Source organism: Paenibacillus sp. J22P277 (assembly GCF_059383675.1).
In genome coordinates this window covers 459,502-517,172 of the sequence record NZ_JBXENS010000004.1, presented here as the reverse complement: position 1 = coordinate 517,172, position 57,671 = coordinate 459,502, and the positions used below count along the sequence as shown (strand labels likewise).

The 57,671-nt window shown below is 56.7% G+C and carries 51 protein-coding genes (2 of these 51 only partly in view); 48 read left to right on the top strand and 3 right to left on the bottom strand.

Features of this window, described 5'->3' with window-relative positions; translation table 11 throughout:
• The 17 genes from phnE (AC50YL_RS15675) to AC50YL_RS15595 form a co-directional block, all read left to right on the top strand.
• Positions 1-41, top strand: partial view of a phosphonate ABC transporter, permease protein PhnE gene (gene phnE, locus AC50YL_RS15675; RefSeq protein WP_494833133.1) — the end only. The gene continues 775 nt to the left of window position 1, outside the view; 41 of the gene's 816 nt are visible here — the last part of the coding sequence; its start codon lies beyond the left edge, outside the window; it ends in the stop codon at positions 39-41.
• A gap of 15 nt (positions 42-56) precedes the next feature.
• Positions 57-863: a phosphonate ABC transporter, permease protein PhnE gene (gene phnE, locus AC50YL_RS15670; protein ID WP_494833132.1), complete on the top strand. Its 807-nt coding sequence runs from the start codon at positions 57-59 to the stop codon at positions 861-863.
• A gap of 39 nt (positions 864-902) precedes the next feature.
• Positions 903-2,498: a bifunctional metallophosphatase/5'-nucleotidase gene (locus tag AC50YL_RS15665; RefSeq protein WP_494833131.1), complete on the top strand. Its 1,596-nt coding sequence runs from the start codon at positions 903-905 to the stop codon at positions 2,496-2,498.
• 196 nt (positions 2,499-2,694) lie between these two features.
• The gene (locus AC50YL_RS15660) at positions 2,695-4,038 is read left to right on the top strand and encodes an esterase/lipase family protein (RefSeq protein ID WP_494833130.1); all 1,344 of its coding nucleotides are present in this window, start codon (positions 2,695-2,697) and stop codon (positions 4,036-4,038) included.
• Positions 4,039-4,187: 149 nt separating this feature from the next.
• On the top strand, positions 4,188-4,478 hold the full coding sequence (locus tag AC50YL_RS15655) for a DUF3817 domain-containing protein (RefSeq protein ID WP_494833129.1): 291 nt from the start codon (positions 4,188-4,190) through the stop codon (positions 4,476-4,478).
• Between the two features lie 220 nt (positions 4,479-4,698).
• Positions 4,699-5,049, top strand: a complete 351-nt coding sequence (locus tag AC50YL_RS15650; protein ID WP_494833128.1) for a nucleotide excision repair endonuclease — start codon at positions 4,699-4,701, stop codon at positions 5,047-5,049.
• 328 nt (positions 5,050-5,377) lie between these two features.
• Positions 5,378-6,259 (top strand): aminoglycoside phosphotransferase family protein, encoded by an 882-nt coding sequence (locus AC50YL_RS15645; RefSeq protein WP_494833127.1) that lies wholly within the window; start codon positions 5,378-5,380, stop codon positions 6,257-6,259.
• 269 nt (positions 6,260-6,528) lie between these two features.
• Entirely contained in the window at positions 6,529-6,750 is a 222-nt protein-coding gene (locus AC50YL_RS15640) for a DUF896 domain-containing protein (protein ID WP_494833126.1), read from the top strand.
• Between the two features lie 63 nt (positions 6,751-6,813).
• Positions 6,814-7,389, top strand: coding sequence for an NADPH-dependent FMN reductase (locus AC50YL_RS15635; protein ID WP_494833125.1), 576 nt, complete (start codon positions 6,814-6,816; stop codon positions 7,387-7,389).
• A gap of 293 nt (positions 7,390-7,682) precedes the next feature.
• Positions 7,683-7,931: a hypothetical protein gene (locus AC50YL_RS15630; protein WP_494833124.1), complete on the top strand. Its 249-nt coding sequence runs from the start codon at positions 7,683-7,685 to the stop codon at positions 7,929-7,931.
• A gap of 160 nt (positions 7,932-8,091) precedes the next feature.
• Entirely contained in the window at positions 8,092-9,132 is a 1,041-nt protein-coding gene (gene cyoA / locus AC50YL_RS15625) for a ubiquinol oxidase subunit II (RefSeq protein WP_494833123.1), read from the top strand.
• A 14-nt stretch (positions 9,133-9,146) separates the two neighbouring features.
• On the top strand, positions 9,147-11,117 hold the full coding sequence (locus AC50YL_RS15620; RefSeq protein WP_494833122.1) for a cbb3-type cytochrome c oxidase subunit I: 1,971 nt from the start codon (positions 9,147-9,149) through the stop codon (positions 11,115-11,117).
• Positions 11,117-11,731 carry a cytochrome o ubiquinol oxidase subunit III gene (cyoC, locus tag AC50YL_RS15615; RefSeq protein WP_494833121.1) on the top strand — a complete coding sequence of 205 codons (615 nt, stop codon included), beginning with the start codon at positions 11,117-11,119 and terminating at the stop codon, positions 11,729-11,731. The genes AC50YL_RS15620 and cyoC overlap by 1 nt, the downstream gene beginning before the upstream one ends.
• A 1-nt stretch (position 11,732) precedes the next feature.
• Positions 11,733-12,068, top strand: coding sequence for a cytochrome o ubiquinol oxidase subunit IV (gene cyoD / locus AC50YL_RS15610; protein WP_494833120.1), 336 nt, complete (start codon positions 11,733-11,735; stop codon positions 12,066-12,068).
• A 457-nt stretch (positions 12,069-12,525) separates the two neighbouring features.
• Positions 12,526-13,200 carry a response regulator transcription factor gene (locus AC50YL_RS15605; protein ID WP_494833119.1) on the top strand — a complete coding sequence of 225 codons (675 nt, stop codon included), beginning with the start codon at positions 12,526-12,528 and terminating at the stop codon, positions 13,198-13,200.
• A gap of 11 nt (positions 13,201-13,211) precedes the next feature.
• Positions 13,212-14,579, top strand: a complete 1,368-nt coding sequence (locus AC50YL_RS15600; RefSeq protein WP_494833118.1) for a sensor histidine kinase — start codon at positions 13,212-13,214, stop codon at positions 14,577-14,579.
• 311 nt (positions 14,580-14,890) lie between these two features.
• Complete coding sequence (locus AC50YL_RS15595) at positions 14,891-15,973, top strand: S-layer homology domain-containing protein (protein WP_494833117.1); 1,083 nt, start codon at positions 14,891-14,893, stop codon at positions 15,971-15,973.
• Between the two features lie 323 nt (positions 15,974-16,296).
• Here AC50YL_RS15595 and AC50YL_RS15590 read toward each other — a convergent pair whose 3' ends face one another.
• Positions 16,297-17,046, bottom strand: coding sequence for an SDR family NAD(P)-dependent oxidoreductase (locus tag AC50YL_RS15590; RefSeq protein WP_494833116.1), 750 nt, complete (start codon positions 17,044-17,046; stop codon positions 16,297-16,299).
• A gap of 176 nt (positions 17,047-17,222) precedes the next feature.
• Here AC50YL_RS15590 and AC50YL_RS15585 point away from each other — a divergent pair, with 176 nt between their 5' ends.
• The 15 genes from AC50YL_RS15585 (at position 17,223) to AC50YL_RS15515 (ending at position 33,827) form a co-directional block, all read left to right on the top strand.
• Positions 17,223-17,810: a TetR/AcrR family transcriptional regulator gene (locus AC50YL_RS15585; protein WP_494833115.1), complete on the top strand. Its 588-nt coding sequence runs from the start codon at positions 17,223-17,225 to the stop codon at positions 17,808-17,810.
• A 257-nt stretch (positions 17,811-18,067) separates the two neighbouring features.
• On the top strand, positions 18,068-18,724 hold the full coding sequence (locus AC50YL_RS15580; RefSeq protein WP_494833114.1) for a nitroreductase family protein: 657 nt from the start codon (positions 18,068-18,070) through the stop codon (positions 18,722-18,724).
• 46 nt (positions 18,725-18,770) lie between these two features.
• A complete protein-coding gene (locus AC50YL_RS15575; RefSeq protein ID WP_494833113.1) occupies positions 18,771-19,133 on the top strand; it encodes a nuclear transport factor 2 family protein in 363 nt (120 codons plus the stop codon).
• A 259-nt stretch (positions 19,134-19,392) separates the two neighbouring features.
• Positions 19,393-21,591 carry a helix-turn-helix domain-containing protein gene (locus AC50YL_RS15570; protein ID WP_494833112.1) on the top strand — a complete coding sequence of 733 codons (2,199 nt, stop codon included), beginning with the start codon at positions 19,393-19,395 and terminating at the stop codon, positions 21,589-21,591.
• Between the two features lie 331 nt (positions 21,592-21,922).
• On the top strand, positions 21,923-22,897 hold the full coding sequence (locus AC50YL_RS15565; protein WP_494833111.1) for an ABC transporter permease: 975 nt from the start codon (positions 21,923-21,925) through the stop codon (positions 22,895-22,897).
• 13 nt (positions 22,898-22,910) lie between these two features.
• Complete coding sequence (locus AC50YL_RS15560; RefSeq protein WP_494833110.1) at positions 22,911-23,810, top strand: carbohydrate ABC transporter permease; 900 nt, start codon at positions 22,911-22,913, stop codon at positions 23,808-23,810.
• A gap of 41 nt (positions 23,811-23,851) precedes the next feature.
• Complete coding sequence (locus tag AC50YL_RS15555; RefSeq protein WP_494833109.1) at positions 23,852-25,522, top strand: type 2 periplasmic-binding domain-containing protein; 1,671 nt, start codon at positions 23,852-23,854, stop codon at positions 25,520-25,522.
• Positions 25,523-25,647: 125 nt separating this feature from the next.
• Complete coding sequence (locus AC50YL_RS15550) at positions 25,648-26,562, top strand: AraC family transcriptional regulator (RefSeq protein ID WP_494833108.1); 915 nt, start codon at positions 25,648-25,650, stop codon at positions 26,560-26,562.
• 161 nt (positions 26,563-26,723) lie between these two features.
• The gene (locus AC50YL_RS15545) at positions 26,724-27,914 is read left to right on the top strand and encodes a sensor histidine kinase (RefSeq protein ID WP_494833107.1); all 1,191 of its coding nucleotides are present in this window, start codon (positions 26,724-26,726) and stop codon (positions 27,912-27,914) included.
• Positions 27,911-28,573, top strand: a complete 663-nt coding sequence (locus tag AC50YL_RS15540) for a response regulator transcription factor (RefSeq protein ID WP_494833106.1) — start codon at positions 27,911-27,913, stop codon at positions 28,571-28,573. The genes AC50YL_RS15545 and AC50YL_RS15540 overlap by 4 nt, the downstream gene beginning before the upstream one ends.
• Before the next feature lie 354 nt (positions 28,574-28,927).
• Positions 28,928-30,070: a peptide-methionine (S)-S-oxide reductase MsrA gene (gene msrA / locus AC50YL_RS15535; protein ID WP_494833105.1), complete on the top strand. Its 1,143-nt coding sequence runs from the start codon at positions 28,928-28,930 to the stop codon at positions 30,068-30,070.
• Entirely contained in the window at positions 30,067-30,528 is a 462-nt protein-coding gene (locus tag AC50YL_RS15530) for a DinB family protein (RefSeq protein ID WP_494833104.1), read from the top strand. Before msrA ends, AC50YL_RS15530 begins: the two co-directional genes overlap by 4 nt.
• Positions 30,529-30,766: 238 nt before the next feature.
• A complete protein-coding gene (locus tag AC50YL_RS15525; protein ID WP_494833103.1) occupies positions 30,767-32,371 on the top strand; it encodes a spore germination protein in 1,605 nt (534 codons plus the stop codon).
• A 38-nt stretch (positions 32,372-32,409) separates the two neighbouring features.
• Positions 32,410-33,600 (top strand): Ger(x)C family spore germination protein, encoded by a 1,191-nt coding sequence (locus tag AC50YL_RS15520; RefSeq protein ID WP_494833102.1) that lies wholly within the window; start codon positions 32,410-32,412, stop codon positions 33,598-33,600.
• Positions 33,597-33,827 carry a hypothetical protein gene (locus tag AC50YL_RS15515; RefSeq protein ID WP_494833101.1) on the top strand — a complete coding sequence of 77 codons (231 nt, stop codon included), beginning with the start codon at positions 33,597-33,599 and terminating at the stop codon, positions 33,825-33,827. Before AC50YL_RS15520 ends, AC50YL_RS15515 begins: the two co-directional genes overlap by 4 nt.
• On the opposite strand, the gene AC50YL_RS15510 is transcribed toward AC50YL_RS15515, so the two are convergent.
• Entirely contained in the window at positions 33,816-34,916 is a 1,101-nt protein-coding gene (locus tag AC50YL_RS15510; protein ID WP_494833100.1) for a GerAB/ArcD/ProY family transporter, read from the bottom strand. The genes AC50YL_RS15515 and AC50YL_RS15510 overlap by 12 nt on opposite strands.
• A gap of 342 nt (positions 34,917-35,258) precedes the next feature.
• Between AC50YL_RS15510 and AC50YL_RS15505 the strand changes: the two genes are divergently transcribed.
• The 10 genes from AC50YL_RS15505 to AC50YL_RS15460 all read left to right on the top strand — a co-directional run bounded on the left by AC50YL_RS15505 (position 35,259) and on the right by AC50YL_RS15460 (position 47,585).
• Positions 35,259-35,798 (top strand): NAD(P)H-dependent oxidoreductase, encoded by a 540-nt coding sequence (locus AC50YL_RS15505; RefSeq protein ID WP_494833099.1) that lies wholly within the window; start codon positions 35,259-35,261, stop codon positions 35,796-35,798.
• Complete coding sequence (locus AC50YL_RS15500; protein ID WP_494833098.1) at positions 35,795-36,427, top strand: DsbA family oxidoreductase; 633 nt, start codon at positions 35,795-35,797, stop codon at positions 36,425-36,427. The genes AC50YL_RS15505 and AC50YL_RS15500 overlap by 4 nt, the downstream gene beginning before the upstream one ends.
• A gap of 118 nt (positions 36,428-36,545) precedes the next feature.
• The gene (locus tag AC50YL_RS15495; protein ID WP_494833097.1) at positions 36,546-36,800 is read left to right on the top strand and encodes a tautomerase family protein; all 255 of its coding nucleotides are present in this window, start codon (positions 36,546-36,548) and stop codon (positions 36,798-36,800) included.
• Positions 36,797-37,867, top strand: coding sequence for an NAD(P)H-dependent flavin oxidoreductase (locus AC50YL_RS15490; protein ID WP_494833096.1), 1,071 nt, complete (start codon positions 36,797-36,799; stop codon positions 37,865-37,867). The genes AC50YL_RS15495 and AC50YL_RS15490 overlap by 4 nt, the downstream gene beginning before the upstream one ends.
• A 237-nt stretch (positions 37,868-38,104) precedes the next feature.
• Entirely contained in the window at positions 38,105-40,120 is a 2,016-nt protein-coding gene (locus AC50YL_RS15485; protein WP_494833095.1) for a beta-galactosidase, read from the top strand.
• Positions 40,121-40,346: 226 nt separating this feature from the next.
• Complete coding sequence (locus tag AC50YL_RS15480; protein ID WP_494833094.1) at positions 40,347-41,309, top strand: ABC transporter permease; 963 nt, start codon at positions 40,347-40,349, stop codon at positions 41,307-41,309.
• A 35-nt stretch (positions 41,310-41,344) separates the two neighbouring features.
• Positions 41,345-42,235 (top strand): carbohydrate ABC transporter permease, encoded by an 891-nt coding sequence (locus AC50YL_RS15475; RefSeq protein WP_494833093.1) that lies wholly within the window; start codon positions 41,345-41,347, stop codon positions 42,233-42,235.
• Between the two features lie 93 nt (positions 42,236-42,328).
• Entirely contained in the window at positions 42,329-44,068 is a 1,740-nt protein-coding gene (locus tag AC50YL_RS15470; protein WP_494833092.1) for a type 2 periplasmic-binding domain-containing protein, read from the top strand.
• A gap of 132 nt (positions 44,069-44,200) precedes the next feature.
• Entirely contained in the window at positions 44,201-46,003 is a 1,803-nt protein-coding gene (locus tag AC50YL_RS15465) for a cache domain-containing sensor histidine kinase (protein ID WP_494833091.1), read from the top strand.
• Complete coding sequence (locus AC50YL_RS15460; RefSeq protein ID WP_494833090.1) at positions 45,996-47,585, top strand: response regulator; 1,590 nt, start codon at positions 45,996-45,998, stop codon at positions 47,583-47,585. The genes AC50YL_RS15465 and AC50YL_RS15460 overlap by 8 nt, the downstream gene beginning before the upstream one ends.
• A gap of 193 nt (positions 47,586-47,778) precedes the next feature.
• Here AC50YL_RS15460 and AC50YL_RS15455 read toward each other — a convergent pair whose 3' ends face one another.
• The gene (locus tag AC50YL_RS15455; RefSeq protein WP_494833089.1) at positions 47,779-48,918 is read right to left on the bottom strand and encodes a GntR family transcriptional regulator; all 1,140 of its coding nucleotides are present in this window, start codon (positions 48,916-48,918) and stop codon (positions 47,779-47,781) included.
• A gap of 276 nt (positions 48,919-49,194) precedes the next feature.
• Here AC50YL_RS15455 and AC50YL_RS15450 point away from each other — a divergent pair, with 276 nt between their 5' ends.
• The 6 genes from AC50YL_RS15450 to AC50YL_RS15425 all read left to right on the top strand — a co-directional run.
• Positions 49,195-50,487, top strand: coding sequence for a glycoside hydrolase family 125 protein (locus tag AC50YL_RS15450; RefSeq protein ID WP_494833088.1), 1,293 nt, complete (start codon positions 49,195-49,197; stop codon positions 50,485-50,487).
• 50 nt (positions 50,488-50,537) lie between these two features.
• The gene (locus AC50YL_RS15445) at positions 50,538-51,440 is read left to right on the top strand and encodes a carbohydrate ABC transporter permease (protein WP_494833087.1); all 903 of its coding nucleotides are present in this window, start codon (positions 50,538-50,540) and stop codon (positions 51,438-51,440) included.
• 13 nt (positions 51,441-51,453) lie between these two features.
• Complete coding sequence (locus tag AC50YL_RS15440) at positions 51,454-52,332, top strand: carbohydrate ABC transporter permease (RefSeq protein WP_494833086.1); 879 nt, start codon at positions 51,454-51,456, stop codon at positions 52,330-52,332.
• A 19-nt stretch (positions 52,333-52,351) separates the two neighbouring features.
• Complete coding sequence (locus tag AC50YL_RS15435) at positions 52,352-53,698, top strand: ABC transporter substrate-binding protein (RefSeq protein ID WP_494833085.1); 1,347 nt, start codon at positions 52,352-52,354, stop codon at positions 53,696-53,698.
• 176 nt (positions 53,699-53,874) lie between these two features.
• Positions 53,875-57,135 (top strand): carbohydrate-binding protein, encoded by a 3,261-nt coding sequence (locus tag AC50YL_RS15430; RefSeq protein WP_494833084.1) that lies wholly within the window; start codon positions 53,875-53,877, stop codon positions 57,133-57,135.
• A 249-nt stretch (positions 57,136-57,384) separates the two neighbouring features.
• A protein-coding gene (locus tag AC50YL_RS15425; protein WP_494833083.1) for an SRPBCC domain-containing protein crosses the window boundary here: on the top strand, positions 57,385-57,671 show its 5' portion. Its footprint extends 211 nt past the window's final position; 287 of the gene's 498 nt are visible here — the first part of the coding sequence; it begins with the start codon at positions 57,385-57,387; the stop codon falls past the right edge of the window.

Here is a 57,671-nt window from a genome sequence, read left to right as displayed (position 1 = left end):
TCGAGACGATCAGCGAGCATTTCAGAAAAAAGTTAATTTAAGGAGAAAATTGGGCCATGACGACAGCAGCAGAGAAGCAGCTTCTTGCTTCGCCGCGAAATCATCGTTATCTTTTGACCGTTACGGCGATCGTTCTCGTTCTATTGGTTTGGTCGCTAACCACCGTAAGCTTCAAGGATATGAACCAAAGCGGATTGAAAATCGCGCTGAATATCTTGAAAGGGTTCATCCATCCGGATCTTAACCTGCTGCTCAATCTATCCAAGCAAAGCGTCGCCTACTTGCTCCTTCAAACCGTGGCGATTGCCTTCCTCGGTACGATCATCGGCGCGATTTTGTCCGTCCCCCTCGCTTTCTTGGCTGCATCCAATATCGTGCCCAAACCGGTTGCCTGGTTAACGAGACTGCTGCTGATCTTAATCCGCACGATCCCGGCGCTGGTCTACGGCCTGATGTTCATTCGCGTGGCGACGGGGCCGTTCGCGGGGGTGCTGACGATCGGCTTAACCTCGATCGGCATGCTCGCCAAGCTGTACGTGGACGCGATCGAGGAATTGGATACGCGGGTACTCGAGTCGATGACCTCGATCGGCTGCTCGACGATGGAGAAGATCCGCTTCGGTATTTTTCCGCAGCTGTTATCGATCTTTCTATCGGTGACGATCTATCGCTTCGACATGAATATGCGCGAGGCGTCGATCTTGGGCCTTGTCGGCGCGGGAGGCATCGGCGCTCCGCTTATTTTTGCCATGAACGCGTACAAATGGGATCAAGTCGGATCGCTGATGATCGGCTTGGTTATTTTGATTTTGCTTATCGAATGGGTATCGACGAAAATTCGCACGAAATTAGTAAAAGGTTAAAGCATATTTCAAGATCAATATAGAGTAGGAGCGTTGCCTATGACTGCATTGGACAATACGATCACCTGCGTTCTTCTCGCAACAAGCGATCTTCACGGACATATTCGCCCCACGGATTACGCGACGGGAGAGGAGCGGACGGACGGGCTGGCCAAGCTCGCGACAATCATCCGGGAGGAGAAAATGCGGGAGCCGGAGCTTCTGCTGGTCGACAACGGCGACCTGCTGCAAGGTTCTCCGCTCGCGGCCTATGCGGCGGGACAAACGGAACAATTGCAGGAAGGAGCCGATCATCCTTTCATAGCGGTATTGGAAGAATTGGACTATGACGCCGCCGTCCCGGGCAATCACGAATTCAATTACGGGCTCGGCATGCTGCGCGGCGTTGTGGGTCAATCCGCATTTCCGTGGTTGTCGGCCAATATCGTGGACGCCCGAACGGGAGAGCCGGCATTCGGGAAGCCATATATGGTGAAGCGGCTTCGCGGCGGAGTGAAAGCGGTCATTCTCGGCGTAACGACAGCTTATATCCCGAATTGGGAAAATCCGAAGCATATCGAGGGCTTGCAGTTTCTGGACGCGGTAGATGCGGTGCGAAGCTGGGCGGCCCGGATTCGGGAGGAAGAAGACCCGGACCTGTTCATCGTAAGCTATCACGGCGGCTTCGAACGGAATTTGGCGGACGGATCGGCGACCGAGCGGCTGAGCGGCGAGAATCAGGCTTACGCATTATGTACGGAGGTGGAAGGCATCGACGCGCTCATTACCGGCCATCAGCACCGTCTGATCGCCGGAGAAGCGGGCGGCGTGGCTGTCGTGCAGCCGGGTTGCAACGGACAAGCGATCGGTAAAATATCGTTCGACCTGGTACGGGAGAACAGCCGCTGGAAAGTGATCGGGAAGCGGGCGGAGCTGCTTAGACCGGACGCGGCGGCAGCGGATGAGCGGGTCATGGAGCTGACGCGGGAGGCGGAGCGGGAGACGCAGGCCTGGCTCGACCAGCCGATCGGGAAAGTGCAGGGGGATATGACGGTCGACGATCCGTTCGCCTGCAGAGTCGCTCCCCACCCGTTCATTGCCTTCATTCATGGGATACAAATGGATGCGGCAGAGGCGGATGTATCGGTCGCCTCCCTTCTCGCCGAGGATACGCGGGGATTCGGGCCGGTCATTACGATGCGGGATGTGCTGACCGCCTTCGTCTATCCGAATACGCTTGCCGTGCTGCGCCTGACAGGACGGGACATCCGGGCGGCGCTGGAGCGGACGGCGGGTTACTTTGCCGTGGACGAGCACGGCGAGCTGATCGTCAGTCCGTCCTTTCTGGAGCCGAAACCGCAGCATTACAATTACGATATGTGGGCCGGCATCGAATACGAGTTGGACGCGTCCCGGCCGATCGGGAGCAGGGTCGTATCGCTTGCCCGCAACGGACGGCCCATCGCCCCGGACGAGATGCTGGATGTCGTCATGAACAACTACCGGGCGGGCGGCGGCGGGGATTACGACATGTTCCGGGGAAGGCCGATCATCCGGGAAGTGGCCTCCGAGATGTCGGAGTTGGCTACCGCCTATATTAAATGGCGAGGTACCATTTTCCCGGAATACAGCAGTAACTGGCGGGTTTTCGTTTAGTTGCGTATAGAGAATGAAAGCGCATGCCTTTGCAGAAGTTGGTTGCTTTTGGAAGATACCGGCTGCGAGTCCCTTCCCTTTCGTTGGACAACACCGGTGCGCGATTGCTCAAAACAGGAATATCGAGCACGGATACGAATAACTAGAAAAAGAACGATCATTCGTGCGAAGTCATCCATCTCTTAAGGAGGTACATATGGCTAATCGTCCAATTGTTCTGATTCACGGATATTCCGATAAGGGTGAATCCTTTCACGCATGGGTCAATATGTTAACGGAGCGAGGACACGATAGACAGCATATCCATGTCTGCTCCTATGAAACGCTAACCAACGAGGTGACCGTTCCGGACATTGCCGAAGGGTTCGACCGAGCGCTCCGCGACAGAATCGGCCTGAACGAGGACGAGCAGTTCGACGCGATCGTTCACTCCACGGGGATGCTGGTCCTTCGCTCCTGGCTCACGGTCTATGCGAAGAGGAGGGACCGGTTGAAACATCTGATCGGACTGGCGCCGGCCACGTTCGGGTCGCCTCTCGCACACAAGGGCCGGAGCTGGTTAGGCGGCGTCTTCAAAGGGCGAAAAGAGCTGGGTCCTGATTTTCTCGAGGCGGGAGATCGCGTGTTGGATGCGCTTGAATTAGGAAGCCGTTTTACGTGGGACCTCGCCGAAAAGGATTTATTGGGCAAGACGCCCTGTTATGGTTCGAATGACGATACGCCTTACGTCTTTATCTTCTGCGGTACGGAGGGGTATGGCGGCATCAAGAAGCTGATCAGCGACCCCGGTACGGACGGGACGGTGAGGTTAGCGGGTTGCGCGCTAAACGTACGGAAAATCAACATCGATCTGACTACTAGTATGGTAGACAAGAGAATCTCGTTTTCAAATTGGAGCAATGTCGACATTCCGATGTTCCCGGTCCAAGGGGCGGATCACGGATCTATCCTCGGGAAACCTGCCGAAGGCTTGGTCGACATGGTTCATGCTGCTTTGGCGGTTGAAAACGCGCAAGCGCTCGAGGAATGGTTTAAGGACGCCGACAATCGTACGCGAGACGCATTCGCAGCACTTGCCAAATGGCAGCAGTTTTTGATTCGGGCCATTGACGAGCGAGGCGATCCGCTTCGGGATTTTTACATCCAGTTGGAAGGCAAGCGCAATCAGGGGCTTAACGAAGAGCTTCAGAGTTTCGATGTCGATGTTCACACTTATAGCGGAGATTCCAGTCTGCGAAGTTTTCACGTCAATCTGGATGAGTTGGATCCGGAGTCCCTGCAGAGTCTGTCGCTGAACGTGATTGCTTCCTCGGGGTCATCGCTCGTGACTTATCACGGATTCACGAGCAAGGCAACGGCAGAAGCGGATGCCTTTCAAAATGAAGGAACTTGGCATGCTAAGCTTGATTTGTCCAGTCTTCTTGGCGCAAGCGACGTGAAGTTTTTTTACCCGTTTACGACAACGCTAATCGAGCTGCGGCTTAATCGGGAACCGCTCCCGTTGACGGGAACGAACTATGTCTGCAGATTCATCGATTAGACACGATGGGCGAACGGCAGGGATCATCGGCGTCGCTTTAGCATGTTGTACCGTTTTCGCCCTATTTCCGACGAGCCCGAACGTTAAATCTCGCTGTCTTTCATGGTAAACTGATGAGTGAGCAAGCGAAGCGGCGAAGGGGAGATACGATGAAAACATCAGCCTTGAAGTACTTTCGATGGATCAGTTATTTGGAAGGCGCCTCGTTCTTGATTCTGTTATGCATTGCCATGCCGCTCAAATACTTCGGCGATCGTCCGGAGGCCGTATCCGTCACGGGCGGTATCCATGGTTTATTGTTCTCGCTCTATCTGATCGGTATCGTCATGATGGCGATCCTGTTCCGTTGGAAGCCGCTGCGTATCATTGGCGCCGTCATCGCTGCTTTTCTGCCGCTGGGACCTTTCGTATTCGAGAGAAGATTGAAGGCAGGCGCATAAGGGGAGCGAAGCGGCATATCGCAACCCGATAACGACGATTACGATCTCTCAAACGCAGCAACGTCAGTAACATCGCCAATATCAGAAATGAAGCAGTTGCCCGTGCGCCTGCTTCTTTTTGTTTCCATGCCTCTTACGATCGTTACCAGCTCCGAATTCGTTTTACGCCAACATTCATGTTACGATATAGACCTACTATTGAAGAGGACGTGAATCGATCGTGATCAACATAACGATACCCAAACCGGACGTTACCATCACTAAGCAGCGTGATCCCCAGGTAAGCCATATTTACGGATTTACCGACTTTCACTTGATATCTCGAGAAACCGGCGGTATTTTCATGTTTTACAACAGTAAAGACGAACTGCTGTTTGTGGGCAAAGCGAGAAAGCTGCGCCCAAGAATCAAGAAGCACTTCGAAGATATGGTATCGCCAATCAAGGACCATCGGGAAGAAGTCGCGAAGATCGAGGTTTGCATCGTGGAAGGGCTGCTGGATCGCGCCATCTATGAAATCTATATCGCCAATAAATTCAGAGCGAAGTACAATGCGGAGCGAGTGCTGTAAAGCGAAGCACGACCTGCCGCGAAAAATGCACGAAGCGTGTCCCGGGGAGGACTTCGTTTCGTGCATTTTTCATTCGTACTGATTCCTTTATTACAGATGGGCATTCAACCTGACATCCTTGAATCACCAGGAGCGAACGCTTGTTTTATCATTCAGAGACCGGCAGGGTACCGTGTGGGCGTTTCCTATTTCAGCGATGGATCTATCGGGTATAATTGTTTTCTCCCGGTTTTCCGGACGATTATTTGATACATTAGAGGTAGAAAATACTCTTGGGGCATCGACATGAGTTTCGCGTTTCTAAAAGCTATAGATGGGGGAAGATGGCATGACGGACATCAATGTTTCGTTAGTAAAGAAGTTAATCGCGGATCAGTTTCCGCAATGGGCGCACCTCGCGGTCAGGCCCGTGGAATTGAGCGGTTGGGATAATAGAACCTTTCATCTGGGTAACGATATGAGCGTGCGGCTGCCAAGCGCGGAAGGATATGCCGCGCAAGTCGAAAAGGAGCAACGATGGTTGCCGCGGCTTGCATCCGCTCTTCCGCTTCCCATTCCCGCCCCTCTCGCGATGGGCGTCCCTTCCAATGAATTCGCATGGCATTGGTCGATTTATCGCTGGATTGAAGGCGAGAACGCGTCGATCGAGCGTATCGATGATTTACATGATTTTGCGGATCAGTTGTCTAAGTTCCTGACTGCACTGCAAAAAATCGATGCAAGCGGCGGACCTCCGCCCGGTCTCCATAACTTCTATCGCGGCGGTTCGGTAAGCATTTACGACGAGCAGACGCGTCATGCGATTCAAGCCCTCGACGATACGATTCATGCAAAGGCTGCAACCGCTGTTTGGGAAGCAGCCACGAAGAAAACGTGGAGCCGCCCGCCGGTTTGGATCCATGGAGACGTTCATCCGACGAATCTGTTAGTACATGAGGGGCGTTTAAGTGCGGTCATCGATTTCGGATGTGCGGCCGTAGGCGATCCGGCATGCGATCTAACGATTGCGTGGACGCTGTTTTCGGGGGAAAGCCGGGCTGTTTTCCGGGCGGGCATCATGGTCGATGAAGATACATGGTCCCGCGCGCGCGGATGGGCATTGTGGAAAGCGCTGATCACCCTTGCCGACCGAACAACCAACCATCCAATAAAAACGGAAGAGGCTAAGCGTACGCTGAATGAACTTCTTTCCGATCAGTATTTCGGCTAGACGGGACAAGATATGAGCGACGCTCGGGTGGTCAAATTTTGTGGTGAAGACATAGCGTATTCCGTATATCTACGAAATACGCCATGTCTTCGAAAGGAATTACACGGGGATGAATAAAGATCGCCCATTGACAAATGGAAATAAATCATATATCTTTAATTTAAGATAATTAATTTAAAGACATAATTATCGATGGTCAGAAAACGTCGCTTCGTAGTTTCAATCGCAACAGAGCGAGCGATCCATAAAACTTGAGGGGGGACTTGTGCATGCTTACGATACTTAAAAGAATAAATGAGCTTTCTAAACTAGAAAAAAACCAAGGCTTGAGCGAAATGGAAAAAGCCGAACAAGCCGGCCTTCGTCAGGAGTATCTTCATCAATTCCGCGGCACTATTAATAGCGTGCTCTTGAACGTTACCATTTTCGATCCGAACGGAGACGACGTCACTCCCGAAAAATTGAAAAGGGAGCAGGGCCGATTGGATTGATGCCGGTTATAAAGAGGCGAGCTTTGCATGACGCATGATAGATCACAAAGGGAGGAAACAATAATGGCGCCTGATCATCGAACGAGAAAGGTAGGACTGATCGTCGGAAGCTTAAGAGAACATTCGTTCAACCGCATGATTGCCGCAGCTATACCCGAGTTGGAAGAATCTATCGTGTTCGAATCGATATCCTTGGCGGATCTCCCCCTGTATAACGAAGATCTGGATCATGGAGACGGTCCCGAGCCTGTCCGGCGCTTCCGCGAAGCGATTACACGTGTCGACGGTATCATTATCGTTAGCCCTGAATACAACTCGGGCATTCCCGGCGTATTGAAGAACGCTTTGGATTGGGCTTCGACGCCGGGCAAAACCGCCGCGCTGCGCGGAAAGCCGACCGGGCTGGTGGGCGCGACGCCAGGGGTCAAGGGTACGATCCTGTCGCAGCAGCAGATAAGACAGACGTTAGAGGCAATTCGCGCCTACGTGCTTCCTTTTGAAAAAATGTACATTTCGCAAGTAATGGATAAGGTGGATGTGGAACGGCGCGTGTTGACGGACGAAACGACCCGCAAGTATTTGAAGCGATACGTGCAGCGATTCAGCCTTTGGATGGAGCAAGTTCAGTCCTTGGATTAAGGCGGGACGAAACAGGCATAGTGAAGCATGTAAAAGTGAGCTGCCGAGCATCCGGCAGCTTTTTCTTTATTTCCAGGATATAGCATACATTGTGGGTGACCGGAGACAAGGTATGAAGATCGAAAAATAATGCCTGTGCTCGTTCAATGCGATATCCCTCCTGTAAGCACCGCCGGGCTTACATCTCCGTCTGGCATTCCAGAATCCACGCCGCGAACTAAAATAACGTAAAGATGTTCATACTAGGAAGAACAACGTACGACAGTTACATACGATGAGGAAGTGATGCGTGCATGACGACGAAATCGGCGGCAGGACAAAAAACGGAACGCGAGGGGAACATCCTGTTCCTAACGATGAAAATCGCCGCATGGGTAGCGTTAATCGTAGGCGGGTTTTTGTGTATCTCCAATTACCGGAATTTCAGCGACAGTAATCGGCCATTAATGGCCGGCATCGGCTTTTTGGTGGGCAGCGTGTTCATTTACATGATCGGCACGGCGATCAACCTCGTCCATAAACGCAAGGCGGAATCCGAATAAACCAACTGCATAGGGATCGTCAAAGGGCTGTTTCCCGCACAACGGGAGCAGTCCTTCATTATTGCGCACGACCTGCGGCGGGAGCCGCCGTAATATTGATCCGGTCTCTTGGGAAAAATAAGTCAACCCAAGACGATGTTTAGGAGATGAGGAACTTAAGATGACTTCAAAGCTCATACGGCTGTTGACCACGTGCGGCGTCTTGGCCGGGACCGTCATGCTTGCCTCGGGTTGCAAATCGATGATCGTCTTCGATCCGAAGGGACCGATCGGCAGCCAGGAACGTGATTTGATCTATATCACAACACTGCTTTGTCTCATTATCGTGGTTCCGGTGCTCGTGATTACGGCCTGGATCATCTGGCGTTTTCGCGACAAGAAGGATAACAAGGCGCCATACCAGCCGGTCTGGTCCCACAGCACCAAGCTGGAAATCATCTGGTGGGGGATCCCGATCGCCATCATCCTGGTGCTGGCCATCGTGACCGCGCGCTACACGTACGCGCTCGATCCGGCTAAGCCGATCGCCTCCGACAAAAAGCCGGTCACGGTCCAGGTCACGTCGCTGGACTGGAAGTGGCTGTTTCAGTATCCGGAGCAAGGAATCGCGACCGTCAACTATCTGGTCATTCCCGAGCGGACGCCGATTAAGTTCGAGCTGACCTCGGACGGCCCGATGAACTCTTTCTGGGTGCCGCAGCTGGGCGGGATGATATACACGATGTCGGGCATGGCAACCACGATGTATCTTCAAGCCGACGAACCCGGTAATTACATGGGGACCGGAGCCAATTTTACGGGCCGCGATTTCGCGAAAATGGGCTTTACCGCCAAAGCGACTACGAAGGCGGAATTCGATCAATGGGTCGCAGAAGCGAAGAACGGCGGGAACGCGCTGTCCGAAGAGGGGTACCAGCAGCTGGCGAAGCCAGGGCCTTCGAACCAGATGACATACGCCTCCATACCGTCCGGCTTGTTCGGGCGAATCGTCAATGAATATTCCACGAGCCGCGGAGCTCCTCCGGGATACACCATCAAGGCGGAGACGCTTAGCGAAGAAAAGAAAGCCGAACATACGGAACAACCGGAAAGCGGTCAGCTGCCGCCCGGCAATAACGCGCAGAAGGACGCCCGCGGCATCGGCAGCTTCGGGCAATCCGATGCTAAACCGCACCCGATGCACATGAATCATGGCAAATGAGAGGAGAGGCTTCCGTGATTGATTCAATAAAGGATTTTTTCTCATGGTTCTTTGTCACGGGCGACCCGTTGATTTACGGGGCGGATGTGTCGATCGTGCTGACGACGGTGGCCATTATCTTCGTGCTCACCTATTTCGGAAAATGGGGCTGGCTCTGGCGTGAGTGGCTGACGACTGTCGATCATAAACGCGTCGGGATTATGTACATCATCGCATCGCTGCTTATGCTGTTCCGCGGCGGCGTCGATGCGCTGCTGATGCGGACGCAGCTTGCCTTTCCCGATATGAAATTCCTGTCGCCGGAGCACTATAACGAGGTGTTCACGACGCATGGCGTCGAAATGATCCTGTTCATGGCGATGCCGCTCATGTTCGGCTTATTCAATATCGCCGTGCCGCTGCAGCTGGGCGCGCGCGACGTCGCGTTCCCGTTCCTCAACTCGCTTAGCTTCTGGCTGTTTTTTATGGGAGCGATGCTGTTTAACATGTCCTTCGTCATCGGCGGTTCGGCAAATGCCGGCTGGCTGTCGTATCCGCCGCTTTCGGAGCTGACCGGCAGCCCGAGCGTAGGCGAGGACTTCTACATCTGGGGCGTGCAGATTTCCGGAATCGGCTCGCTGATGACGGGCATTAACTTCATCGTCACCATCGTCAAGATGCGCGCGCCCGGGATGACCTGGTCGAAGGTGCCGATCTTCACGTGGTCGGTATTCTCGAGCTGCATCGCGATTATCGTCGCGTTCCCGGTCCTGACGGTCACGCTGGCGCTGCTGTTCCTGGACCGCTTTCTGGGCGCGCATTTCTTCACGATGGACGGGGGCGGCAACGCCATGATGTACGTCAACCTGATCTGGATGTGGGGCCACCCGGAAGTGTACATCATCGTTCTGCCGGCCTTCGGCGTGTTCTCGGAAGTCGTGGCGGCCTTCTCGAGAAAGCGCTTGTTCGGTTACGCGTCCATGGTGTTCGCGATGCTCAGCATCAGTTTCCTCGCGTACTTTACCTGGCTCCACCACTTTTTCACGATGGGCTCGGGAGCCGACGTCAATCTCTTCTTCGCGATTACGACGATGATCATTGCGATTCCGACAGGCGTGAAAATTTTCAACTGGCTGTTTACGATGTACCGCGGCCGGATATCGTTCGAAACGCCGATGCTTTGGACGCTCGGATTCATTCCATGCTTCGTCGTCGGAGGCATGACCGGCGTGATGCTCTCGGCAGCGCCGGCGGATTTCCAGTTCCATAACAGCTATTTCCTGATCGCCCACTTCCATCAGGTTCTCATCGGCGGGGCCGTTTTCGGCTACTTTGCGGGTTTGTATTACTGGTGGCCCAAGATATTCGGCTTCAAGCTGAACGAAACCATCGGCAAATGGGCGTTCTGGATATGGAACATCGGTTTCTACGTGTGCTTCATGCCGCAGTATTTCGTCGGTCTCGACGGCATGACCCGCCGGCTTAGCTCGTACGGCTGGGACAGAGGCTGGTGGGCGATGAATTTCACGTCAACCATTGGCGGCTTCCTCATGGGACTCGGCTTCCTGTTCCAGGTCTGGCAGATCGCGCACAGCATCAAGTTTATGGAGAAGGATACGACGGGCGATCCGTGGGGGGCCCGCACGCTGGAATGGTCCATCCCGTCGCCGGCGCCTCTCTATAACTTCGCGACAGTGCCAGTCGTTACGGACCGAGATGACTGGTGGGAAGAGAAGGAGCGCATCGCCGCAGGGAAAGCGCCCAAGGCGAGGCCGGCGCTCGAGCCGATACATATGCCGAAAAACTCGTCGATCCCGTTTATCCAAGCGATCTGCTGGTTTACGGTCGGCTTCGGTCTCGTGTTTCATTGGCTGTGGATCGCGATTCCGGGCTTTATCGGCATCGCGGTGACCATGCTGGCGCATTCGTTCAACTATGATACCGACTACTACATTCCGGTGGATGAAATCAAACGTACCGAAGCAGAGGCAGGGAGGGTTGTCTAATGGCGCACGCTCACCATCCATCGTTTGCGCATGAAGGCGGCCATGAAGGCCATCACGATTTGGAGGAGCTTCGAAAATTCGGCTTCTGGATCTTCCTGATCACCGACTGCATTTTGTTCGCGACGCTGTTCGCCACCTATCTGGTGCTCCACGAGCACACGGCGGGCGGACCGGGGGCGAAAGAAATCTTCGAAATGCCCGGCGTCATCGTCGAAACGTTCATTCTGCTGACGAGCAGCTTTACGAGCGGGCTGGCCGTGCTGGCAATGAACGCGGGAAGCCGCAGGGGACTGCTGGGCTGGCTGATCGTGACGATCGTACTCGGCGCCTGCTTTATCGGCATGGAAGTGACCGAGTTCCTGAAGCTCGTAGACGAGGGGCACACGATTCATTCCAGCGCGTTCCTATCCGGCTTCTTCACGCTGGTCGGCACGCACGGGCTGCATGTCTCGCTCGGCGTCTGCTGGATCACCGCGCTCATCATCCAGCTGGCCCGTCACGGCATTACGCCGGTCACGCAGCGAAAAGTACAGATCACGAGTTTATATTGGCACTTTCTGGACGCCGTGTGGATATTCGTCTTCACGTTCGTTTACTTGATGGGGGTGATGTGACTTGGCGCAGCATAACGCTATCGGACACGGAGACCATGGCAGCCATGCCGAACGCCACGGCTCCCTCAAGGAATACGTAATCGGATTCGCGCTCTCCATCATCCTGACGATTATCCCGATTCTTGCCGTCATGGACGACTGGTTCGGGAAGACGGCGACGATCGCCGTGCTGCTGATCACCGCGATCTTGCAATTTGCCGTGCAGCTGTTGTTTTTCATGCATTTGCGGGAAGAGGAGAAACCGCGTTATAAACTCATGACCCTCATTCTCGGCCTGCTCATCGTGGTAGTCGTCGTCTACGGCTCCATTTGGATTATGGAACATAACATGTATTGAGGCATTCGATCGCCATTCCTGGAAACGGGGTTGGCTAAACCTATGCCCCATAGCGGTTCCCGAACAAAAGATCGCTTTCATCCTTCGCCTTCCAAGGATAAAGCCGATCTTTTTTTTGTTCGCAAATAAAAGGTCTATTATAGCTTTCGGATAAGTTGGCTTCGTCCCAACATCAACCACTACAGCATCCCGGAAGCGGATGATACAATAGGCCAATGCCCGGAAAGCGTGCGGTACCAAGGCAATTCCCTTCTTCATCACAAATTACCGACTGACCGTTGACCTATTCCGTGGTTCTCAGTACATTCTAATGTGCCTGCAAAGACTTTCTCATCCTCGGCGGTTTAGGATAACCGGAAAAGGAATCCAGGAGAAACGAAGTCAAAATTCCGCCAAAAGTCGTGCTGGAGCAGAGCGGCATGAAAACGGCTAAGCTTGTTGAGAGGTGAAGGATCGGTTGAAGGAACGCGTGTTGCTTATCGAGGATGAAATCGCCATGGTACGCCTGTTGCAGTTGGAATTGGCCTATGAAGGGTATGACGTCGTTGTCGCGACCGACGGACTCGCCGGTACGGACAGGGCGCTTAACGAAACGTTCGATTTGATTTTATTGGATTTGAATTTGCCCGGAATCGACGGAATCGAAGCGTGCAAGAGAATTCGCGCGGCAAAGCGAACGCCGATTATCATGTTAACGGCCAGGGATACGGTAAGGGATCGCGTGCGCGGACTGGATACCGGCGCCGATGACTACGTGCCTAAGCCGTTCGCGATCGAAGAGCTTCTGGCCCGCATGCGCTCCCTGCAGCGACGCGCGCAGACCGGAGAACCCGAGGACGTGCTGCATGCAAAGGATTTGACGTTGAACGTAACGGCGCATCGGGTCAATCGCGCAGGGGCGGAGATCGAATTGTCGCAACGCGAATTCGAACTTCTGCGGTGTTTGCTCGTGAATAAAAATCGGCTGATGAACCGCGAAGCGCTGCTTAATCTCGTATGGGGTTATGCCTACGAAGGCGAAACGAACGTGGTGGATGTCTATATTCGGTACGTCCGCCTGAAAGTCGATGACGGATACGCGGATAAACTGATTCATACCGTGCGGGGCAGCGGCTATATCTTGAGGGACTGAGGGTGATGAGCATGAGCGCATGGACGTTCTCCCGCAAAGTCAGTGCATCCATTGCCGCAGCTGCCCTTATCGTCGTGATGCTCACGAGCGGATTCGTATATCTGACATTCAAGCAATGGACGGAACGTCAAGAGGCCGCTCTGCTGGATTCGAAACTCGAGCAATTCGAGCTTCGGATCGGCGAGGTGACCTTTCTGCCCTCCTTGCTTCAACCGGGAACGGGCAGCGATGCAGGCAACTTGTTTAAGCCGGATTTATCGGCTTTACTCGCGGAGCTTGATGTGGGGCAACGGCTTGAAATGGTAGCTCCGAGCGGCGAAGTGTTGGCTGAGGTCGGTAGTGAACTATCGGCGAAGAAACCTGCGCATAGGGCTGAACGAGATTTGGACTTGCCTGGATACGGCTCCGTAAAACTGCGCCTAACAGAAGATCGGGAGCATTCCCGCAGCGCAACGGCCGAACGGGAGGTAGGCAGACTTCTCCTGTTCGGTTTATGGATTGCGGCCGCAATGGCTATCGTTGCGGGGGGAATCGCGGCCCGCTCGACGTTGAAACCGATTCGACGCATGATTCGCGAGGTGCGGAGCATCAGGGCCAACGATTTGTCGCAGCGGCTGCATTTGCCCGGCGCCCGGGACGAGCTGTATCAATTGGGGGAAACCTTCAACGAATTTCTCCATAAGCTGGATCTTTCTTTCGAGCAGCAGCGCCGTTTCGTCGCGGATGCCTCGCATGAGCTCAAAACGCCGATCGCCATCCTTGAAGGGCATACGCATATGATCCAGCGGTGGGGCAAAAAATCGCCGGACGTGCTGGATGAGTCATTGGCGCTCATGATGAACGAAACGGGAAGGATGAAGGAGCTGATCGCACAGCTTCTCCTGCTTGCCGAAGCGGAAGAAGGCTTGCCGGTCGAAACCGCGGAGGCATGCGATCTCAGGATGACGCTGCGTGAATTGCTGCCCCAAACCGTGCACGTCAATCCCGAAGTCAAACTGGATTACGAGGATGATCCGAGCGGGGCTGCCGCTCGGATCCGGATGCCCGTTAGCGCCAGCTATCAAGTGCTGCGCAATATCATAGAGAATGCGCTGAAGTATACGCCCAAGGGCGGTACGGTAAGCATCGGACTTCAAGAACAGGAGGCGCAGGTGACCGTGACCGTAGCCGACACGGGAATTGGAATATCCGCCGAACAACTGCCTTATATCTTCGATCGATTTTACCGGACGGAGAGCTCGCGCAGCCGGACGCAAGGGGGATCGGGTCTGGGACTTGCGATCGCCAAAACAATCATGGCGCGTTATGGCGGATCGATCGCAATCGACAGTACCCTGGGACAAGGCACCAAAGTAACGTTGCGTTACCTCAAAAGCTGAAGGGAGTCCGAAATTCAGCCGTGCGGAAATTTTGCCGCGAAATGAATGATCGAGTGTGGGGGCCGGAAAAGGCTTCTTATGGTTCGCTGATGACCGCCCGGGTTTGGGGCGGTTTTTTATTTGCCGGAAGTTCCTCCGCTATCTCAATCTGCGTGATGCCTTCTCATAAAACTCTAATGTGTTTGCAAAGTCTTTCTCATCCGCTGCGGTTTATGATAAGACCAATCCATGAAGCGGGAGGAATGGAAATAAGCAATTAATCAATGCATTCCCGATCAGCACATAAGAAAGATACAAAGGAGAGATTGGACATGAATAAAACATCGATGGTGAAAAAAAGCCTGATTACGGGCATGGCATTGGCTATGGTTATCGGGGGCTCGACTGCTGCATTCGCTCACGGCAACGATAAGGACAAGACGCAAGATAAGTCCGGCAAAGAAAAAACCGCGCAACAATCCTCGCAAAATCCGGCTGTTTCACAAGAATCGGGTTTCCGGCAGCAAGCGGAGCCTTCGGCGGAAAAGGCCGAGTCGATCACTCGCGCGGACATGATCGAATCGATTAACCGTGCATTCCGGCTTACGGAAAAAGCGGAGATTGCCTTTTCGGATCTCAGCAGCTCGGATTCGGCGTACGAGCCAATCGCAATCGCCGTAAAGGCCGGCTACGTGAAGGGCTACGCGGATGGAACGATTCGTCCGAACCAGCAGACAACGCGCGAGGACGCGATAAGCATGGTCGCCAGTCTCGTGAATCTAAAATTGAACGATATGAAAGGGCTGGACAAGTACACGCATGCGGCATTGGTCTCGGCATGGAGCACGCCGGTCATCGCTGCTGTGCTGAATGCAGCGTCTATGAATGGCGGCAGCCTCGCGCCGAAAGCTGAGTTTACCGGCGCGCAATCGGTCACGCTGCTTGAAACAGCGCTGGCATTTGCGAAAGATCTAGGGATCGCCATCCCGGAAACGCCGCCGACCGGCACGGGCACGGAAACGCCGTCGACCGGCACAGGCACGGAAACGCCGCCGACCGGCACAGGCACGCCGCCAACCGGCACGGGCACGGAAACGCCGCCGACCGGCACGGGCACGGAAACGCCGCCGACCGGCGGACCAGAGACGGAAACCGTAAAAACGTATGCTGCCGCAGGCGTATATGGTCCGGAGTCAGGCACGGAAACGATCAAAGGCAACGTGGTCGTATCCGCTCCCGGCATTACGCTGCGCCATCTCGTAATCGAAGGAGATCTGACGATAACGGCCGCCGTCAGCGACGGGGATGCGTACTTCAAAAACATGACGGTAAAAGGTGTCGTTTACATTCAAGGGGGAGGCGTAAATTCCGTTCACTTCGAGGATTGCGAATTGGCGAGCGTCAAAATGTTCTAACGCGCTGGCTTTGACGGGCGGGCGCATGGATAGATTCACCGCATCAGCCAATATTCGACTTGTAAGAAAATTGTAAGGAAAATGAAATCTGATCTTTAACTTGTCTTAAGGCGGCAAGGCTATACTTGAAATCGACCCCCCTTTTAGTATATAGCCTTAGACCCGCAGGCAGTTGCCGCGGGTCTCTTTTTTTTGCAAGTCGGACCTGCCGGACTCGCATTCCCGAAGCTGACGATAGACGGGATTCGGGCGTGCATGGTCCGATGGCTGATCCCGTGGATGTTCTGGCCTCGACTCGCTTCGGGCGGCGATGAGCCGTGGGGTTACGCCCCGTAGCCGCCGTCGACGTTCAATACCGTACCGGTAACGTAGGAAGCCTCCGGACTAACCAAGAAGAGGACGCCGGCCGCGATTTCCTCCGGCCGCGCATACCGGCCAAGCGCGGTCGTTGCATTGAAATGAGGCGCGAACGGACCGTCGGCCGGATTCATTTCCGTATCGACGTAGCCTGCTTGCAGCACGTTAACCGTGATGCCTTTCGCCGCCAAGTCGCGAGCGGCGCCGCGGCTGTAACCCGCGATCGCGGATTTCGTCGCGGTGTAGTCGGCAAGGCCCGAGAACCCTGCGCGCGTACCGACGCCGGAGCCGATGCTGACAATGCGGCCGCCTTCGCCCATCACTTTAATCGCGGCACGGATAGCGGCAACGGGACTGTTAAAATTGATGTTCAGTTGACGATCGAATTCGGCGATGCTGTTGTCCGGATTATCGATCGGGGCGAATACGGTAACCCCGGCATTGTTGACGAGGATATCGAGTCTGCCGAATTTCGCGACAACCGCCTGCACCAGCTCCTCGGCGGAAGACGGATCGGCTTGATCCGCTTTGAAAGCAGCCGCGCGAACGCCTTTGGCCAGCAGGTCCCGAACGACGGCTTCTGCCTGCTCGGCCGATTTTCCGTAACTGATCGCCACGTCCGCGCCTTGATCGGCCAGCGCGCGAGCCGTCGCTGCGCCGATTCCGCGAGATCCTCCTGTCACTATGGCAACTTTACCCGAATATTTTTTTGTCATGTCCGCATCTCCTTTAAAGCTATTTTTGTAGTGCTCGCTAAATATATATCAAGAGGCTGAATGTTGTCAAACGTAAATCGCGCGAAGCGTCCTTGCTTGACATTCCGCTGCCGAATGCGATTCAATAAGGTCGTATGCAGATTGCATGGCGCAAAAAAAGGATGGAGGCGATATCTATGGCAAGGGGACGTCCCCGCGTATTTAATGTCGATATCGCGCTGGACCGCGCGCTTCATTTGTTTTGGCGAAAAGGGTACGAGGGAACATCCGTGGCGGATTTGACGGAGGCGATGGGGATTAATGCGCCAAGCTTGTACGCTGCCTTCGGAAACAAGGAAGAGCTGTTTCGCAAAATTCTCGATCGCTATGCCGAAGGACCGGCCGCATATATGAGGGAAGCCTTCCAACAACCGACCGCCCGCGGCGTCGTGGAATACCTGCTTTACGGAGCTGCCGAGGCTACGACCAATCCCGAGACCCCGCTCGGGTGCTTGACCGTGCAGGGGGCGCTATCCTCCGGCGAAGCCGGAGATGCCGTCAGGCATGAATTGAATGCCCGCCGCGCGGGGGGAGAAGCGGCGCTCCGCGACAGGTTCGAACAAGCGAAGCAGACCGGAGAGCTTGCCGCGGATGTCGACACGGAACAATTGGCGTGCTTCTACGCGACCATCTTCCAAGGGATGGCCGTTCAAGCGGGAGCCGGAACGAGCCGCGAAAAGCTGCAAGCCATCGTTGCGAATTCCTTGCGGCTTTGGCCTTCCTAACATGCGCAAGCAAAAAGATCAGCCCATCCGCGGGCTGATCTTTTTTGCTTGCTCGGCAACAATCGAATCCATTTCGCATCGCGAGGATGCAAAACTTCGTTTGACAATTCATGCTTGGCACTATATATTTAGTGAACGTTACAAAATTAAATTCCTTGAAGCTCCGCCACCAAACCGTTGTGCCGTTGATCCGGCGCAGCCGAAACCTCAACCGCGAGCCGTATGCTTTAACCAATAATCCGAAGGAGTGTTCCGTCATGAACCTGCAATCCCAAGCTTCACGGCTCCATGCGCTATCTTCGATCATGCATGAACGACGAGCTGTCCGCACGTACGATCCGACCTTCCGCCTATCCCGCGAAGAAATCAAAGCCATCCTGACCGATGCGATACAAGCGCCGTCCGGAGTCAATCTTCAGTCCTGGCGTTTTCTGGTCATCGATGCCCAGCCGCTGAAGGAGAAACTGCTTCCGATCGCATTCAATCAGAAACAAGTCAAAGACGCGTCTGCCGTCATCGCCGTTCTTGGCGATTTGGAGAGCTACAAAAAAACGGAAACCATCTATGAACGAACGGTTGAAGCGGGTTACATGACGGAAAGCGATAAACGAAGGAAAGTCGAGAATACGCTGAACATGTATGCGTCCTTCCCATACGAGCTGCTGAGCAAATACGCGTACATCGACGGCGGGCTGGTATCCATGCAGCTCATGCTTGCGGCAAAAGCCAGAGGGTATGATACGGTCCCGATGGCGGGTTACGACTTGGATGCCTTCAAAGAAGCCTTCGGTATCGGCGAACGTTACGTCTCCGTCATTCTGATTGCGATCGGCAAAGCTTCGAAAGAAGGCCATCCGTCGATCCGGATGTCCGTCGAGGAAGTAACGAGCTGGAATGAAGCGTCTTTTGAATGAAGCGGCGAATGCCGATGAATACTGAATATGCAAGGAGTGAATCCGCATGCGTTCTACGGAAGCATTAATCGACATGCACTTGGCGATCTGGAGCGAAACAGATCGGGAGAAGCGAAAACAAGCCATTGATGAAGCGTATGCCGATACCTGCGAAATTCTCGATCCTTTTTATCCTGACGTATTTCGGGGACGAGACGCGCTGATGCGTTTAATCGACGACGTTCAAGCGAAATTTCCCGGTTTCGTATTTACGAAGAAAGGGTTGGATGCGCATCATAACGTAATCAAGCTTAGTTGGGGTTACGGTACGGAAGGGAACCCCGATGCGGTGACCGGCGATGATGTCTTCGTCACGGATGGGGGATACATTCGGTTGTTGTATATCTTCATCGATAAACCGCAGGACTAATTCTACGCGGCGAACAAAGTTGAGCTATTCCATCCATTACGAATCGGAAAGGCTGCCGGACCGGCAGCCTTTTTGGCTTGGGCAGCGGCATGCGCGCGGGCAATTTCCGCCTAACGATTGGAAAAAACGACAAATCGTTGGTGAGAACAACAAAGACGATTCGTCCGTGCGGCTTTATAATGGATAATAATGTATGCGGTTACATATGTCGTTTCACGATAAGGCTTGCCTTCAAATTTCCTCCAAAGGATGATGGCCCTTGAATCGTACATGGCTGCGCAAAACGATCTGGTCGTACCTGCCGATCTTCTGCATCATGTTCTCCCTCCTCTTCTTCGTCTTCTTCCAGACCCTCGTCGAACAAAACAACCGCAACACGAAAGATTCCAGCGAAGTCTTCGTGAACCAACTGCTGCAGTCCGTGGACGTCAGCTTAAGGTCGCTCGATAACATGTTGATCCGCGAGATGGTGTCGGGCAAGCTGTTGAACGATTTCTTCCTTGAGCGCGGCAAGGACAACGTCTTCCTGAATTACCAGCTCGTCAACCGGATGCTGCAGCTGAAGCAGGCGATGCCGATGATCGATTCGTATTATTTGGTCCGGTTCAAGGACGGCATCGTGTTCAGCGGCGCCACGGCGAGCGCGGACGCGTTCGCGGACAGCGCCTTCATCCGCAGCCAGCAGAACAGCCCGACGTCGTATACCTCTTCATGGAGCGGGTTCCGCACGTTCCGCGAGTTCGCGAACCAGCAGCCGAAGGAGGTCGTCAGCCTCGTGCACAAAGTATCGCTCAGCAGCGGCGTGGACGGGATGATCGTGGTGAACGTCAGCGTGCCGGCGATTCGGAGCATGCTGGGCGAGATGTACGATCCGGGACGCGCGTTCGTGCAAGTGTACGATCGCGACGGGCAGCCGCTCTTCTCGGACGACGCGCCGGCAAGCGGGAAGGTGCTCGCCGGGCAGACGTCGCCCTATACCGGGTGGAAGGCGGAGAGCGGCGTCGCGAACGGCAAGGCGCTTGCCGTAATCTCGAGTTTATCGAGCGTTTGGCTGGCGCTGGGCTTGCTCGTCTTTCTGGCCGGCGGCGTCTCGATCGTGTATATCTCGCGCAAGAATTACAAGCCGATCGCCGAGCTCGTCTTCCGCGTGCAGGATCAGTTCGGATCCGGCAAGCCCTCGCTCGGCAGGCTGGCGGTGGACGAATTCGCGTTTATCGAAGCGGCCATCAACAATTTCGCCGAGCAGACGAAGCTGTTCCGCAAGGAAGCGCAAGAGGCGGCGGCCCGCAAGCAGAAGGCGCTCTTCAGGGAGCTGCTGCAGGGTCCGGACGGGGAAGCGGAGGCCATCGAGCCGTCCGCGCTGCCGCGCCATGACAAGCTGCGGGTGTTCGTCGCCGAGATCGACCATCCGGAGCAGGCGTTCGGCCGGTACTCGGGCCGCGATCAGTCGTTGTTCAAATTCGTCGTCAGCAGCGCGGCCCACGAGATGTTCGCTTCGCGGATTCCGATCCAGCTATGGCTGGAGTGGACGTCGCCGCTCCAGCTGACGGGCATTCTCTTCCTGGAGGACGCGGCCGAAGACGTCGCCGCGGAGACGGCGGATCGCCTCGCTTCCTGGGTGGATCAGCATCTGGCGTTCTCGGTGACGATCGGCCTCGGAGAGACGGCCGATGCCGGTTCGGGTGCGGGCATCTCGAGCCGGCAGGCGCTGGAGGCGTTAACGTTCAAAGCGACGCTCGGCCATAACCGGGTTATCGGCTTCGCCGAGACGCAGCATGCGGCGGCCAAGGAAGCGAATAAGCATCTGCAGGCGATCCATAGGCTGACCGGGCAGCTGCGCCTTCAAGAAGACGAGTGGCGGGAACGCTGCGACGAATTTTTCCAAGGCATGCGGGGCTGTTGTCTGCCGAAGAGCGAGATCGTCGGACTCTGCCGCTACTTCGTCGCCCATATGGACCTTCGGCTGTCGCAGGGCTCCAAGGAGTACTATGACGCGTGGATGAACGAAGCATCCGCGCCGCTGTTGCCGGCCATCGAAGAGTTCGACACGCTGGACGAGCTGCAGCGGTCGTTCGAAGCCTCGCTGGAGCGTTATGCCGGGCAGGTGGAACGGTTGTCCAACAATCGCCAGCATCGTCAGCTTCTGCAGACCATCCGGGGATATATCGAAGACCACTATGCCAATCCGGAGCTGTCGCTCGAATACCTCGCCGACAAATTCGGAATCAGCGCCAAATACATCAGCCAGCTGTTCAAGGAGGAATTCGGAGAGAATTTCCTGGATTATCTGTCGCAGCTGCGAATCGTGGAAGCGAAGAAGCGGCTGCTGGAGCAGCCGGACTCGATCCAAGAGGTCGGCGAGCGGGTCGGGTACGCGAACGCGGCGACGTTCCGGAGAGTATTCCGCAAGATGGAGGGCGTCTCGCCCGTCGATTACCGCAAGCGCAATGCGATGTGACGAGGCATGAATAAGCGAATCAAGGGCATAGCGACAGGGCTGTCCGCTTGCAGGCATACTGCGCGCGGACGGCCCTTGTTTCGTTGGCTCGAATTCGAAGCCCGGGCAGCCGCGGGAGGCGCAGGTCGCCCGCCGGGAAAATTGAGCGTCATCGGAAAATGGAGCGGCGATCGCCGGGAAGCCAGATCCGGCGCGGGTTCGGAAAATTGATCCCTTCGTGGATTAGTGGCCGTTGTCCGGCCCGCGCCGCTCCGTTATCGTTGGAATCATTCAACGTCAGTTTACTTCAAACGCCAATTTACCGAAGGATGAAAGGATGTGGGGAGACAACATGCCGGCAACGACGGGAGCGCTCGAAAGGAAGAAAACGAAATCGGCCATCGGCGCCGGATCGCTCGCGCTCAGGGATCGGGGCAAGCGGGTAAAACGGCATTGGCAATTGTATCTGCTCGTGCTGTTACCGGTCGCCTATTTGATTATTTTCAAGTACATTCCGATGTACGGGGCGCAGATCGCCTTCCGGGATTTCAGTCCGGTGAAGGGCATCCTCGGCAGCGACTGGGCCGGGTTCAAGCATTTCCGGACGTTCTTCGAATCGCCGAACTTCTGGGTGCTGATCAAGAACACGCTGATCATCAGCCTCTATTCGCTGCTCGTCGGCTTTCCCGCGCCGATCCTGCTGGCGCTCGCGCTCAACGAAGTCCGCGGCATGCGCTTCAAGCGCCTGGTGCAAATGGTCACGTTCGCGCCGTATTTCATCTCGACGATCGTCATGGTGTCGATGATCATCCTGTTCTTGTCGCCGCGGCTCGGCTTCGTCGACCACATCCTGAACGCGCTCGGGATCGAGTCGATCAATTTCATGGGCATCCCCGATTATTTCAGCAGTATCTTCGTGTGGTCGAACGTCTGGCAAGGCATCGGGTACGGGGCGGTCATCTATCTGGCGGCGCTCTCCGGCATCAATGTCGATCTCTATGAAGCGGCCAGGGTGGACGGAGCTTCCCGGATACGGAAGGTATGGCATATCGATTTGCCCGGGATCCTGCCCGCGGCTACCGTGCTGCTGATCCTGAACGTCGGGCAGATCATGAACGTGGGCTTCGAGAAGATTTATTTGATGCAGAATCCGCTCAATACGAGCACCTCGGAGGTCATCTCGACCTACGTGTACAAGATCGGGTTGCTCGGCGCGAACTTCAGCTTCTCTGCCGCCGTCGACCTGTTCAATTCGGTCATCAATCTCATTCTGCTGCTCAGCGTCAATTACGCGGCGAGACGCTTCTCCGAAAGCAGCCTATGGTAAAGGAGGATCGGCCATGACACGATCGACCGCCATCCGGGAATCGTTCGGCGACAAGCTGTTCCTGGGGTTGGTGTACGCCTTTCTGGGTCTTATTCTGCTTGTCGTGCTCTACCCGCTCGTCTATATCGTCAGCTCGTCCTTCAGCTCGCCGCAGGCGGTGATCAGCGGCCGCGTATGGCTGCTGCCCGTCGATTTCAGCTTGGCGGGCTACCGCGCGATCTTCTCCAATCCGCAGATCATGACCGGCTACGGGAACTCGCTCTTCTATACGGTATTCGGCGTGCTGATCAACGTCAGCCTGACGGTGATGATGGCATACCCGCTGTCGCGGACGACGTTCTACGGACGTCATGTCCTGATGGGCCTGCTGGTGCTGACGATGATGTTCAGCGGCGGCCTGATCCCGTATTACTTGACGGTGAAGAACCTTCATCTGCTCGATACGCGGTGGGCGATGCTGCTGCCGAGCGCGATGGCGGTATGGCAGGTCATCATCGCCCGTACCTTCTTCCAGTCGAGCATTCCGAAGGAGCTCGGGGAGGCGGCCGAGCTGGACGGCTGCAGCGACTTCGGATTTCTGTGGCGCGTCGTGCTGCCGCTGTCCAAGCCCATCTTGGCGGTGCTCGTGCTGATGTACGCGGTCAGCCAGTGGAACGCGTATTTCGAGGCGCTGATCTTTTTGAAGTCGACGAACCTGTTTCCCCTGCAAATCATCTTGCGGAACATCCTGATTCTCAATTCGATCGATTCGAGCATGATGGTGGACGCGAACAAGATGGCGGCGATGCAGGGATTGCGCGACCTGCTCAAGTTCTCGCTGATCGTCGTGGCTACGCTGCCGGTGCTCGCCATCTATCCGTTCGTGCAGAAGTACTTCGTGCAGGGCATCATGATCGGCTCGCTCAAAGGATAACGGCAAAGGATTACCATGATACGACCAAGGAGGCGTCTGTCTTGAAAACGAAGAAGAGAAGCGCGAAATGGCTCGGTTTGATCCTGGCGATGGTCCTGATCTTGACCGCATGCAGCAACGGCGGGGACGGCGGGGGAGCGGCGGACGGGAACGGGAACGCCGGGGAGGGCAACGGGGAAGGCAGCGGCAAGACCGTCACGCTGGACACCTACATCAGCGTATCCCCGCGCATCGAGGACATTAACACCAACGACGTCACGAAGGCGCTCGAGAGCAAGCTGAACATCAAATTCAAATTCGACGCGACGCCGAGCGCGAACGCCGTGGACAAGAAGAAGCTGATCATGGCAAGCGGCGATTATCCGTCCGTCTTCCTGTCGGGCGACTTCACGCAGGCCGAGCAGATCTCGTACGGCAAGCAGGGCATCCTGCAGCCGCTGAACGACCTGATCGACAAGTACGGCAACGAGATCAAGCGCGCCTTCGCCGAGGACAAGGACCTGCAGGCGGCCATCACGGCGCCGGACGGCAACATCTACGCGCTGCCGCATATCAACGACTGCTTCCACTGCTGGTACGCGCAGAAGCTGTGGATCGACCAGACGTGGCTGGATAAGCTGGGCTTGAAAATGCCGACGACGACGGACGAATATTACGAGGTGCTGAAGGCGTTCAAGACGCAGGACCCGAACGGCAACGGCAAGGCGGACGAAATTCCGCTGTCCGGCTCGTTTAACTCGTGGCACGGCATTCCGTCGAACTTCCTGATGAATTCGTTCATCTACGACAACGACGAGGATTTCTTCTTCATGAAGGACGGCAAGGTCCAGTTGGCCGCGAACCAGCCGGAGTGGCGCGACGGCTTGACGTACATCAACAAGCTGTTCGCCGATGGACTGATCGACAAAGAAGCGTTCACGCAAAACGCGGACCAAATGGCGCAGGTCGGCAACAAGGAAGGCGACAACGTCAGCGGCAGCGTGACCGCCGGCCATATCGGCATGTACTTTAGCCTGGCCGAGGGCCAGAACCGCCACAAAGAATACGTGACGGTCGCGCCGCTCAAAGGCCCGGGAGGCGTCGCGTACTCCGGCTACTACAAGGCCTACGGCAACGGCCAATTCGCGATCACGAACAAGGCTACCGAAGAACAGGCGATCGCGGCGATCAAAATGGCGGATTACATGTACTCCGAAGAATTCGCGATCATGAACGAATACGGCCTGGAAGGCAAATACTGGACGAAGGCGCAGCCGGACGAGAAGGACGTGCACGGCAATCCGGCGAAGTACACCCTGAAGCCGGAATATTGGAACCTGAGCACGACGTTCAACGACAACTGGGATCAGATGGGCATCACGAGACGGACGCGCGCGATCCGCGAATCGTGGACGGCGCCGGCAGACATGATGTCGCAGCAGGGCTATGAATTCCGGCTGTTCACGGAAACGGCCAAAAACTACGAGAACCGCCAGCCGGAGGAAACGTTCCCGCTCACGATCTTCATGGACGAGAACGACGCCAACGAAGCGATCATGCTGCGCACGCAGATCAACGAATACGTCCGCTCCAACATGGCGCAGTTCGTGACGGGCTCCAAGAAGCTGACGGACGCGGAGTGGGACAGCTACGTGAAGGGCTTCGACGGCTTGAATTTGAGTAAGTATCTGAACATTTACCAGAAAGCGTACGATAAGCAAAAACAGCCATAACCGGCCGGCCATCGCCGCCCGCGCGGCCGGGACGCAGGCTTGTCCCGCTCGCGCGGGCGGTTTTATAATGAGAGAGAATCCGTTACGAACGGCCGGAACCCGAACGGTTGAAGGAGGAATCCTGGATGAGCGCTGCCTACGACGGCAATGAGCAGGCATTGATCGACCCGACTGCCCTTCACCTTCACCCTTTTCTGTTGTTCGCCCAGCGGTACGCGTTCTATCCGAACGAAGCGTCGCCGGAACGGGTCGCGTACATGAACGCCATCATCATCGTGGAGGCGGGAGAAGGTTCCCTGCGCATGGATGGCCGGGTCTATCCGATGAAGGCGGGGACGCTCGTCTATATCCCGGCCGGCAAAACGCATCGCTGGCAGGCGTCCGATCCGGAACCCATGGTTCATCGGACCGCGTATTTCGATTGGAACCCGCTTCGGCGCCCGTTCGCCCGCGAAGGTCAGTTTTTTCACGGCGTTTCCGCCCATTCGGCCCCAATCCCCATGTACATGGACGAGGAGCCGGCGATCGGCATCGAGCCCGTGTCCGCGGTCGCGAATTTGCCGCTGTGGCTTTCCTACCATGACCGGTTCATTACGATTCCCGGACGGATCGGCGGCGGTACCGGGATGGGGGAGGCGATCCGCCTCCGCGGCGAATTCCAAGTCTTTCTTTCCTTCTTCCTGTCGACGACGTGCAAGGAATCGAGCAGCGGCGGAGACCCCCGCATCCGGGAGCTGCTGAAGCTGCTCGCGAGCCGGACGGAAATCGAGGAGCCCGAGCTGGTCCTGTACGCGGCGCAGGTCGGACTGAAGCGCAGCCGGTTCTACGCTTTGTTTCGCGAAGAGACGGGCTTGTCGCCCAAGCACTACATGACCCGGCGCAAGCTGCATCGGATCAAGTGCGACCTGCGGCAGTCGGACGCGTCGATCACGCAGATCGCGGAGAAATACGGGTATTCCAGCATCCACGTGCTGTCCAAAAACTTTCGCAAGCACATCGGATTGACGCCGTCGGAATACCGCCGGCAGTGCCGCATGTAAGAGCGGCCGATTGATTTTAGCAAAACCGTCGTGGTAAGTTAAGAAGGCATCCAGACAGAAAGCATGGTGATCCTCTTATCATGACGCCGATAGAAAGAAGCCGTGAAGCGATGAAACGACCCTTCGACAGCACGGAAACCGATGGAATAAGATGGCATCCCTTGACATGGAAGCTGATTTTCACGTTGAAGTTCGCGTTTGATTTGGCGCTTTCCGGCATTTTTTATTTCGAGCATTCGATTGCGATTTTTTGGCGATTGAGCTTTGTGCTTTTTTCGTTAGCGGCCTTCCTGTTCGTCAATCTCTTCTATTTCAAATTGAACAAGCAGCGGAATTGGCTGTTTCATCTGCTCATCATCGACTTCCTGGTGTCGGCTTCGTACGGTTACGTCTATATCGGGGGGAATTTCCCCACTCACCTCTTTATCGGAATTACGGCCTTGGCGATCTTGATGTTCATGAAGAATACACGGGCGCTGATCCTGACCTGCTTGCTGCTGCTGATCTTGTACGTGGTCACGATGGGGAGCATCGATTGGCATTTATACGGGCAGTTCGATGAAATCGGTTATTTTACGACCGGCTCGTTCATCGTTTTCGCCGGTATCGTGAGCGTACTCGTGAATTTCTATCGGGACGCGCGCAAGAACGCGCTGCGGCTGTACGCGCAATTGATGCAATCCCATGCGCGGCTGCAGGAGTACGCGCTTCAGACGGAAGAATGGGGAGCGGCCAGGGAGCGGGTACGCATCGCGCGGGACATTCATGATACGGTAGGCCATAAGCTGACGGCGCTGCTGGTTCAAATGCAGGCGGCGCGCAAGCTGAGCAAGCCGGATCCCCAGCGCAGCGAACGAACGTATCTCGAATGCGAGGACTTGATCCGCTCTTCCTTGCAGGAGATCCGGCTGTCGGTCAGGGCGATTCGGGACGAACCGATCCGATCGACCGCCTTGGGAGAAAGACTGGAGACGCTGGCGCGGGAGTTCACCAAATTGGCGGAGGTGCAGACGACCCTCGAGGTGGCCGGAACGCCGGTCGCGCTGCCCGGCGAGCTGCAAATGACGGCTTACCGCATCGCGCAGGAATCGCTCACGAATGCCCAGAAGCACGGGCACGCGAGAAAGGCCGCGATCCTGCTGGCCTATTCCGAGCGCGGATTTTCGCTCAGCATCCGCAATGACGGCGACGTGCCCGCGTCGTTCAAGCCGGGCTTCGGGATCATTAACTTGCAAGAACGAGTACGAGAGTGGAACGGGGAAGCGCATATCGGGGCGGATCGGCGAACGGGCTTCGCCGTTGAAGTCCATTTCCCTTATTCCGCGGCGGAAACGGAGCGAATAAGCAATTGAGGATTCTGATAGTAGACGATCAACGGCTCATGCGGGAGGGGCTCGCGACCATCATCGGCTTGGAAACGGGCATGGAGGTCATCGGCACGGCGGTGGACGGACGGGATGCCTATTCGCAGGTCGTGGAGAAGCGGCCGGACGTGGTGCTGATGGATATTCGCATGCCGGGCATGGACGGCGTGGAAGGCGCGGAGCTGATTCTCAAGCATTTTCCGGACACGAAGGTGTTGATCCTGACCACGTTCGACGATGCGGAATTGATCCTGCGCGTGTTGGAGAAAGGCGTCCATGGTTACCTGTTGAAGGACCTGCCGGCAGAGGCGATCGTAAGCGCGATTCAGACGGTACACAACGGAGGCACGGTGCTCCAGCCGGAAATAACGGACGTGCTGCTGCAGGAAATGAAAAAAATGTCGGCGTGGAATCCGGATAAGGCGCATCCGTTAAGCAATGACGCGCCGAGCGGATTGACGACGCTGACCGACCGGGAGAAAGAGATACTCGTCTTGCTCGGGCAAGGCTTCAATAACAAGGAAATCGCGGAATCGCTGACGATAACGGAAGGCACGGCGAAGAATCACGTATCCAATCTGATCGCGAAGCTCGGGCTGCGCGACAGAACGCAGGCGGCTTTGTTTTCGGTTCGCTATTCCATTTGAAGAGGCAGGGCATTACTTTTGGCATAGGGCATGAGATTGATCATGACCGATGACCGAAAGCGATGCCTTTTTTTGCGTGAATTCATGACTTTCCATAGATTTGCCGCCGCGCGTTCCTTGTTAAGATCAAAGGGCAAGGAAACGAGGAGGATGCGCCTCGCAAACCTCCCGCAAAGCCAATTCGCAAAAGGAGAGTGAACGTGATGGCGGAGAAAAAAACAAGCTTCAAGCTGCGGATCATGACGGTGTCTCTGCTCGCCGTGCTGGTGGTTGGATCTTTTTTCGAAATCAATTGCTTCTTGAACTATTAAGCGCGCATGCGCAGCCTTGATGATCCCGCGGAGGTGAAGGGTAATGAAACTGAATTGGAAACGATTGGCGCTGCCCGTCGGTTTGGCGGCCGTGGTCTTGTACTTCGCGTATGCCCCGGCGCATGAACGCGGTACCGCGGAGGCCTCGGGACTGCGGAATCAGCTGGAGCAATTCACGGACAACGGGAAGTACGAGACCGCCGTTTTTGCCGGAGGCTGTTTCTGGAGCGAGGAGGAGCCGTTCGAGCAGCTCGACGGCGTAGTGAGCGTGGTCACCGGATATACGGGCGGACATACGTCCGATCCTTCTTACGCGAAGGTGTCTTCCGGCACGACGGGACATCTCGAAGCCGTGCAGGTGAAGTACGATCCGGATCGGATCACGTACGACGAGCTGCTCCAGGTGTTCTGGCGCAACACGGATCCGACGGACGCGAACGGCCAATTCGGCGATCGCGGCACGGAGTACCGCTCGGTCATCTTCTACGACGGCGAAGCGCAGCGAGCATCGGCGGAAGCGTCGAAAGCGGCCTTGGCCGCGCAGGGCAAATTCGCCAAGCCGCTCGTGACGAAAATAACGCCCGCCGCGGCGTTTTATAAAGCCGAGGACGAGCATCAGGATTTCTACAAGACGAATCCGGCGGGCTTCCGAAGCAACATGGCCGGTTCCGGCCGGGACGCCTTCTTGGATCGCGTCTGGGGAGATGACCGCATCATGAAGGAGCTTGAAAGCCGTTATGCGCAGATCGACAAAGCGGCAAGCCTCAAATCGCTGACGAAGCTTCAATACGACGTCACCCAGCATGACCAGGACGAGCCGCCGTATAAGAACGAATATTGGGACAGCAAGGAAGAAGGCATCTACGTGGATATCGTATCGGGCGAGCCCCTCTTCAGCTCGAAGGATAAATTCGACGCGGGCACGGGCTGGACCAGCTTCATGAGGCCGCTCGAGCCGGGCAACGTCGTGTACCGCGAAGCCGGCGGGGTATTCTCGTCCACGACCCAGGTGCGGAGCAAGCATGCGGATTCCTTCATCGGCGACGTGTTCAACGACGGGCCCGAGCCGACGGGATTGCGCTTCTGCACGAATTCCGCGTCCCTGCGATTCGTACCCGTAGACCAGCTCGCGCAGCAAGGATACGGCGAATACGCCAAAACTTTCGAGGGGGGGGAGGAACAATGAGGAACGCGTTTATTTTCGAACTGCTGGACAGCCGGCTGAACGTGCTGATCGAATTGTTCGAGCAATGCCCGGAGGACAAGCGCCGCGTGATCCCCAAAGGGTTTAACAACCATATCCATTGGCATGTCGGGCATGTGCTCACCGTTACCGAGTTCCATGTCTTCGCTCTCTCGGAGCAGCCCAAGGTTCTGCCGGAGCGCTACCAGGCGTTATTCGCGTACGGCACGAAGCCCGCGGATTGGCAGGAAGAACCGCCTGCGTGGGAAGTCTTGATCGCGCAGCTGAAGGAACAGCGTTATCTGATCCGCGAGTCCTTGCAGGACAAGCTGGATCTGCCCGTGAAGCCGAACTTCCTCAAGGCGGAAACGATCGACGAATTGATCGTCTCCACGGTGCTGCATATGCTGAATCACGTCGGCGTCGTCTCCGCGATGCTGAAAGTATTGAAAGCCTCTTAAAAAATCGTTGCACGGTGAAGGTGTCCCGAAAGCCGCAGGCTAGGGACGCCTTCTTTGCTATTTTAAAGCCCGCAACGAACGAGGCAGCCGTGCTTCGCCGCCATCCTCCGCCAGCTATTCCCGGCCATCCATCCCATCCCGATCAACCGTCCTCCGGCATCCGTCCCATGCAGCGCAAGAATAGTTCTCGCGGAACATGGGAAAATATAGTCATCAGTGTTTTCGGGGGGCTTAATCGGTGAATCGGTTCAGGAAATGGACGCGCAATAAACCCGCGTTTCCGAATATTTCAGCGGACGAGCATGCCGAGGTTGAAGCCCAAGGCAAGTTAGCGCCCGATATCGAACAAAATGAAGCGATGCTTAGAAAGCTGTTCGAAAACAACGCCGACATCGTATTTCGCAAGGTGCGGCTGGCTGGAGAAGCTCGCTGGCTGGTCCTCTATTTTGAAACGCTGATCGACGAGAAGACGATCGACGACCAGATCTTGAAACCGCTGCTGGCTAGGCATGCCGCGCTCGAAGCAGGCGAATCCGTCTCGCGGCACGAACGCCAAGCGATTGCCGACGAGAAGGCGGAAGCGCTGGATGACGAGATGGTCTCCGTCGGCGCGACGCATGTGAGATCGGAAGTTGCCGACATCGTTCGCGACGTGTTATGCGGTCATGCCGCCATCCTTGCGGGGTCGGACAGCCACGCCCTGACGGTCAAGGCGAACGGCAGCAAGCAGCGAAGCCTCGAAGAGCCCTCGTCCGAGCCCGTCATTCGCGGTCCGCGGGACGGCTTCAACGAGAATCTGTCAACCAATATCGGCCTGCTGCGCAACAGGCTTAAAACCTTGCGGCTCAAAACGGAATCCGCGACGATCGGAGAGCTGACCCAAACCCAGGTCGTCATGGCCTATATCTCGGGCATCGTATCCGAATCGTTGGTCGAGGAAGTACGGGAAAGGGTCACGCGGATCCAAATCGACGGCATTCTCGATTCTGGCTACATCGAGGAATTTATCGAGGATTTGCCCTACTCGCCCTTCCCGCAAGTGCATAGCACGGAACGGCCCGACGTGGTGGCGGCCGAGCTATTGGAAGGGAAAATAGCCATTCTGGTCGATAACACGCCGTTCGTTCTGATCGTTCCCATGACGTTCTGGACGGGGCTTCAAGCGAGCGAGGATTATTATATCCGGTGGCCCATCGCGACGTTCGTGCGCTGGATTCGATTTCTCTTCATCTTCATCGCCGTATTCGCTCCCCCGCTCTATGTGGCCGTTACGACCTACCACCAGGAAATGATTCCGACGAATCTCGTGCTGAGCATCGCATCCTCCCGGGAGGCCGTTCCTTTCCCGGCGCTGGTCGAAGCTTTCTTGATGGAAATCATATTCGAGGCCTTGCGGGAAGCGGGAATACGTTTGCCCAAGCAAATCGGCCAAGCGATCAGCATCGTAGGGGCATTGGTCATCGGCCAGGCGGCGGTGCAGGCGGGAATCATATCCGCGCCGGTCGTCATTATCGTATCGATCACCGGGATCGCGGCGTTTACGATTCCGCGCTATAGCTTTGCGAACGGCATCCGGCTGCTGCGCTTTCCGATGCTGTTCCTGGCCGGAACGCTCGGCCTGTACGGAATCGTGCTCGGATTCCTCGGCATCCTGCTGCATTTGGCGTCCTTGCGTTCGTTCGGCGTGCCTTATTTTAATTCCCTGGCACCGCTTAAAGGCGTAAATGTGAAGGATATCATGATACGGGTACCCATATGGGCGAAGACCCGCCGTCCGCGGACGACGGGAACGAACGATCCGCTTCGCGAACCGTCCGGACAGGAACCGGGGCCGGCGCGATGAAAGCAGTCCGCCAAGAACAACGAGGAAGGAACGTCAGCATGAAAGCATTCCTGCACGTCGGCTTGCTGTCCGCCTTATTGTTGACAAGCGGCTGTTGGGACAGAACGGAGATTAACGACCTTGCGTTTATCACGGGCTCGGCGTTTGATTTAACGGATAACGGCGACTATCTGTTATCGCTTCAGATCGCCGTCCCGACCTCCGGTCTTGGGGGGCCGGGGAACGGGGGAGGCAGCCAGCGCGAGAAGTTTTTTGTCGTGTCCGCCACGGGCAAGGATGCCAACGAAGCGTTTCGGAAGATTCAGAACAAGAGCTCCCGCCGGTTGTTCACGTCTCACCGCAGCGTCATTTTCATTGGCGAATCCTTAGGCAGACATGGGATCAACGATATTCTCGACGTGTACAATCACGATCCGCGGCAACGGTTGAGAACCTATATCATGATGGTAAAGGGAGGGACGGGACGGGAACTTCTCGAAACGAAATACCCCTTCGAGCAAGTGCCCGTCGAAGCGATCAAGGAAATGGAAATGCTGCGAAGCGAATTGGCGGTGACCATGCGCGACTTTTTCATTGCGTCCTCAAGCGAAGGCATCAGCCCGGTCATGGGCGTTATCGAGGCCGTGGACGATTTGGAAGGAACAAAGGCAAAGCAAAGCAAAAAGAACCTGTTCAGGCTCTCCGGATCGGCCATCTTGAAGAAGGATCTGAAGGTTGTCGGGTTCTTGAACGGAGACGAGACGAACGGTTTCATGTGGGCTACCGGTCGGATGAAGAGCGGGAGGGTCGACGCATATTTACCGGAAGGCGGCGGACTGGTCGGAGCGATGGTCTATCACGCGGAACGAAAAATCGTCGTGGATATAAAAGGCGATATCGTCAAATTGAAGATTCACCTGCTGGCGGAAGGAAGCCTGATCGAAAACAATACTCCGCTCGATGTCAGTCGGCCGAAGTATCTGGCGCTTGCGGAGCGGGCGTTGGAGGCAACGATCGAGAAGCAGGTTCGGGATGCGATGCTTAAAGTCCAAAAGCAATACAAAGTGGATAGCGTGGGTTTCGGCCAAGAAATTTACCGCAATAAGCCGAAGCAGTGGAAATCGTTAAAGGGACAATGGGACGCGAAATATCCCCAAGTCGACCTTTCGGTTGCCGCGAAGCTGAGATTGAACGGGGTCGGCGTAGGCGGGCCGCCGCTGCAATTAAACGAAAAGGAGATCAAAAAATGATTGCGCAAATCGCGGGCTACGTCATTATATTGGCGGTATGGTCCGTCGTTCGGATGCGTGCCATGCAGAGCGAGCGCAGAACTAAAGATGCGGCCGTGTACGGCGTACTGATGGGAATGGCCGGTATCGTCGGTTCCTTGGTCATCGCGCGGATCGATCTGCCGAGCTTTACCGCTCCGGCCAGGATGCTGTTGGAGCCCCTTGGGAAGTTCTTATTAAAGCCGTAGTTGCCCGGCCTTTCTTTTCATCGAGTCGATCGCCAGAAGCGCCAACGGCAAGAAGCTTTGGTTGAAGAAGGCCAAGAGCGGGAACGTAAACGCCAGATAATTCAGAAGCTCCGCCCCGTTTTTGAATATCAACACCGATCCCAAAAGAGATAACAGGGTAATCGGAAATATGAAGTCGCGATAATGACGCAATTTGAGAAGCTGGCTGACGCTCAGACATAAAATAAACAGCGATACGGATACCTTCACGAAGCATCCCATTACCCACAAGGAAACCGCAAGCGCCTCCAACCGTTCGAAGGAACCGGGAATGCCGATATATTGGACGACGCTAAGGAAAGAGTAGGTCAGCTTGCTCGTCAACGGACCGAGAACCATGATCGTCAATAAAACGATGGCAAACATAAGAACGGCAATGCCCGCAAGCGCGATCAGCGATACCTTGAGGGCTTTCTTAGGCTGGTTCAAATAAGGAAGCAGCCATCCCAATATGAAGAGCTGATTCATGAATCCGCCTGCCGGGCTGACCATGCCTTGCAAGACGGGCTTTAATCCTTCCGCCAAGATCGGCTTGATTGCGGCGAAATCCGCTTCTCCGGTCGTCAGAATCAAGAGCGGAATCAAAAAAGCCAGAATGAGCACACTAAGAAACTCATTGGCCCGCGCGATCACTTCGATTCCCGCCAGCGCGGCCAAACCGCATAAGATCAGGAACGTCAGACTGGCTACTGTGGAGGGGCTTCGCGGCAGCAGAAGCGTAGTAATGAATCCCGTATGCTGCGTGGTAATCGTCGTGATCGACACGAACCAGTAATACAGGTAATTAAGCGCGATGACAGGCCCCAACCAATTACCGACGATTTTCGAGCTGTACTGGATGATCGTCAATCCCGGGTAACGCTTGGACAGCGCGATCATCACCCAAATACTGACCAAACCGCAGATCGTGGAAGGGAAAACCGATATCCAGGCGTCTTGTTTGGCAAACATCGTTATAATTCCGGGAACGGTGAGCATATTCGTGGAAACGATGAACGTGAACAGCAAAAAACCTAACTGGGATCCGGTGATTTTCTCGGTTGTCTCCATCTACGCGCAGCGCTCCTTTCCTCGCAGAGGTGTCTCAAGTATTGACTGATCGTCATTCGTTTATACGCATAAATTGGATGTTGACAGGCTATCTACTAGAAGATAGAATACAAACATGAACAAAAACAAAACACGCAAATCCGGCGCGGATTGTTCGATGCCAATTGGTTGGTACGGGGCCGGTTTGACAAGATTGCCGATGTGGATGGATATCCGCTTGGCTTAGGGGGCGGATATTTTTAACGAAAAATTCTATCTTTTAATAGGTAGACAAGAGACGCGCGACGTTTTTGAAACGATTCCGAAATTCAAAAAAAACCAACATGAATGGAGACCATTAAAATGAAAACACTAGTCATCGTTACCCATCCGAACATCGAAGCATCCAACTGGAATCAAGCATGGGTGAAAGCCGCGCGCGAGCAAGGCGATATCACCGTCCATGAACTGCACAAGGCGTATCCCGACGAAAATATCGACGTTGCCGCGGAGCAGCGCTTGATCGAGGCGCATGACCGGATTATTTTCCAATATCCGCTGTACTGGTACAGCACGCCGCCGCTGCTCAAGAAATGGTTCGATGCCGTGCTGCTGTACGGCTGGGCTTACGGTCCGGAAGGCGATAAAACGGCGGGCAAAGAAATCGGCGTCGCGATCTCGACTTACGGCACGGAAGAATCGTACCAAGCAACCGGATCCAACGGACCGCTGGACGAAATTTTGCGGCCGATTCAGGCGCTTGCCCGTTTCATCAGCGCCAAATACCTGCCCCACTTCGCGCTGAACGATACCTCGAACGTGACGCCGGAACGTTTGGCGAAGAGCAGCGCCGACTACGTGCATTACCTCAAGACGGTACAACCGGTCGGTGCGGCGCAATGAAGAACCTGACCGTCGACGTCTACATGGACACGAGCTGTCCCTGGTGCCGGATGGGCACGACGAGCTTGTTGGCCGCGATCGAGCAATTGCCGCCGGACGCGAAGGCCACGGTCCGCTGGCATGCCTTTCAGCTGAATCCCGGGATTCGCCCCGAAGGGGAAGACTACGGCCGGGTCATGATCGGCAAGTTAGGCGGGGCCGCGCAATTCGAGGCCAGGAAGAAGCAGTACAATCAATACGGGGAAAACTACGGCCTTACTTATCATATGGAACGCGTGAAGTACACGCCTAATACCGTCCTGTCGCATCAGCTTATCGCGATCGCGCCGGAGCAGCTGCAGGCGCCATTGATCCAACGGATCTACACGGCGTATTTCGAAGAAGGTCTCGACATCGGCGACGCGGACGTGTTGGCGGAGATCGGAGGCGCGGTCTTGGGTACCGATGCGGCCGAGCTGAAAGCGCGGTTGACGCAAGGCGAAGGGATCGACAAGGTGGAAGCGGGACAGCGCGATGCCGAGCTGCTCGGTATCCGGGGCGTTCCGTACTACGTCATTAACGGGAAGGTCAGTTTATCCGGGCTTCAGCCGCCCGATGAACTGATGAGATGGATGGTGCAATCCGCTTGAATTTTTCCCGAAAAGGATTACGCCGATAACAGCGGAAACGGCGATAACGGGCGGCTTTCCGGGGAAATGTAAATGTAAACCGACAAACCCTATCCTACTTGAACGGGAGTGACTCACGATGCCGATCGTTACGATTCAAGTGACCCGCGAGGGCACGACGCCGGACCGTCAATCCGTCACGGCGGAGGAAAAAGCGGCACTGATCAAAGGCGCGAGCGAACTGCTGCGCGACGTGCTGAACAAGCCCCTCGAATCCACCTTCGTGGTGATCGAAGAGGTGGACACCGATAATTGGGGTTGGGGCGGGCTGCCCGCCCTGGAGTACCGCGGGCAGCTGGCCGCCAAGAAGAAGGAAGCACGGGAAGAAGCATGAAGCTCGATACGGAAATTTGCCGCATTTTCGGAATTCGCTATCCCGTCTTCCTGGCCGGCATGGCAGGAGGACCCGGCACCGTCCGCTTGGCCGCGGCGGTATCCAACGCCGGGGGGCTGGGCACGCTGGGTGCCGCTTACATGGAGCCGGAAGCGATACGCGCCGCGATCCGGGAACTTCGCGGGTTAACGAGCGCGCCCTTCGGCGTGAATCTATTCGCGCTGCGGGCCGCGGACGACAATGCGAGAACCGGGGAAGTCCAGCGGGAGCTGAACGGCATGCGGCAGCGGCTCGGGATTCCGCAGGCTGCGGGAGAAGACGTGCATACGCCGGATTATTTCGATCGGCAGGCGGCCGTGCTGTTGGAAGAGCGGGTTCCGGTGATCAGCACGGCGTTTGGCGTCCTTCCCGCGCCTCTGCTCGAGCAGGCGAAAGCCGCGGGCATTCGAATCGTCGCCATGGCGACGACGGTGAACGAAGCGCTCCTGGCCGAACGGGCGGGAAGCGATGCGATCGTGGCGCAGGGCAGCGAGGCCGGCGGGCATCGCGGGACGTTCGATATCTCGGATCGTCCCATGGGGGCCAATATCGGCACGATGGCGCTGGTGCCCCAGATCGTCGACAGCGTGCGCATCCCGGTTATCGCGGCCGGCGGGATCATGGACGGCCGCGGGCTCGTCGCCGCGCTTGCGCTCGGCGCGCAGGGCGTGCAGCTGGGGACGCGCTTCCTGACCTCGCTCGAATCCGGAGCGCATCCGTCGTATCAGGAACGATTGCTCTCGAGCACGGAGGAGAGCACGGTGATCACGAACGCGTTCTCGGGCCGCCCGGCCCGAGGGGTAGCGAACGCGTTTATCCAAGCCTGGGAGAAGAGCGGACTCGAACCGCTTCCGTTCCCGACGCAAAATTCCGCGACCCGGGATATCCGTAACGCCGCGGCGCAGCAGAGCAATTCCGACTATATGTCGTTGTGGGCCGGGCAAGGCTTGCGCATGCTGACCGGCGGCCAAGGCGCGGCGCACATCATGGCGGAAATCATCCGTCAGGCGGAAGCGCTGCTTCGGTAGCGTTGGTCTCCTAACGACATCTAAATACCTTTCTGAGAAACCGCCGTTCTTTGGCGGTTTTTTTCATTGGCCCCGTTCGATGAACGAACGGACCTTCCATGCGAACGAACGGAGAAGGGGCAAACATGTCTCGTTTGACGGGTGAAAGGAGCGTTATCGAAGCTTACCCCGGCAGCGCTGCTTCGCTATAATTCCGAGTACGCAAGTTTATTCTGGCGATTTCGGGAGGAAACGCAAATGCTGTTCGGAGCTTGTTATTACCCGGAGCACTGGGTAAGGGAAAGATGGGAAACCGATGCCCGAATGATGAAGGAAGCGGGCTTTAACGTCGTTCGGATGGCGGAGTTCGCGTGGATCAAGATGGAACCCGCGGAAGGCGAGTTCGACTTCGGGTGGCTGGACGAAGCGATCGGTCTGTTCAGCCGTTACGGCATACGAACGATTCTGGGTACGCCTACGGCCGGGCCGCCGAAGTGGCTGCTCGACCTTTACCCGGATATTTACCAGCGGGATTATCAAGGGCATGTCCGCGGTTTCGGAACGAGGCGCAGCTATTGCGCGAACAATGCGACTTACCGTGCGTATACCCGCAGGGTCGTGACGGAGATGGCCGGGCGATACGGCACCAATCCCGACATCATCGGTTGGCAGATCGACAACGAGCTCGGCGCGATCGACACCGCGCGCTGTTATTGCGACAGCTGCAAAACGGCGTTCGTCGTATGGCTGAAACGGCGATACGGGACGCTCGAATGCTTGAACGAGGCATGGGGCACGATTTTCTCCAGCCAGCTGTTCACGGCATGGGAGCAAGTGCATTTGCCGGCATATTCCGTCCACCAGGGGCATAATCCCGGACTCGCGCTGGATTTCCGGCGGTTCTCTTCCGACTCGGTCCGCGACTACCAAGCGCTGCAAATCGGGATCCTTCGCGAGCATTGCTTGCCGGTTCAGCCGATTACGACGAATCTGATGGGCAGCTTCAACGACCTCGACTATTACGACCTGTCCGCAGATCTCGATCTCGTCTCGCTGGATATCTATCCGATCATGAAAAAGGTGCCCGAGGAACGCCCTTTTCGGACCGGGATCAACCATGACGCGATGCGCGGGCTGAAGGGCATGAATTATTGGGTGCTCGAGCATCAGAGCGGCACGCCGTGCACCTATGCATTCTCGCCGACGCCGAAGCCGGGAGAGCTTCGGCGCTGGACGTATCAATCCATCGCGCGCGGAGCGGACGCGATCGTCTATTTCCGTTGGCGGACGTTAACGTACGCGCTGGAGGAATTTTGGCATGGCATTCTGCAGCATCACGGCAAGCCGGGCAGGAAATACGGGGAGGTTCGGCAAGTCGGCGAGGAGCTGGCCCGGTTGGCGCCGAAGTTGGCCGGAACGACCGTACGCTCGAAGGTCGCGATCGTGAAATGTTTCCACAACGAATGGGCATTCGAAATCCAGCCGCATGCGAGCGGATTCGTCTATAAAGATCATTTGGCGGATTATTATCGTTATTTTCACGATCGCAACATCCAAGTCGACGTCATCTCCCCGGATTCGGACGGATTCGGCGGCTACGATCTGCTTATCGTGCCGAACTTCATGATGGCCAAGGACGCGGCCGTCCAGGCGATTCACGACTATGTGCGCGAGGGCGGCACCGTCGTGATGGATTTTCGCGCCGGCGCCAAAGAATGGAATAACCGGATGCTGCCGGAGATCCTGCCGGGTCCGTTCGCGGGCTTGCTCGGCATCGAAGTCGACGATTACGGCATTATCGAGCCCGAGCATCCGGTCGGGCTGGCGTTCGCGGAAGAGACCGGACGAGAGCCGGCAGCGGGCCAAGCCGCGACGTGGTACGACGTCGTCGAATTGAAGGGGGCGTCGGCAATTATCCGGTTTACGAACGACTACTTCGCGGGCTGTCCCGCGGTTACCCGCAATGATTACGGCGCGGGCAGCGCCTATTATATCGGAACGGAGCTTGACCGCGCGACGTTGAACGCGTTGTTCGACGGCATAAGCGAAGCTGCCTTGTTGACGCCCGTGCTGTCCTCCCTGCCGAAGGGAGTCGAGGCGGTTCGGCGCGAGGGCGACGACGGGCGGGAGTTGATCTTCGTGATCAATCACAACGAATGCGGAGTCGCGCTATCGCTGGAGGACGGATACGTCGATCTGCTCACGGACCATGCGATCGGCGGTATCGCGAATTTGGCGCCTAACGGCGTATTCGTGTTGGAACGGACACTATAAACGCTTTCTTTCGAAGAACCGCCGTCGGCATGCCCGCCTGGCGGTTTCCCTCTGTCGGAGGATCGCCGCGGGGGTATTCGGCGCGCTCGCCGCATCGCGATGCTGCGCGTTCAGTTGCTTTTTATCGGGTGACGATCACCCGTTTGTCGGGTTGTTGGTCCGCTGCTCCCCCCGCATAATTAAACCATCAAGCAATGCCGCAAGCGTTACTCGAAAGGAGCTTATCATGGCAAAACCCGCCCCCCGACTTGATTCCTTGCCTATGGGTGTTCGCAATGCTTCCTCCTTCGGAAGCAGGCTGCGCAAGCAATACCAGCTGCTTCTGATGTCCGTTCCGTTCGTGCTGATCGTCGTGCTGTTCTCGTACGGGCCGTTGTGGGGATGGATCATGGCATTCGAGAAGTACAAAGTGGCCAAGGGCTTATGGCACAGCCCGTTCGTCGGATTCGACAATTTCAAGCTGCTGTTCGAGGATCCGCAATTTTTTAACGCGCTGCGCAATACGGTCGTCATGGGCGTGCTTAATCTCGTCACCGGCTTTTTCGGGGCGATCGCGCTGGCGCTGATGCTGAACGAGGTTAGGAACCGCTTGTTCAAGCGATCGATCCAGACGATCACGTACATTCCGCATTTCGTCTCCTGGGTCGTGATTGCCAATATTTTCGCGACGCTGCTTTCGCCGGACGGCGGCGTGGTGAACGCGCTGCTCCTGAAGCTCGGAATCGTGAACGAACCGATTTACTTTCTCGGCAAAGCGGATCTGTTCTGGTGGATCCATACGGCGGCCAACTTCTGGAAGGAGCTGGGGTGGAACACGATTATCTACCTGGCGGTGCTTGCCGGCCTTAATCCGGAGCATTACGAGGCGGCGGAAGTCGACGGCGCCAAACGCTGGCAGAAGATGCGGTACATCTCCATCCCCGGCATTATGCCGACCGCGATCCTGCTCCTGATCATGTCCGTGGGCTGGATCGTCCAGAGCGGCTACGAATCGCAGTTTCTGCTCGGCAATCCCGTCGTCATCGACCGTTCGGAAGTGCTCGACCTGTACGCCTTGAAATACTCGACGAGCATCGGCGACTATTCGTACGGCGTGGCGGTAAGCATGTTCAAATCGCTCGTCAGCATCGCGATGGTCGTGGCCGTTAACTTCATCGCGAACCGAACGACCCGCAACCGGCTGTTCTAAGTTACAAGTCATGCAAGATTGGAGCGTGAGACGAAATGGCGCATAGCCGCACATGGGGAGATTACTTGTTCCGGACGACGAATTATACGCTGCTGCTCGCGATGGGAATCGTTACGCTGTTCCCTTTTCTCAACTTATTGGCGATATCCCTGAACGACGCGCAGGATACGCTGAAAGGCACGATCTACCTCTGGCCCCGGATATTCACGATGCAGAATTACGAAACGATCTTCGCCAACGGCAACCTGGCCATGGCGGCCGTGCGTTCCGTCATCCGGACGGTGCTCGGAGCCGGACTGGGCGTCATCAGCACGGCGATGCTCGCCTACGCGTTAAGCCGCAAAGAATTCATGTTCCGCAAGTCATTCAATCTCGTCCTCATCGTCACGATGTACGTAAACGGCGGTTTGATTCCGTTCTATCTGCTCGTGAAGAACATTCATTTGATCAACCATGCGGCCGTATATATTCTGCCTACGTTGATCGGCGTATTCAACGTCATTATCATGCGCAGCTATTTCGAGTCGCTCCCGGACGGCATCGTGGAGTCGGCCCGGATCGACGGCGCGTCGGACTTCCAGATCTTGTTCCGGATCGTCATGCAGATCAGCATGCCGGTCATGTCCACCGTGACGCTGTACGTCGCCGTGGCGCATTGGAATTCCTGGTTCGATAATTACTTGTACGCCAGCCGCAACCCGAATTTGAACCTCCTGCAATTCGAGCTTCAGAAAATACTGATCGGTTCCGTTAACCAAGTGTTCAATCCGAACATGCATATCGACGGCTCGGACGCCCGCAGGACGAACCCCGAGACGATCCGGGCGGCGATGACCGTGATCGTGACCGTGCCGATCCTGCTCGTCTATCCTTTCCTGCAGCGATATTTCGTCAAAGGGATGACGTTCGCCGCGATGAAAGAGTAGCCCGGGACGATCGAATGTCCCGCCCAAACCCGATATCGCCGGAGCTTTCATCCCGATGATATAATACAAATAACCAAATGAGAGGGTGTCACAATGACCAACGGAAAATGGAGGCAAGGTGCCGCGTGGGCCGTCGTTTCGCTGCTGCTTGCATCCGCGATCGCAGGCTGCTCGAACGGAAATAACGGAAATAACCCGGCTCCGGCAAACTCGGACACGACAAACGCCGACAAGCCTGCCGATTCTGGCGGCAACGCCGACGCAAGCCCGCCGGCAAGCCGGATTTCCGAGCCGATTACGTACAGCATGAACACGTCCAACGAAAAATTGACCGGGGACACGCCGATTTCGAAAGCGGTTGCAGAAAAGACGGGCGTCTCGTTCAAGTACGATTTGGTCGTAGGCGACGAGACTCAGAAAGAAGACCTCTGGCTGGCGGCCGGCGATTATCCGGACGTCCTGGCCATGGGCCCGGCCGAAGTTCAGAAATACAAAGACGGCGACGCGATCATCCCGCTTAACGATCTTATCGATCAGTACGGTCCTCACATCAAAGAAAAATTCGGCGAGTTCTACAACCTGATGAAAGACGCGGACGGCAAGATCTGGTCGATCTACGGCGTCAACAAGAGCCGCGAAGCCAAAGCCGACGCCTCCGCCAACTTCATCGTGCAATACGACGTCCTGAAAGAAGCAGGCTATCCGGAGATCAGGACGCTGGATCAGCTGTACGACATCATTAAAGCGTACAAAGACAAACATCCGACGATCGACGGCAAAGAAACGATCGGCTTCTCCGGCGCGATGACGGGCTGGCAGGTCAATATCGAGTACAATAACCCGATCATCAGCGCGTCCGGATTGCCGGATCACGGGAATTTCCGGATCGACGACGCCGGCGGCGTGCAGTACAACCCGGTCAGCGACGACGCCAAGACGTACTATCAATTTCTGAACAAATTGTATACGAACGGGCTTTACGACAAGGAAGCGTTCTCGCAGGACGATTTGGGCAAGAAGCTGTCGCAGGGACGCGTGCTGGCGGCATACGCTCCGGCATGGATGCTCGGCAGCGTCGAGACGCAATTCCGCGCCGACGGCCACCCGGAGCGCGCTTATGCGCACCTGCCGATCCAGTTCACGGACAGCACGGTGGACAACACGAACACGGTCGTGCCGATCTTCTCGGGAAGCCTGCAATGGGCGATCACGAAATCGGCCAAAAATCCGGAACGGTTGATCCAGCTTATCGACTATCTGTTTTCGGACGAAGGTCAAATCTTGACCCAGTGGGGCATCGAAGGCACGCATTACGACGTCGTGAACGGCGTGCGCACGCTCAAGCCCGAAGTGATCGAGAAAATCAAAACGGATCCGGATTACAAAGTGAAAGAAGGCTTCGAAACCGAGGGGACGGGAAGCGGCTTCTGGTTTAACGTCGGAGACGGGGCCAAGTTGGCCGACGGGGATTACGCGACGCCGCTCACCAAAGATTACGTGCTCAATACGTACGACGACATGACCAAGGAAGTGCTGGCGAAGTACGGCAAGCAAGTCTGGGCCGATTTCCTTCCGCCGGCCACGGTGTTGCCGGGTTACTTGTGGAACCTGACGCCTCCGGACGACGTGCAGCTGCAATCCAAGAAGATCGAAGAAGCGTGGAAGAAATATTTGCCGAAGCTCGTCATGGCCAAGGACGGAACGGCGTTCGACGGAGCATGGGACGATATGAAATCCACGATGGACAAAGCCGGACTCGCGGACGTCAACGCATCGTATACGAAGCTATGGGCGGATTTCAACGCGAAGTTCAAGGCGACGATCGGCGAGTAAGGCGATAAGCTCCTTGTCCCCGTATTCTTTTGGGGGCAAGGAGTCTATTGATTTTAACTCGGCAACGCCGATGGCGCATTTGGGCGGGCCGGCGAATACGAGCAGGATATCCCGAAGGACGAGGTCGCGAACATGAAAATCAGAACGAAGCTCATTCTCGCCAATTTATTCATCATCTTGTTTCTGTTGGGCTCCTTGACCTACCTGCTCTTGCAGCGCAGCAGCAAGCTCGTCTACGACTACGTCATCGAGAATGCGACCTTGTCCTTGTCCCAAACGAGTCAAAATCTGGACAACAAGCTGGAGTCGTACGAAGAAATCGCCAATACGCTGTTTCTGAATACGAACATCAACCTCATCCTCGATCAGCGGTACGCCGATCAATTGGAAGCTTACGAGGTGTATGCCCAGCAATTTCAGCCGTTCATATCGGCCGTCCGGCAGACGAAGGATATCGCCAACGTGAAGGTGTATACCGACAATCCCACGTTTACGTTCGCGAACGTGACCGTGATCGATGAAGAGGTGCGCGACAGCGATTGGTACAGGGAGGCGATGGACAACAAGAAAGGCGGCTATTGGACCGCGCCGTACTTGAGCGATCCCGTTCATGACATGGATCCCGTCGTGAGCATCCGCAAGCGGCTCAATAACGTCGACCATAATTCGCCGAGCGTCGTGAACCTGGAAATCAAGCTGAGCAAGTTCAAGGATTTGATCCGGCAAGAAAGCAAAAACAAACGAATCTTGTTCACGCTCGCGGACGGGACCGTGATGATCGACAGCGGCGCGGGAAGCGAGCGGTTGGCTTCGTTGGCGGGTTTGCCCTTCGGCGATCGGATTCTCGAAAGCGCGAACGGCAGCTTCCGCGCCGAGGCGGACGGGAAAGCCTATCAAGTATTGTTCCAGACGCTCGAATCGCGCAGCATCGTTAGAGGGATGAAAGTGATCGCGCTTATGCCGGTCGGCGAATTAACGCCCAAAATCAATCAGCTTCGCGCGATTTCTTACGTGCTGTTCGGGGCGGCCTTCTTGATCTCCGCGATCCTGATCGGAACGATCACCTTCGGCATGACGCGCAGATTATCCGAGTTATCGATTAAGATGAAACGCGTCCACAAGGACAATTTCCAAAGCTTCGTCGTCGTCAAAGGCAAGGACGAAGTCGCCCAGCTTGGAGAGATGTACAATCTGATGGTCAAGCGGCTCGGACAGCTGATCAGCGAGGTCTACCAGTCGGAGATCGATCGCAAAGAGCAGGCATACCGAACGAAGGAAGTGGAGCTGTACGCGCTGCAGACGCAGATCAATCCGCATTTTCTGTTCAACGTGCTGAATATGATTCGGGGCAAGCTGCTCATCGCCGGGGAACGGGATACGGCGAAGGTCGTCGGGCTGCTTGCCAAATCGTTCCGCATGATGCTCAAGAACGACGGGCAAATGACCCGGCTCGCCGAAGAGATCGAATTCGTCGACAATTACTTGCAAATTCAACAGTATCGCTTCGGGCATAAGTTTACCTATTCCATCGACATGCCCGAAGATCGGCGCGACGTTTCCATACCGAAGCTGATCGTTCAGCCGCTCGCGGAGAACGCGATCTCGCACGGCATCGAGCTCAATCCGGAGCAATCCCGAATTTGGATCACCGGAGCGATCATCGGGGAACGGCTCGTGCTCACGGTCGGAGACGACGGGCTCGGCATCGCGCAGGAACGGTTGGCCGAGATCGAACGATGGCTAGCGGAGAAGGATTCGCTCGTGAACGATCATCATATCGGGCTGCGCAACGTGCATGCGAGATTGAAATATTTGTACGGCGAGGAGTTCGGCATCAAGATTAACAGCGCCGAAGGGGCGGGAACGACCGTGACGATGGCGATCCCGCTGCGGCGCGCCGAGACGGGCGGGAACAGGAGGAATTTCGATGTATGAGGTGTTGATCGTCGATGACGAGCCGCTCGCCAGGCAATCCCTTCAATACTTGATCGATTGGCAGGACTTCGGCTTCCGAATTACGGGGGAAGCGGAAGACGGGGAAAAAGCGTTGGAGCTGATGCGGCAGCGCCATTTCTCCCTCGTCCTGACGGATATTCGAATGCCGACCATGAACGGGCTCGAATTTATCGAGCGGCTGAGGCGGTTCTCGGATGCCGACGTCGTCATCCTGAGCGGGTACGAGGATTTCGATTATGCCAGGCAAGGATTGAAGCTGGGCGTGAACGATTACTTGTTGAAGCCGGTCGACGAGGACGACCTCGCCGAAGCGCTTCGCCGGATCGGCGCGTCGATATCCGAGCGGCAGCTGCTGCGCAGGCAGCATGATCTCGGCTTAACCGCGCTAAGGGATCAATTCCTCAGAAAGCTGACGCACGGACCTTTGCCGGCGCGGGAGCTGGAGGAACAGACCCGGCTTCTGAACCTGCGTCTCGATGCGGACCGTTATCGTTGCCTCGTCGTGGAGATGGATTTTCTGTCCGCGGACGACGGCAAGCTGACGGAACGGGATATCGAGCTCAAATGCTACGCGGTGCGCAACGTATTGGAAGAATTGTGCGGCGGTAAAGGGTATGTCTTCGAGGATACCGATGAACGCTACGGGCTGCTCTTATTCGAAAGCGGCGGCACGGCGGCAAGAAGCGACGGCTCGCCGCACGCGTTCGCGGAGGAGATCGGAGAGGCCGTGCGGGTCAATGTCAAAGAGACGGTAAGCATCGGATTGGGCCCGGCCGCGGGCAGCGTGCACGGCGTTCATCATGCGTACGACTCCGCGGAGAAAGCGTTGGACGCGAAGTTCCTAAGCGGCAACGGCTCGATTCTGAGCCCGATAAGCGTCGACGAAAGCGAGGCGGAGACCCCGGAATTTCAAGCCCTTAAAGAAGCGGTATTCGAGGCGATCGAAAACCAAAGGGAAGCGGAGGTAAAGGAAGCGCTTAGGCGGCTGTGGGAGTGCTGCAAATCCAGCGGCCTTCGCGGGAACCGGATTCGCGCCGCCGTCTTGGAGATGCTCGTCCAGCTGCTGCAGCTCGCGAAATCCCATGGCGCGAACGCGGAGCAGCTGTTCCATCACGACCACGGCGATTACGACCGGGTGATGAGGATGAAGACGATCGACGAGCTGTTCGCGTTCGCCGACTTGAAATGCATCGGCGTGTTGCTGCTGCTGCATCGCCTGAAGAACATGCAGCCGAACTCCGTCGTCGGCACGGTCAAGAGAATCGTGCAGGAACAGTATCATACGAACGTCAGCCTCCGTACCGTCGCCGGGCAAGTATATTTGAACCCGAACTATTTGGGCAAAGTGTTTAAAGCCGGCACGGATCAGTCCTTTAACGAGTATTTGCTGCAAGTGCGAATGGAGAAGGCCAAGGAACTGCTGCTGCGCACGGACAAGAAGGTGTACGAGATCGCGCTTGCGGTCGGGTACGGAGAGCTGGATTGGTTCTATAAACGGTTCAAATCCTATGCAGGCATCAGCGCCGGCGAATTCAGGGGACGGTACGCGAAAGGCGGATAGACGACAGCCTTCGGCGCCGTCAGGCGACGCGGCGGGGGCTTCGGCTTCCGAGATTCGCAGACGCTGGAGCATGAGGACGGTCCTAGGAACGCGCATATTCATTTTGAACACAAAAGCCCTCTCTTCGGAGAGGGCTTTTATCGTTGAACCCGGAAACTTGGAGCGACATGATGCCGAAGCCGGCATGCCCGCCTTAAGTCGTCGAATCCCCTTGCACGATCTCGTACGCGACGAGATGGTTGAGCTCGAACGGCTTGCCGGCCCATTGGTCGTGCAGCAGGTCGACCGCCTTCTCGCCCATGGCATGCTCGTTCTGCCGGACGTGGGTGAACAAATGCTTGCCGAACGGATCAACCGGGGAGTCGAAGCAGACGATCTGGCAATCCTCCGGAATCCGCTTGCCCATGGAGAGCAGCACTTCCCGGAGCACGAGGGCCAGGTTGTATTCCAAGGCCACGAAGGCCGTCAGCTCCGGATTAAGCTCGACGAACCGCCGGACCGTCGCGATATCCGCCTGAATGTTCGTCTCCTCGAAGGAGCGGGGCAGAGAGCTGTACAGGTTCGTCATGATATGCTGCGGCTTGACGGTCTTGCCGCTCTCGATCAAGGCCTCGGTGAAGCCCGCGATCCGGTCCTCGATCGTGGACGTGTTCTCCGCGGGCGGCGAGATGAAGCCGATATGGTCGTGGCCCCGCTCGAGCAGGTGCTTGGTGAGATCGAACGCCGCCCGTTGATTGTCCGTGTAGACCGCGCAGGCCGCGATGCCTTTCAAGTAGCGGTCGATGAATACGAGCGGGAATTTATCCAGCACGAGCCGCAGCAGGGCGGTGTTGTAGTGCTCGCCGTGCACGGGGAAGATGACGAAGCCGTCGACGCCCAGGTCGATGAACGACTGGATGGCGGATTCTTCTTCCTCGCGGCTGTCGTAAGTCAGCTTCATCAGCATCCGTCCGTTCGTGGAGGAGCAGCGCTCCTCGACGCCGTGAATGAGCCGCAGCCCGTAAGAATCGGCAAAATCGGGCAAAATCAACCCCACCAGCCGCCAGGGTTCCGCCTGGGGAGCATCGGCGCGATCCGGCGCCTCGGTACGGAGCGCGGCGGCATGGTCGGGACCGCTTGCGGGATTGGCGACGAACGAGCCTTTGCCTCTGACCCGTTCCGCAAGCCGGTTGTTCGACAGCATTTCCAGCGCCTTCTTGGAGGTAATCCGGCTGACGCCGAACTGGTCCGCGAGCTCATGCTCCGAGGGAAGGCGATCCCCGCTTTTCAATTCGCCGTCCATGATTTTTTGGTATAAGTGGTTGTAAATCTGCTCGTACAAGGGTGCGTTCATAGGTGGCGATCATCCTTTAAATATTGATATATCAACTATACATGACGAAAATCGCGATGGCAACAGGAAGTTGGCTGTTCTATAGGAGAAATGACCCGATTTGCCTTCATTTCCGGTATATTAGTGAAGCTAGGCGCATTGTCGAGCGAAAATTGTTCGCATACAAGTTGATATACTTTATGAAAATTTTAATTAAGATATTATGTTGACATTACATATTTATGGTTGATATACTAATTTTGGAATCAGACGAAGAACGAGAAAAGGAGCGCATACATGTACAACGCGGTCTATCGAAAAATCGAGGAAATCGCTTCCTCTCTCCAGCAAGTCGACCCCGGCCTGGCCGAGCTTTTTCGCGGCTGCTACCCCAACACCCTGGAAACAACCGTCGAACTTCTGGGCGACGGCACCTCGTTCGTCATCACGGGCGACATTCCGGCAATGTGGCTGCGCGATTCCTCGGCGCAGATTCGTCCTTACGTGGATCTGGCGGGCGAAGACGAGGATCTCCGAAGGCTGATTCGCGGCGTCGTTCATCGGCAGGCCAGGTACCTTGCGCTGGACCCTTATGCAAACGCATTCAATAAGGAATCGAACGGTCATGGGCACACGGGGGATCGTCCATCGAAGGGACCTTGGGTGTGGGAACGCAAATTCGAGCTGGATTCGCTCTGCTACCCGGTGCAGCTATGCGCGCAGTATTGGGAGGCGACCGGCGACCGGAGCGTGTTCAACGAAGACGTTCACCGGATGTTCCGGGCGATCGTCGACGTCATGAAGACGGAACAGCATCACGACCGGGATTCGGACTATACGTTCGAACGGTCCGATTGTCCCCCTTCGGATACGCTTCCGTTCGGAGGCAGGGGAACGCGGACCAATTTTACCGGGATGGTATGGTCCGGCTTCCGTCCAAGCGACGACGCCTGCACCTACGGCTATCTGATCCCGTCCAATATGTTCGCCGTCGTCGTCCTGAAGAAGCTGGCCGGTTTGGCTGCGGATATGTATGCGGATTACGCCTTATTTGAAAGCGCTTCCATATTGGCGGCGGAAATCGAATTCGGCATCGAAACCTACGGCAAGGTCATTCACCCCGAATACGGCACGATGTATGCCTACGAGACGGACGGCTTCGGCAACCGCAATCTGATGGACGATGCCAACGTGCCGAGCCTGCTTTCCATCCCTTATCTGGGGTACCGGCCCGCGGACGATCCGATCTACCGGAACACCCGTGCATTCGTGCTGAGTCCCGCCAATCCCAGTTATTATGCGGGAATCGCGGCATGCGGCATCGGCAGTCCTCATACGCCGAGCGGTCACATATGGCCGATCGCCCTGATCATGCAGGGGCTGACCTCGAACGATCCCGGCGAGCGGGAAGCGCTGATCCGCATGCTCGCCTCCACGACGGGCGGCACCGGATTCATGCACGAGAGCTTTCACGCCGACGACTCTGGGACGTTCACGCGGGAGTGGTTCGCCTGGGCGAACAGCCTGTTCGGCGAGTTCGTCTGCCGGTGGGTCGAAGGTCGGGAAGCCGCTCTGCCGGCTCGGCCGTAAACGCGATTACAAGGCCATAACTCGTACGATTGGAAAGGAGGAAGCAACTCGTGAACGCGAATGTTCGAAAACGGGATTATTGGAGCTGGATCAAAGGCTATCTGCACATATTGCCTTCCATCATCGGCTTCGGCGTGTTCGTGGCTTATCCGCTCGTCATGTCCGTGTACTACGCGATGACGGATTGGAACGGATATAACAAGCCCAAATTCGTGGGCTTCGATAATTTCCACTATTTGTTTACCGTGGATCCGGTGTTTTGGAAAGCGATCCGCATTACGTTCTACTACGTGCTCATCAACGTGCCGGCTTCCCTCGCCTTAGGGCTGATGCTGGCCATGCTGCTGAACCGCAAGCTTCCGGCGATCAAGTTTTTCCGCACGGCCTTTTACCTGCCGACCGTGCTGCCGATGATCGCCACGCTGACCTTATGGAAATTCATCTATCATCCGCAGTACGGCTTGGCCAACCACGTGCTGCACCTGTTCGGCGCGAATCCCGTGAATTGGCTGGGAAGCGAGCGGCTGGCGCTGATGTCCGTCATTATCGCCGGCTTGTGGCAGGTCGGGGGAGGCATGATCATTTTCCTCAGCGGGCTGCAATCCGTGCCGCAGGATCTCTACGAAGCCGCGGAAGTGGACGGCGCCAGGGGATGGATCGTATTCCGCAGCGTCACGCTTCCGATGATCACGCCGATTCTGTTCCTGCAGCTGATTCTGGGCATTATCGGGGCGTTCCAGTCGTTTGCCCAGGTGCAGGTCATGACCGCCGGCGGGCCCAATAACGCGACCGCGCTGCTGAACTTCAAGATCTACTCCGACGTGTTCGGGCAGCGCATGTTCGGCTACGGCATCGCGGAGGTCTGGATCCTATTCCTGATCATCATGGTGTTCACCGTGGTCACGTACCGGTATTCCAACCGGTTCGTCCATTACGAGAACGACAATCGATAAGGGGGCGCCTGTTTTGAAAACGGTTTATTCGACCCAGACGGTCCGCTATGCGACGCGGCGAAGCAAAATCCGCAAGACGGACGTGTTCCGCATGCTGGTACTGCTGGCGGGAACGGTCGCGATGCTGTATCCGCTGCTGTGGGTGGTCACGATCGCGCTGAAAGGCAGCAACGATATCTTCTCCACGACGCCCGATTGGTTCCCGAAGGAATTCCATTTCGAGAACTTCGTCAAAGGAACGGAGCAGATCCATTTCTGGCGTACCTTCGGCAATTCGATCTTCATCGCGATCGTCAGCACGATCGGTCAGGTGGCCAGCTCCATCCTGGTCGGCTACGGGCTGTCGCGCCTGCGCTTTCCCGGGCGGAAGCTCTGGTTCTCCTGCTTCGTCGGCAGCCTCATGCTGCCCGGGTTCGTCGGCTTGGTGCCGGTCTTCCATCTATTCTCCGCGCTCGGCTGGTACAACACCTGGCTGCCGCTGATCGTGCCGGCTTATTTCGGGAATCCGACGTTCACGTTCCTGTTCATCCAATTTCTCGGCACCATACCCAAATCGTTCGACGAAGCGGCCAAAATGGACGGCGCGGGCGACCGCCAGATCCTGTGGCGCATCCTGGTGCCGATGGCCATGCCGGTCGTGATCACGATCATCATTTTCTCGTTCAACGGCGCATGGAACCAGTACCTGGAACCGCTCATCTACGTGGTCGATCAGAGCAAATGGACCTTGTCGGTGGCGCTCGCCTCCTTCGCGTCCAATTGGACGACGCAGTGGAATTATTTCATGGCCGCGGATCTTATCTACATGCTGCCGATGCTCATCGTGTTCTTCTTGGGCCAAAAGTATTTTATGCAGGGTCTCGGGTCGGTCAATTCCGCCGGCTTGAAATAAAACATTGGGAGGGTCAACTATGAAAGCGGTTAAATTCGGTACGGTACCGGCAGCGCTGCTGCTCGTGGGCGGCATGCTGGCAGGCTGCGGCGGGAACGGGGACAACGGCGGCGGCACGGGCAACGCGGGGAACGGGAACGGAGCAGGCGGTTCGGGGAACGGCGCGGGCGCGGAGAAGGTCGAAGTCACGCTCATGACATGGGAATCGCAGGACATGAACAACCGGATCATGGAAGCGATGAAACCGTTCGAGGAGCAAAATCCGGGCATTACCGTCAAGCTGCTGCCGGCTCCGCTCAGCGATTACGGCGTGAAGCTGAACGGCATGATCGCGGCCAAGCAAGCGCCGGATATCTTCGAATTGGGCAACGACATGATGCTGCAGGACCAAGCGCAAAACCTGCTGTACGACTGGACGTCCCAGGCCGACGCGGACCAGGAATTCATGAACGGCTTTTATCCGGGCGTGACGGACAGCTGGCATGTCGACGGCAAAGTTTACGGCCTGCCCGGCCTCTTGAATACGTACGGCATCTTCTACAATAAGAAGCTGTTCCAGGACGCGGGCCTTCCGGAGCCGAAGCCGGGCTGGACGTACGACGATTTCTTCGCCGCGATGGAGAAGCTGGCCTCCAAGAAGGGCGGCGTTCAGCAATACGGCTACTATGGGCGTCCGGATCCGTTCATGGTGTCGACGTATTCCGTATCCGCCGGCGGGGCGCCGTTTGCCGACTCCATCGTCAATCCGACGAAAGTGGAGGTCAGCGCGCCGTTCGTCGAGCTCGTGACCCGGTACCAGAAAGCGATCGCGGACGGCGCGATGAATCCGCCGACCTTCGATCTGACCAACGTCATGGGGCCGTTCAAGGACGGCAAGGTGCCCATGACGTACCAAGGCCAATGGATTGCCGACGATCTGATCCGCAACGCGCCGGATCTGCAGTGGGGCTTCGCCCCGATGCCGACCAAGAACGCGCAATCCGAGATCTACGATGCCGTCGGTTGGGCCAGCCCGGCCAGCATCAAGCATCCGGACGCCGTGTGGAAGGTGCTGAAGTACCTCGACTCGACGATGTACCAGCAGGTGCTGCCGCAGACGCCGGTGGCGCCGTCCGCTTACCAAGCCTCTGCCTCCGCCTACTATGACGCGCTGAAGAAGGCGGGCCATCAGGATTTGGCCGACGCGATCGACTACATTTTGAAATCGCCGGACACCCAGCCGATCCGCTTCCTGCCTTCCTGGGCGGGCAAAGCCAACCCGTTCATCGACACGGTGTGGAACAACGTGCTGAGCGGCAAAGGCGGCGAGAAGGAACTGCAGGGCATGGCCGACAAGATCAACGCCGTCATTCAAGCGGCGAAATAAGCGGCTGTCCAGTCTGCGTCTACTGCGCCGGGAACGCCGTTTGGACCGCCCGCCGATCCCGGCACGGGCGGCCCCGGCGGCGCTCCCGCTCACCTAGGAGCCGACAGTACTGCCGTTGTCCGGCTCCTGTTGTCCTATGCGAATCCCGTGCAACCTAACCGAATGGAGGGAATTCAATGTTACGCAAGCCAAGCAAACCGTCCCGGCTGTGGATGTCTGCCATCGCGTTGTCGTTAACGATATCCGCCTGGTCCGGCATCGGAGCGCCCAAAGCGCAAGCCTTCGCCGCAGCCGACGCGGATACCGCGATCAAGGCGTTCAATGACGCTTTCTGGGATGCCGGCGCCAAGTATTTCTGGACGAACTCGAATCGCGACACGAATTATCAGGGCTTCTGGGTCGAAGCGGAGCTGTGGGAATTGGTCATGGACGCCTACGAGCATACGTCCGATGCCGGCCTGAAGGCGCAGCTGCGCGCGCAGATCGACGATATCTTCGACGGCACGGTCGCGAAGTACGGGGAGGATTGGACCGACAATCATTTCAACGACGATATCATGTGGTGGGCGATGGCGAGCGCGAGAGCGTACGGCATTACCAAGGAGCCGAGGTATCTGGAGAGAGCGAAGCATTATTTCGATTTCGTGTACGACACGCAGTGGGATGACGGCTTCGCTAACGGCGGGATCTGGTGGATGAACAGCGACCATTCCACCAAGAACGCCTGCATCAATTTCCCGGCCGCCGAAGCCGCCGTCGTGCTGTACAACGCGACGAAGGACGAACGCTACCTGGATGCGGCGACCCGGATCTACCGCTGGAGCAAGACGATGCTGACGGACGGCGACGGCAAGGTGTTCGACCGGATCGAGATGAAGAACGGCGCCGTTCCGGACGCCACCCACTACAACCAAGGGACGTTCATCGGCGCGGCGGTCGGCCTGTACAAGATCACCGGAGATGAGGTCTATCTGGATGATGCGGTGGAGGCGGCGACGTTTACCAAGACTCGTCTGGTCGATAAGAACGGCCTGCTGAATTACGAAGGACCGAACGGGGACCTGAAGGGCGGCAAGACGATCCTGATCCGCAATCTGGCCTACCTGCAGCAGGCGCTGGATAAGCAGGGCAAGGGGCCTTACGCGCAGTTCGGCAAGCAGTTCGGAGACTGGCTGACGCTCAATGCCGATACGGCGTGGAGCAATCGCAACAAGGCCAATATCGTGGACGGCAACTGGGCGGGGCAGCTGCTCTCCGGCACGTACGAGTCGTGGTCTTCCGCCGCGGCCGTCGAGGCGCTGACCGTATTGAAGCCGGGCAAAGCCGACTTCCGCGACGGCAAGAGCGATCCGTACGCCAGGACCGAGGCCGAAGCTTACCGCGTAGGCAGCGGGTTCGGCCTGGAGGGCAGTCCGGAAGGCACGCTGCAGCTGGGCGGCATTCAAGCCGGCGGCTACGCCGTTTACAAGAACATGGATTTCGGCGCCAAAGGCGCAGCCGGGTTTATCGCCCGGGTATCGAGCGCGACGGGCGGCGGCAACATCGAGCTCCGGCTCGATTCGCCGAGCGGCCCCAAGGTCGGCACCTTGAACGTGAAGGGAACCGGCAGCTGGAACAATTTCACGAATGCCGACATGCTCCTGAAAGACGAACAAGGGCATGCGAGCAAAGTGACCGGCAAGCACGATGTGTACCTTGTCTTCGCGAAAACGGCCGACGACTACTTATTCAATCTCAATTGGTTTCAATTTACCGCGGGAGACCCTACCAAGACCGACGCGTACGCTAGACTCGCGGCCGGCAATTTCGACGAAGGCTCGGGCCTGGGCAAGAACGCGGACGGGGGATTCGTGGACGGCATCCATAACAACGCGTACGCGCTGTATAAAGGCATCGATTTCGGCTCCGGCGCGGGCGGCGTCGCGGTGCATGTCGCGAGCGGCAATCAAGGCGGAACGATCGACGTGAAGCTCGACCGTCCGGACGGGCCGACCGCGGGGACGATCGAGATACCGGCCTTGGGCGGCTGGGACAGCTGGGTCGATATCATGTCCAACGTGGATGACAAGCTGGCCGCGGGCGTGCATGACGTGTACCTCGTGTTCCGCGGAACCGACGGCGGCGATTATCCGTGCAATCTGGATTGGTTCTCGTTTACGACCGTGAAAGGAAAATCGCGGGACGCCTACGGGAAGCTGGAGGCGGAGGACAATTCCGGCGGAACCGGCTTCGGCACGGAGAACGGCGGCGGGCAGACCTACCTGGCGGGAATTAACGGCGCCAACGGCCCTTATGCCATGTACAACTATGTCGATTTCGGCGATACGAGCCCGGCCAAATTGTACGTGAACGCCGCGAGCGACACTGCCGGCGGCACGATCGAAGCCCGGATTGACAGCTTGAACGGGCCGGTTATCGCGACCGATACGGTTACGGGCACCGGCGGCTGGCAAAATTTCGCCGTGACCTCGGCGGACGTCGCCGTGCCCGTCACGGGCAAGCACATCGTATTCCTGGCGTTCAAAGGAACGGACTATTTATTCAATGTCGATAAGTTTACCTTCGGAGATCCCAAGGTGTTCACGGATCCCGAGGTTCCGCCCGTTCAGGTTCCGGATCATACCGCTCCGGGAGACGTGGAGAACGTTCGCGCGAGCCAAGGCAATGACGCGATCCGGCTCTCTTGGGACGGACCTTACGACATCGACGGCCAGAAGGTGCGGTTGCAGGCGATGAGCGGTAACCGGGCGGTTGGAGAGCCCGTGGACGTCGGCCGCGGCATTCAGACGGCGACGTTGACCGGACTGGCCGGCGTCCCCGAACTCTCCGTCGCGATCAAGGCGCTGGATACGTCCGGCAACGTGTCGAAGGGGATATCGGTGAACCTCGGCGATTATCCGGGCTATGAGCTGACGGCGGAAGGCAAGGCCGTGCAGGAGAACGGCTCGCTCGAAGATTCCGCCGTGCTGGCGTTCAAGGCGACGGGCAAGGAAGCGCCCTTAGCATCGGGCGCGATTACGATCGATGGCCAAACCTACGCGGCTGACCTTCGGAAAAAGGCCGCTCTGGAGATCGATTTGGCGGGTCGGCTCGGCAAGAAGCAGATCGAGGTCACGGTACGGGACGCGCTCGGGAACGAGCTTCGGAGGTCCTTCGAGCTGAACGTGGTCACCAGCGCGGACGCGCTCGGCCGTTTGCTCGACCGTTACAAGAAATCCGGCGCGCTGAGCGGCAAGTTGGTGCCGCTGCTGAACGATTCGCTCGACCAGGCGCGGCATCAGCTTAAGACCGGCAAGAAGGACGCGGCGGCGAAGCAGATGCAGGCGTTCGTCAAGCAGTTGAACGATCCGGCGATGGCGCGCTGGGTAAAGGCGGAAGCCAAAGCCGCCTTGAATACGGACGCGCTGCAGCTCATCCAATCCTGGCAGCAGCACTAGCCGGAAGGCGCGCAAAAGGCTGTTTCGTCGAGCTTCCGGCATTGCCCATCTCGAAGTGGATGGAAGATGGAGAAATTCGCGCATCGAGCGGGCATGCCGACGTTTGGCCATGCGGACATGCAATCCATCCTGCCGCCGTTTCATAGTATTCCTTGACAGGAATATTCCTTACGGGGTATATTCTGAACGAGAAATCGCGGAGGTCGTCCGTTCCGGCGGACGCCTTACGACGCATGCGGAGGATGGAACATGTCTACGTCAAACGAATTTGTGATTACGCGCGTTTTCGATGCCCCGCGCGAGCTCGTGTTCAACGTATGGACCGAAGCGGCGCACATGGAGCGCTGGTGGGGTCCGAAGGGACTTTCGCTGAGCGTCGCCAAGCTGGAATTCCGCCCGGGCGGGATGTTTCATTACATCATGCGCACGCCGGACGGGCATGAAATGTGGGGCCGGTTCATCTTTCGCGAGATCGTCGCTCCGGAGCGGATCGTCTTCGTCAATTCCTTTTCCGACGCGGAAGGCGGCATCGCCCC

What these genes read in the sequence shown, in the direction of transcription:
- AC50YL_RS15530 (WP_494833104.1), top strand. Translation starts at nt 30,067, where the DNA reads ATGAGGAACGCGTTTATTTTCGAACTGCTGGACAGCCGGCTGAACGTG.
- AC50YL_RS15510 (WP_494833100.1), bottom strand. Translation starts at nt 34,916, where the DNA reads ATGGAGACAACCGAGAAAATCACCGGATCCCAGTTAGGTTTTTTGCTG.
- AC50YL_RS15450 (WP_494833088.1), top strand. Translation starts at nt 49,195, where the DNA reads ATGTACAACGCGGTCTATCGAAAAATCGAGGAAATCGCTTCCTCTCTC.
- AC50YL_RS15645 (WP_494833127.1), top strand. Translation starts at nt 5,378, where the DNA reads ATGACGGACATCAATGTTTCGTTAGTAAAGAAGTTAATCGCGGATCAG.
- AC50YL_RS15490 (WP_494833096.1), top strand. Translation starts at nt 36,797, where the DNA reads ATGAAGCTCGATACGGAAATTTGCCGCATTTTCGGAATTCGCTATCCC.
- AC50YL_RS15550 (WP_494833108.1), top strand. Translation starts at nt 25,648, where the DNA reads ATGAGCGCTGCCTACGACGGCAATGAGCAGGCATTGATCGACCCGACT.
- AC50YL_RS15520 (WP_494833102.1), top strand. Translation starts at nt 32,410, where the DNA reads ATGAAAGCATTCCTGCACGTCGGCTTGCTGTCCGCCTTATTGTTGACA.
- AC50YL_RS15560 (WP_494833110.1), top strand. Translation starts at nt 22,911, where the DNA reads ATGACACGATCGACCGCCATCCGGGAATCGTTCGGCGACAAGCTGTTC.
- AC50YL_RS15585 (WP_494833115.1), top strand. Translation starts at nt 17,223, where the DNA reads ATGGCAAGGGGACGTCCCCGCGTATTTAATGTCGATATCGCGCTGGAC.
- AC50YL_RS15590 (WP_494833116.1), bottom strand. Translation starts at nt 17,046, where the DNA reads ATGACAAAAAAATATTCGGGTAAAGTTGCCATAGTGACAGGAGGATCT.
- AC50YL_RS15435 (WP_494833085.1), top strand. Translation starts at nt 52,352, where the DNA reads ATGAAAGCGGTTAAATTCGGTACGGTACCGGCAGCGCTGCTGCTCGTG.
- AC50YL_RS15505 (WP_494833099.1), top strand. Translation starts at nt 35,259, where the DNA reads ATGAAAACACTAGTCATCGTTACCCATCCGAACATCGAAGCATCCAAC.
- AC50YL_RS15495 (WP_494833097.1), top strand. Translation starts at nt 36,546, where the DNA reads ATGCCGATCGTTACGATTCAAGTGACCCGCGAGGGCACGACGCCGGAC.
- AC50YL_RS15500 (WP_494833098.1), top strand. Translation starts at nt 35,795, where the DNA reads ATGAAGAACCTGACCGTCGACGTCTACATGGACACGAGCTGTCCCTGG.
- AC50YL_RS15600 (WP_494833118.1), top strand. Translation starts at nt 13,212, where the DNA reads ATGAGCGCATGGACGTTCTCCCGCAAAGTCAGTGCATCCATTGCCGCA.
- AC50YL_RS15655 (WP_494833129.1), top strand. Translation starts at nt 4,188, where the DNA reads ATGAAAACATCAGCCTTGAAGTACTTTCGATGGATCAGTTATTTGGAA.
- AC50YL_RS15565 (WP_494833111.1), top strand. Translation starts at nt 21,923, where the DNA reads ATGCCGGCAACGACGGGAGCGCTCGAAAGGAAGAAAACGAAATCGGCC.
- AC50YL_RS15430 (WP_494833084.1), top strand. Translation starts at nt 53,875, where the DNA reads ATGTTACGCAAGCCAAGCAAACCGTCCCGGCTGTGGATGTCTGCCATC.
- AC50YL_RS15665 (WP_494833131.1), top strand. Translation starts at nt 903, where the DNA reads ATGACTGCATTGGACAATACGATCACCTGCGTTCTTCTCGCAACAAGC.
- AC50YL_RS15575 (WP_494833113.1), top strand. Translation starts at nt 18,771, where the DNA reads ATGCGTTCTACGGAAGCATTAATCGACATGCACTTGGCGATCTGGAGC.
- cyoA (WP_494833123.1), top strand. Translation starts at nt 8,092, where the DNA reads ATGACTTCAAAGCTCATACGGCTGTTGACCACGTGCGGCGTCTTGGCC.
- AC50YL_RS15465 (WP_494833091.1), top strand. Translation starts at nt 44,201, where the DNA reads ATGAAAATCAGAACGAAGCTCATTCTCGCCAATTTATTCATCATCTTG.
- AC50YL_RS15635 (WP_494833125.1), top strand. Translation starts at nt 6,814, where the DNA reads ATGGCGCCTGATCATCGAACGAGAAAGGTAGGACTGATCGTCGGAAGC.
- AC50YL_RS15480 (WP_494833094.1), top strand. Translation starts at nt 40,347, where the DNA reads ATGGCAAAACCCGCCCCCCGACTTGATTCCTTGCCTATGGGTGTTCGC.
- AC50YL_RS15475 (WP_494833093.1), top strand. Translation starts at nt 41,345, where the DNA reads ATGGCGCATAGCCGCACATGGGGAGATTACTTGTTCCGGACGACGAAT.
- AC50YL_RS15630 (WP_494833124.1), top strand. Translation starts at nt 7,683, where the DNA reads ATGACGACGAAATCGGCGGCAGGACAAAAAACGGAACGCGAGGGGAAC.
- phnE (WP_494833132.1), top strand. Translation starts at nt 57, where the DNA reads ATGACGACAGCAGCAGAGAAGCAGCTTCTTGCTTCGCCGCGAAATCAT.
- AC50YL_RS15460 (WP_494833090.1), top strand. Translation starts at nt 45,996, where the DNA reads ATGTATGAGGTGTTGATCGTCGATGACGAGCCGCTCGCCAGGCAATCC.
- msrA (WP_494833105.1), top strand. Translation starts at nt 28,928, where the DNA reads ATGAAACTGAATTGGAAACGATTGGCGCTGCCCGTCGGTTTGGCGGCC.
- AC50YL_RS15595 (WP_494833117.1), top strand. Translation starts at nt 14,891, where the DNA reads ATGAATAAAACATCGATGGTGAAAAAAAGCCTGATTACGGGCATGGCA.
- cyoC (WP_494833121.1), top strand. Translation starts at nt 11,117, where the DNA reads ATGGCGCACGCTCACCATCCATCGTTTGCGCATGAAGGCGGCCATGAA.
- AC50YL_RS15470 (WP_494833092.1), top strand. Translation starts at nt 42,329, where the DNA reads ATGACCAACGGAAAATGGAGGCAAGGTGCCGCGTGGGCCGTCGTTTCG.
- AC50YL_RS15455 (WP_494833089.1), bottom strand. Translation starts at nt 48,918, where the DNA reads ATGAACGCACCCTTGTACGAGCAGATTTACAACCACTTATACCAAAAA.
- AC50YL_RS15580 (WP_494833114.1), top strand. Translation starts at nt 18,068, where the DNA reads ATGAACCTGCAATCCCAAGCTTCACGGCTCCATGCGCTATCTTCGATC.
- AC50YL_RS15640 (WP_494833126.1), top strand. Translation starts at nt 6,529, where the DNA reads ATGCTTACGATACTTAAAAGAATAAATGAGCTTTCTAAACTAGAAAAA.
- AC50YL_RS15660 (WP_494833130.1), top strand. Translation starts at nt 2,695, where the DNA reads ATGGCTAATCGTCCAATTGTTCTGATTCACGGATATTCCGATAAGGGT.
- AC50YL_RS15515 (WP_494833101.1), top strand. Translation starts at nt 33,597, where the DNA reads ATGATTGCGCAAATCGCGGGCTACGTCATTATATTGGCGGTATGGTCC.
- AC50YL_RS15485 (WP_494833095.1), top strand. Translation starts at nt 38,105, where the DNA reads ATGCTGTTCGGAGCTTGTTATTACCCGGAGCACTGGGTAAGGGAAAGA.